This window comes from Mycobacterium sp. (assembly GCF_049647605.1).
Lineage (GTDB): Bacteria > Actinomycetota > Actinomycetes > Mycobacteriales > Mycobacteriaceae > Mycobacterium.
This window is the reverse complement of sequence record NZ_JBARXZ010000232.1, coordinates 1-44,134: the sequence shown is the minus strand read 5'-3', so window position 1 is coordinate 44,134 and position 44,134 is coordinate 1. Positions and strand designations below refer to the sequence as shown.

Below are 44,134 nucleotides of genomic sequence, written 5' to 3'. Positions count from 1 at the left end.
GCACCGGAGCCACCGCCCACACCGGAGCCCCCGGCCACCGCTGAACCGGACCCGACCACGCCGCCGGGCGGTCAGGTGGCCCCGGATCAACGGCAGGACCTCGCCGAGCGCATCGCGTTCGAGAAGCAGCTCCGCCAGAGTGACAACCAGAGCGTGCAGATCCTGGCGCTGCAGTACCAGGCCGGTCGCTGCGGCCAGGACGACGTGCTCGCCGGAAACGATGACCCGAACCTGCCGCTGGTGACCTGCTCGCAAGACGGAGCCACGGTCTACCTGCTGGACAAGTCGATCATCAGCGGTGAACAGATCGCCAATGCATCGTCGGGCTTCGACCAGCAGCAGGCGCGCTACATCGTCGACCTGGAGTTCAAGAGCGAAGCCGCCACCATATGGGCCGACTTCACCGCCGCCAACGTCGGCACCCAGACCGCATTCACACTGGACTCACAGGTGGTCAGCGCTCCCGCGATCCAGGAGGCGATCCCCGGCGGACGCACCCAGATCACCGGACAGTTCACCCAGCAGTCCGGTGCCGAGCTCGCCAACGTCCTCAAGTACGGCTCACTGCCACTGTCCTTCGAGTCCTCGGAGGCCGAGACGGTCTCGGCGACCCTCGGCTTGTCGTCGCTGCGGGCAGGCCTGCTCGCCGGTGCTGTCGGCCTGGCCGCGGTGCTGCTGTACTCGCTGCTGTACTACCGGCTGCTCGGCGTGCTGGTGGCACTGTCACTGGTTGCGGCCGGCGCGATGGTGTTCGCGATCCTGGTGCTACTGGGCCGCTACATCGGTTACACGCTGGACCTCGCCGGTATCGCCGGCTTGATCATCGGTATCGGAACCACAGCCGACTCGTTTGTGGTGTTCTTCGAACGCATCAAGGACGAGATCCGGGAAGGCCGGTCGTTCCGATCCGCGGTGCCACGCGGTTGGACGCGGGCGCGAAAGACCATCCTCTCGGGTAATGCCGTGACGTTCCTGGCCGCTGCAGTCCTGTACTTCCTGGCCGTCGGTCAGGTCAAGGGCTTCGCCTTCACGCTCGGGTTGACCACCGTGCTCGACGTCGTGGTGGTGTTCCTGGTGACCTGGCCGCTGGTGTTCCTCGCCTCGAAGTCCACCCTGCTCGCCAAGCCGGCCTTCAACGGCCTGGGTGCGGTGCAGCAGATCGCCCGGGAACGCCGGGCCGCGACTTCAGCGGGACGGGGGTAGGAACTCATGACTGACAACAAGACCGACAGTAAAAAGGCTGGCGTCGAGACCGTCGCCGGACAAGAACCACATCACGGCTTCTTCATTCGGCTGTACACCGGCACCGGCGCCTTCGAGGTCGTCGGTAGGCGGAGAATGTGGTACGCGATCAGCGGCGCCATCATGGTGATCGCCATTGCCGCGATGGTGTTGCGTGGCTTCAGCTTCGGTATCGACTTCGAGGGTGGCACCAAGGTCTCGATGCCACGCGGCGAGGCCGGCACCGAGCAAGTCGAACAGGTGTACCGGGACACTCTCGGCAATGCCCCGGAGTCGGTGGTCATCGTCGGCAGTGGACCGTCGGCCACCGTGCAGATCCGCTCCGAGACGCTGGACAACCAGCAGACCGCGGATCTGCGGCAAGCGCTGTTCGACCAGTTCCAGCCTGTCGGAGCCGACGGTCAGCCCAGTCTCCTGGCGATCAGCGACTCGGCGGTGTCCGAGACCTGGGGCGGGCAGATCACCGACAAAGCGTTGATAGCGCTGGTGGTGTTCCTGGCCCTGGTGTCGGTCTACATCACCATGCGCTACGAGCGCTACATGGCGATGGCGGCACTGGCGACCCTGGTGTTCGACCTCGTGGTCACCGCGGGTGTGTACGCACTGGTGGGATTCGAGGTCACACCGGCCACGGTCATCGGCTGGCTGACCATCCTCGGCTTCTCGCTGTACGACACGGTGATCGTGTTCGACAAGGTGGAGGAGAACACCGAAGGGTTCGAACACACCACCCGGCGGACGTTCGCCGAACAGGCCAACCTCGCGATCAACCAGACATTCATGCGGTCGATCAACACCAGTGTGATCTCGGTGCTGCCGATCGTGGCGCTGATGATCATCGCGGTCTGGATGCTCGGCGTGGGAACGCTGCAGGATCTGGCGCTGGTCCAGCTGGTCGGCGTTGTGGTCGGAACCTACTCGTCGATCTACTTCGCCACCCCGCTGCTGGTCAGCCTGCGCGAGCGCACCGAGAAGGTTCGGGTGCACAACCGTCGGGTGATGAACCGCCGGAACCGGGCCGCCGCCGCGGCCGCGTCACCAGACGCGGCCGGAACCGACGACGACACCGACACCACTGACGCAGCACCCGCAACGGTTTCCGTACCGTCGGAGCAGCCGAGCCCGGAAGCGCGACCGTCGCGTCCTTCGCGCCCGGCCCGTTCCTCCGGTCGCCCGACGGGCAAGCGCAGCCCTCGACGGAACTAGCCGCGATGGGTCTCGTATCCCGGCGCCTGACGGCCGTCGCGGTGGCGACGGTCGCCGTCCTGGTCGGTTCGATGGCTCTTGTCGGCTGTGGGAGCAGTACCGCCGACAAGATCGACTACGCCATCGACGGTGCGCTCATCACGTACAACACCAACACCGTCAACGGTGCCGCATCCGGTGGGGCGCAGGCATTCGCCCGTGTCCTGACCGGTTTCGGTTACCACGGGCCCGACGGCCAGGTGGTGGCCGACCACGACTTCGGGTCCATCGCCGTGGTGGGCCGTGAGCCACTTGTGCTGGACTATCAGATCGCCGACGACGCCGTGTACTCCGACGGCAAACCGGTCACCTGCGACGACATGGTGCTCACCTGGCTCGCCCAGTCGGGCCGCTTCCCGCAGTTCGATGCGGCCAGCCGCGCCGGCTACATCGACATCGCGAACATCGACTGCGAGCCGGGCCAGAAGAAAGCCCGGGTGTCGTTCGCGATCGACCGGGCTTTTGTCGACTACTCACAGCTGTTCACGGGCACCTCGCTGATGCCTTCGCATGTCATCGCCGACGACCTCGGCCTCGGCGACGGTGGTGTCACCCGTGCCCTGCAGGCCGCCGACCTGCCGGCCATCGACCGGATCGCGCAGGCCTGGAACACCATCTGGGATCTGCAGCCTGGCGCCGACCTGAGCAAGTTCCCGTCCTCGGGTCCGTACAAGATCGACACGGTGCGCGACGACGGAACCGTCGTGCTGGTGGCCAACGACATGTGGTGGGGCGCCAAGCCGCGGACCCCCACTGTCGTGGTGTGGCCGCGCGGCCTCTACGTCCAGGATCGGGTCAACGACGGCACCTTCGAGGTCGTCGACGTGTCGACGGGGTCGTCGGGCACGCTCACCACACCGGACAACTACGAGCGTGTCGACACCCCGTCCACCGGGATTGAACAGTTGATCTTCGCGCCGCAGGGCCCGCTGTCGCAGCCGGTGGAACGTCGTGCGCTGGCACACTGCACGCCACGGGACGTCATCGCGCAGAACGCCCGCGTGCCGGTCTCCAACGCCCGTCTCAACCCGGCCAACGAGGACGCGGTGGCGATGACCGAAAACGTTCCCGAGGCAGGGCCGTTCATGGCCGCCGATCCGGTCGCCGCCCGTGAGCTGCTGGAGAACCAGCCGCTGACCGTGCGGATCGGCTACCAGACCCCGAACGCCCGGCTCGCTGCCACCGTCGGCGCCATCGCGAAGTCCTGCGAAGCGGCGGGAGTCGACGTCATCGACGCGTCCTCGGATGTGGTGGGTCCGGAGGCGCTGCGGGCCGGACAGATCGACGTCCTGCTCGCCAGTACCGGCGGAGCAACCGGCAGCGGGTCCTCAGGGTCCTCGGTTGTGGACTCGTACACCCTGTTCGCGGGCAACGGCGACAATCTGTCGCGATACGCCAACGGACAGGTCGACGGCATCATCAGCGCACTGGCGGTCACCCTCGACCCCAAAGAACAGGTCCGCCTGTTCACCGAAGCCGCCCCGATGCTGTGGGCCGACATGCCGACGATGCCCTTGTACCGCCAGCAGCGGACCCTCATGACGTCGAAGAAGATCGAGGCCGTGACAAGCAATCCGACCCGGTGGGGTGCGGGCTGGAACATGGATCGCTGGGTGCTGAATTCGTGAGCGACTGACGTGGGCAGGAGATTCGGCCATGGGTGACGTGTCCGCTGTGGTGGCGTCGTTGACGCGCGAGGTTCCCGACTTCCCGGAACCGGGGATCCAGTTCAAGGATCTGACGCCGGTCCTCGCCGACCGCGACGGGCTGGCCGCGGTGACCGAGGCGCTGGCCGAGATCGCCGAGGGCGCCGATCTGGTGGCCGGTATCGACGCCAGGGGATTCCTGTTGGGGGCCGCGGTGGCGACTCGGTTGGGCACCGGGGTGCTGGCCATTCGCAAAGGCGGCAAGCTGCCGCCCCCGGTACATCGCCAGGAATACACCCTCGAGTACGGCACCGCGGTGTTGGAGATTCCGGCCGACGGGATCGAATTGGCCGGTCGCAAGGTGGTATTGCTCGATGACGTGTTGGCGACCGGGGGCACCTTGATCGCCGCGCATCGGCTGTTGCAGCAGAGCGGCGCCGAGGTCACGGTCGCCGCGGTGGTGCTGGAGCTGGCCGAACTGGGCGGTCGGGACCGCGTCGCGCCGCTGACGGTGCGGAGCCTACACACGGTCTGAAACGCGGTCCCGGGGCGACCGCCCGCGACGCGCGGCGGGCACGCGATAACCTGAGTGATACAGCGGTGAACTCCGCAGGGACAGGAGGTGGCGGCCCCTTGGCAGGTTCAGCCGACGACCATTCATCGGTGGCCACGCCGGTCGCTGCCCCCGGTCAGACCGTGCCCTCCGCTGAAGCGCGGGTGGAGACACCCAAGACCTCCTCGAGCGCCTCGCGGCGGGTCCGCGCGCGGCTGGCGCGGCGGATGACGGCGCAGCGCAGCGCCCTCAACCCGGTGCTGGAGCCGTTGGTGGCCGTGCACCGGGAGATCTACCCCAAAGCCGACCTGACACTGCTGCAGCGCGCGTATGCCGTTGCCGAGGAACGGCACGCCACCCAGCTGCGCCGCTCCGGGGATCCGTACATCACCCACCCGCTGGCCGTCGCCAACATCCTGGCCGAACTCGGGATGGACACCACCACGCTGGTGGCCGCCCTGCTGCACGACACCGTGGAAGACACCGGCTACACGCTGGAGGGCCTGACCGCGGAGTTCGGTGAAGAAGTCGGTCACCTGGTCGACGGTGTGACCAAGCTGGATCGAGTGGTGCTCGGCACCGCCGCTGAGGGCGAGACCATCCGAAAGATGATCATCGCGATGGCCCGGGACCCACGGGTGCTGGTGATCAAGGTCGCCGACCGTCTGCACAACATGCGCACCATGCGGTTCCTGCCACCGGAGAAGCAGGCCCGCAAGGCGCGTGAGACTCTGGAAGTCATTGCGCCACTGGCGCATCGGCTCGGTATGGCCACGGTCAAGTGGGAACTCGAGGACCTGTCGTTTGCGATCCTGCATCCCAAGAAGTACGAGGAGATCGTCCGGCTGGTCGCTGACCGGGCGCCGTCGCGGGATACCTATCTGGCCAAGGTGCGCGCCGAAATCATTGCGACGCTGAACTCGTCGCGCATCAGTGCCACGGTCGAAGGACGGCCCAAGCACTACTGGTCGATCTACCAGAAGATGATCGTCAAGGGTCGCGACTTCGACGATATCCATGATCTGGTGGGGGTGCGGATTCTCTGCGACGAGATCCGGGACTGTTACGCCGCAGTCGGCACCGTGCACTCGCTGTGGCAGCCGATGGCCGGCCGATTCAAGGACTACATCGCCCAACCCCGGTTTGGGGTGTATCAGTCGCTGCACACCACGGTGATCGGGCCGGAAGGCAAACCGCTGGAGGTGCAGATCCGCACCCGGGACATGCACCGCACCGCCGAGTACGGAATCGCTGCGCATTGGCGCTACAAAGAAGCCAAGGGCCGCAACGGGGTTTCTGCCAGCGCGGCCGAGATCGACGACATGGCCTGGATGCGACAGCTGCTCGACTGGCAGCGGGAAGCCGCGGACCCGGGGGAGTTCCTCGAATCCCTGCGCTACGACCTGGCTGTTCAAGAGATCTTCGTCTTCACCCCCAAAGGTGATGTTGTCACCCTGCCCGCAGGTTCCACCCCGGTGGACTTCGCCTACGCGGTGCACACCGAGGTCGGACACCGCTGTATCGGTGCCCGCGTCAACGGCCGTCTCGTCGCACTCGAACGCAAGCTCGAGAACGGCGAAGTAGTCGAGGTTTTCACCTCCAAGGCGCTCAACGCCGGGCCATCGCGGGACTGGCAGGGCTTTGTGGTCTCCCCGCGGGCCAAGGCCAAGATCCGGCAGTGGTTCGCCAAGGAGCGGCGTGAGGAAGCGCTGGAATCCGGCAAAGATGCCATCGCCCGCGAGGTGCGCCGCGGCGGACTTCCCTTACAGCGCTTGATGAATGCCGAGTCGATGGGTGCGCTGGCGCGCGAGCTGCGCTACACCGATCCCTCGGCACTCTACACCGCGGTGGGCGAGGGGCACATCTCCGCGCATCACGTGGTGCAGCGACTGCTCGCCACCCTCGGTGGCGCCGATGACGCCGAAGACGAGATCGCCGAGCGGTCCACACCGTCGACGGTGCCGACGCGGCACCGCAGCAGCGACGACGTCGGCATCGCGGTGCCCGGCGCGGCCGGCGTCCTGAGCAAGCTCGCCAAGTGCTGCACCCCGGTACCCGGTGACGACATCATGGGGTTCGTCACCCGCGGCGGCGGAGTCAGCGTGCACCGGACCGATTGCACCAACGCGACATCGCTGCAGGATCAGTCCGAACGGATCATCGACGTCGAGTGGGCGCCCGGGCCCAGTTCGGTGTTCCTGGTGGCGATCCAGGTGGAGGCACTGGACCGGCACCGGCTGCTCTCCGATGTCACCCGCGTGCTTGCCGACGAAAAGGTGAACATCCTCTCGGCGTCGGTCACCACGTCCGACGACAGAGTGGCGATCAGCCGCTTCACCTTCGAGATGGGCGACCCGAAGCACCTCGGCCATGTGCTCAACGTGGTGCGAAACGTCGAGGGTGTCTACGACGTCTACCGGGTGACCTCCGCCGCCTGACGAACCCGGGTGAGGGACGAGCCCGGGTGAGGAGTGGGGGCGGTTTGGGCAGGGCCGCCTGACGAACCCGGGTGAGGAGTGGGGGCGGTTTTGGGCAGGGCCGCCTGACGAGCCTGGGTGAGGGACGAGCCCGGCTAGGGCTGCGCCTGATCTGTGTAGCGGGCCATGCTGTTACGGCCAACGGGTGTGAGGGCGTATGTGCCGCGCTCGACGCGTTCGAACCAGCCGTAGTAGTCCTTCTGCATGATCTTCGCCGCGTTGGGGACGTCGCCGGCGGCACGCATGTCCGCCAACCGCATCGGTCCGTCGTGCAGGAGTTCGGCGCAGCGGACGGCCTCTTGGCGGTAGGCGGTGATCATCGGCACCCTGGTGGAGGAACCACCGAGGTTCGGGTCGCCGACGCGACGGGCGTGTTCGCCGAGGAGACGACCGACCTTGCGCTTGTTCTTGCGCGGCGCATACGGTGCCGGGTCGACCAGGACATCGGCACGGCGGCCCGTCACGACGATCAGACCCACCCCGAGCCGCCGGCACAATGTGCGAATCTGTTTGCTCTGTTTGGGGATTCGGCCAACGGCCAGATACACGGTATCGGTCAGGGTGAGGCGGTCGACGCCCTGCAGCAGTAGTCCGAGACTGAATGCGCTCTTGAGTTCGACGATCACCGGGGGCTCGTCGTCGCGCACTCCTACGACATCGCAGTGTGCCACTTCACCTTTGACAACGTAGCCCTGGCTTTCCAGTAGTGCTTTGACCGGCGGATACAGGTCGCTCTCCAGCGGCATGGGCAGCAGGTTAGCGGACAACGACCAGCTGCGGTGGGACCTGGGGGCCGCGCCTTGTCGTCTCCGGTCAGTTCCCGGTGATGGTGATGGATGCGAGCACCCGATATGGGGTTCCGGCCGCGTCGTGAGCGTCGAGTGACACCAGGTCACGGTGATCGCCGATGAACGTGGCGCTGGGATGGGATGCGGCGCGGCGGGCGGCGGTGAAGGGTGTGTAGGTGAAGGCGCCGGTGGCATCGATCCACCCGTAGCCCTTCGGGGTGCGCACCGACCGCGGTGTGAACTCCAACGTGTCGCCGCTTGCGGTGATCTGTCCTCTGACCGTGCCGTTCTGTCGCTCCAGTGACACGGTGGTGACCGTGGCCCGCAATCTGTTGATGCAGGTTGTCGGGGACTCCTCGGCCGCTGACGTGGCAGGCCGACCGACCGCTGGTGCCAACACAACCGGAGGGCCAGCTGAAGTTGTTTGCTGAGCTGCGCAGTCGGTGTGTTCTGGCACATCGGTGGCCGACAGCGCTCGTGCTGCTCCATGAATTGCACGTCTGATCAGCCGAAATCGCAACGACGGCGCATTCTGCTCGGTCGCCCGCATTCGTCCCCCATCGCAGCCGTGCCGGTGAGATGCCACCAACTGGCCTGAACCGTTTGCCCGGCCTTCGATGTTAAGTCCTCGTCAATATCGTGGCAAGGATCAGTGTGAGATGAATTTGTTTGCTGAAAGTTCACTGACGGATGGGGAGACGCGGTCAGTCCAGCCTGACCGAGGTGATGGTCACCGGGCGGGCGGGCTTGCCGTCGAGGTTGCCGCCGCCGACGCCCCGGGCAGCGATATCGTCCACCGTCTTCAGGCCCGTCTCATCGATGGCCCCGAACACCGTGTACGTCGGCGGGAGGCGGGAGTCGGCGTAGACGATGAAGAACTGGCTGCCGTTGGTGTCGACACCGGCATTGGCCATGGCAAGCGTGCCCCGCGGATACAGCACGGTCTTCGAGAGCGCTGGATCATCCGGCGGGTACTGATTCGTCGGGTACTCGTTGGCGAAGTCATAGCCGGGCCCGCCTGCCCCGGTGCCGGTAGGGTCGCCGCACTGGAGCACCGACAGGGAGTTGTTGGAGGTCAACCGGTGGCACGGAGTGTCATCAAAAAAACCCTGTTGGGCCAGGCTGACAAAGTTGTTGACCGTGCATGGCGCTTGCGCGTTGTCCAGTAGCAGTCCGACAGAGCCATCGTTGGTAGTCATCGTCGCGGTGACAAACGGCGGGTCGGTGGGCACCTTGCCGCTACGCGGCGGCCGGACCGGCTTGCTGGCAGGTCCACTGGTCGCGGGGTAGGTGCACGCCGAGCCGAGGCCGGCTGGTGGATCGAACTTGGGCAGGTCCGCAGGCAACGGGCGCGCTGTCAGCGGGGGAGCCGGGGCGTAGTCGATCCGCTCGAACTGGCTGTTGGCCCATGACATGAAGGAGGACACCGCGACAACAGCGGCCACCATCACGACCGTCATCGAGTACCCGACGATCAACCCGGCCACTGCCAGCCCACGCCCGTCCTCGCCGGAGCGTTTGATCTGCCACAGCGAGATGTGCCCGAAGATGACACCGAGCGGAGCCAACAGCACGGCGCTGAAGATCGAGGCGACGGCCAGCCCGTTGGTCTTTGGCTGCGGTTCCGGGTACGGATACTCCGGCGGTCCCTGCCAGTGGGGCGGTGGACCCGGCCACTGCGGGCCCGGGGGTGGACCGTACGGCGGCACCGACATCGCCGGTCAGTCCAGCTGTACCGAGGTGATCGTGACTTCCTCTGCCGGTGGGCCGTCCGCGCCGCGGCCGCCGACCCCTGCTTCGGCGATCTTGTCCAGTGTCTGCAGACCGGTCTCGTCGATGGTGCCGAACACCGTGTACTGCGGGGGCAGTTGTGACTCCTGGTACACGAGGAAGAACTGGCTGCCGTTGGTGTTGGGGCCTGCGTTGGCCATCGCAAGGGTGCCGCGCGGGTAGACCACCGGCATCTGGAGTCCCGGGTCACCCTGCGGGTACTGGTCGGTGGGGTACTCGTTGGCGAATTCGTAACCCGGCCCGCCGGTGCCCTGCCCGGTCGGATCGCCGCACTGCAATACCGACAGCGACGGAGATGTGGTCAGCCGGTGGCACGGGGTGTCGTTGAAATAGCCCTGCTGGGCCAGGCTGGCGAAGCTGTTGACCGTGCAGGGCGACTTGGCGTTGTCCAGCTGCAGCCCGATCTTGCCCTGCGAGGTCACCATGCTGACGCTGACCTGTGCCGGATCGGTGGGCACCCGGCCCGTACGCGGAGGCTTGTTGTCCTTACTGGCCGGCCGCGACGCCGGGTACTGGCAGTCGGCTCCGGTACTGGCCAGCGCGGTGAACTCCGGCAACTGGCCGGTGGCCGGCGGTGCAACGGTCGGAGCGTCGAACACCGATGAGGTGGGTTCGGAGGTCGACGCCGAAGCGGTTCCGCCGTTGGAGTCCTTGTTGGTGATGACAATGGTGGCCACCACGGCGGCGATCACCACCACTGCGGCGACCGATCCGCCGACGATGGTCAACATTCGGCGCTTCTTGGCCTGCTCCTCGCGGAGTTGGACCTGTCGCTCGAGTTCGCGTTTGGCTGCTTCTCGTCGTTCTTCGTTGCTCGGCACCGCCGACGCCCTCCGTGTTTCCTGGGTGGGTCGCTTACATTCTGTTGCTTTCGAGTGTGCCAGCCCGCGGCTGAAAGGTCGGTGTCGACCCGCGCGAACCCGGGCGTCGCATCCAGGTGAGAAACTGGTCGGCGTGCTGATCACGGGCTTCGCCACCGGACCGGGTGGCGTCAACTGCTATCTGGTCGCCCAATCGCAAGGTGGGCCGGCGGTGGTCATCGATCCCGCCGATGAGGCGGTGCCCACGCTCGAGTACTACTTCGAAGTCAACGGTTTCACCCCGGCGGCGGTGTTGCTCACCCACGGGCACCCCACTCACGCCGCGTCGGCGTTCGACCTGAGTGTCGGCTGGGGGATTCCCACCTACGTCCATCCCGCTGATCTGGCACTGCTGGCGCAGCTGGGAGACCATCAGCCGCCGATGGTGCTGGAGGTCCATGACGGTGACGAGTTGTCGATCGCCGATATCCTCGTGACTGTTGACCACACACCGGGACACACCGCAGGTTCGGTGGTGTACCGGGTACTCGCAGATTCCGATGAGGGCCCCGTCCCGGTGGTCTTCACCGGGGATGCGGCGCCCGCCGCGGTCCTGGAAAAGCTGATCGCCGTCGACAACACCGCCGTGGTCCTGCCGGGTCACGGTTCGTCCACCACCATCGGCGCCTACCGCCGATTCAACCGCGAACCGCAGGAGAACTGACGTACCCGTGAGTGAGTTCAAGGCGCCCAAAGGCATACCCGACTATCTGCCACCGGATTCGGCCCAGTTCGTGGCGGTTCGCGACGGTTTGCTCGCTGTGGCCCGCCAGGCCGGTTACGGCGATGTCGAATTGCCGATCTTCGAGGACACCTCTCTGTTCGCGCGGGGGGTGGGCGAGTCCACCGATGTGGTCTCCAAGGAGATGTACACCTTCGCCGACCGTGGCGATCGGTCGGTGACGCTGCGCCCGGAAGGGACCGCAGGCGTGATGCGGGCGGTGATCGAACACGGCCTCGACCGCGGTGCCCTGCCGGTCAAGCTCTGCTATTCCGGGCCGTTCTTCCGCTACGAGCGTCCACAGGCCGGCCGGTACCGGCAGCTGCAGCAGGTGGGTGTGGAAGCGATCGGGGTCGACGATCCCGCGTTGGACGCGGAGGTGATCGCCGTCGCCGATGCCGGGTTCCGGTCGCTGGGGCTCAGCGACTTCCGACTGGAACTCACGTCGCTGGGCGATGACAGCTGCCGCCCCGCTTACCGGCAGCTACTGCAGGACTTCCTGTTCACGTTGGAGCTCGACGAGGCCACCCGGGCGCGGGCGCAGATCAACCCGCTGCGGGTTCTCGACGACAAACGACCCGAGGTACGGGCCATGACGGCCGATGCCCCGCTGATGCTCGACCACCTCTCGGAGGCGGCCAAGGCGCATTTCGACACGGTGCTGGCGCACCTGGACCGGCTCGGGGTGCCGTATGTGATCAACCCGCGGATGGTCCGGGGCCTGGACTACTACACAAAGACGACGTTCGAGTTTGTCCACGATGGGCTGGGGGCACAGTCGGGGATCGGTGGCGGTGGCCGCTACGACGGGTTGATGAGTCAGCTCGGCGGTCAGGACCTCTCCGGGATCGGGTTCGGGTTGGGGGTGGACCGGACCCTGCTGGCGCTGCGTGCCGAGGGCAAGACGGTGGGCTCGGCGGCGCGGGTCGATGTGTTCTGCGTGCCGCTGGGCGAGGAGGCCAAGCTCGAGTTGGCGGTGCTGGCTGCGGCCTTGCGGGCGGCGGGTGTTCGGGTCGATCTGGCCTACGGCGATCGCAGCCTCAAGAGTGCGATGAAGGGTGCCGATCGCTCGGGTGCCTCGGTGGCGCTGGTGGCCGGTGATCGCGATATCGAGGCTCGCACCGTCGGCGTCAAGAACCTCGCCACCGGCGAACAAGTGGATGTCAGCTTCGATGCGGTTGTCGCCGAGGTGCTTTCGCGGCTGGCCCGCTGACCCCCATCTTCCGCACCCCCGACGAGCGCGCGCATTTGTACAAGAACTACCGCGTGTTGCCGTACAGACACGCGCGCTCGCGGGAACGTTAGATGGCCATCGCGGCGCGGACGTCGTCCTCGGAGGCCGAGCCGCCGGTGCCGCTGGAGGTGACGCGGCCGGCCTCCAGGATGTAGTACTGCTGCGCCGATTCCAGCGCAAATCCGATGTGCTGCTCGACCAACAGCACCCCGAGATCACCCCGCCGGGTCAACTCCGTGATGGCCTCTTCGATCTCGTGCACCACCGACGGCTGGATGCCTTCGGTGGGCTCATCGAGAATCAGCGTTTTCGGCCCGGTGATCAGGGCCCGCGCGATCGCCAACTGCTGCCGCTGCCCGCCGGAGAGCAGACCGGCGCGCCGCGTCAGCAGTTCCTTGAGGGCCGGGAACAGGTCCAGCTGCTCATCGATCAGCTGCTTGCCGTTCTTACGGCCATCGGCGATCACCTGCAGATTCTCCATCGTCGTCAACTGCCCGAACGACTGTTGTCCTTGCGGCACATAGGCCAGACCGCGGGCCACCCGGGCCGACGGTCGCAACTTGGTGATGTCCGCACCGTCGAACAGCACCTTGCCCGCACTGCACTTGAGCAGCCCGACCGCGGCGCGCAGCAGCGTCGTCTTGCCCGCGCCGTTGTGCCCCATCACCGCGGCCACCCCGTCGGAGGGCACCTCGACACTCACCCCGTGAATGACCTCGGACCGGCCGTAGCCGGACCGCACGTCGACCAGTTGCAGCATCAGGAGTCCTTTTCCTCGAGTTCGATGCCGTCGGCGCCGGCCGCCGCCGTGCCCAGATAGACCTCCTGGACCTTCGGGTTGGCCTGTACCTCGGCCACGGTGCCCTCGGCGATCACCTGGCCACGCGCCAGCACCGTCACCGAGGTGGCGAACGCCCGCATGAAGTCCATGTCGTGCTCGACCACCACCACGGTGCGTTCGGCGCCGATGCGTCGCAACAGGTTGCCGGTTTCCTCGCGTTCCTCGGTGCTCATCCCGGCGACCGGTTCGTCGAGGAGCAGCACGTCGGCGTTCTGCACCAACAACATCCCGATCTCCAGCCACTGCTTCTGCCCGTGCGCCAGCACTCCGGCGGGTTTGTCGGCCAGATGTCCCAGCCCGGTGATCTCCAGGGCCTCCTCGATCGACGGCAGCACCTCCGAGCGGCGGCGCAACAGCGTCCACCAGGAGCGGTCCGCGCCGGCGGCGATGTCGAGGTTCTGCAGCACCGTGAGTTTCTCGAACACGCTGGCGGTCTGGAAGGTGCGCCCCACGCCGAGTCTGGCGATCTGATGCACCTTCTTGCCCAACAGTTCGGTACCGGACTTGCTGATGGACCCGCTGGCCGAGACCAGACCGGTGATCGCGTCGATCACCGTGGTCTTACCGGCGCCGTTGGGGCCGATCAGGAAGCGGAGATCGCCTTGTAACAGGGTCAGATCGACACCGCTGACCGCCTTGAATCCATCGAAATCCACTGTGAGACCACGAACTTCGAGGTACTGCGAGCCCATGCCGGCATTGCCGCCGGCCTTGGGGGCGCGCTCTGTTGTGACGTCCGGGCGGGTCATGACCGGGCACCCACTTTCTCGTTCTCGACGTGCGGGTCGGGGTCGGGGTCCGCGGCGGCTTTCTTGCGGCGCTTCAGGAATACCGCCAGCCCGGCGAATCCGGCCGGGAAGAAACCGACGACAACGATGAACAACAGTCCTTGGGCGTAGGTCCACTCCGACGGAAAGCGTTCGGAGAACAGGGTTTGTGCCCAGGCGACGCCGATCGCGCCGAGTACCGGACCGAGCAGGGTGGTCCGCCCACCGATGGCCACTCCGATGAGGAATGCGATCGAGGGCAGGACGCCCACTTGCGAGGGGGCGATGAATCCGACGATCGGCGCGAACAGGGCACCGGCGATGCTGGCGAACAGCGCGGCGACGGAGTAGGCCACCACCTTGATGTTGGCCGGGTCATAGCCCAGGAAACGCACCCGCTCTTCGCCGTCGCGCACCGCCACCAACAGCTCGCCGTACCGGCTCAGCATGAGTTGGCGGACCACGGCGACCACGAGCAACAGCACACCCGCTGCGATGAAGTACAGCATCCGCCGGTTCACCGGATCATTGAGGGTGAATCCGAAGAAGGTGCGAAACCTGTTGAGGCCGTTGGATCCACCGAGGCCGGTCTGCCCGACGAGCAGGATCGCCAGCGCGGCCGCCAGCGCTTGCGACAGGATCGCGAAGTACGCACCCTTGACCCGGCGCTTGAACACGCCGAATCCCAGCGCCGCGGCGATCCCGGTCGGGATCACGACGATCGCGACGAGGGTGAACAGGGGAGAGGCGAAAGGCTGCCAGTAGCCGGGTAATTCGCGCACTCCCTGGATCTGCATGAAGTCGGGCACGCTGTCGCCGGCCAACTCGGCATCGGCAATCTTGAGGTGCATCGCCATGATGTAACCGCCGAGGCCGAAGAACACGCCCTGCCCCAGGACCAGCATGCCGCCGCGGCCCCAGGCCAGCCCGATACCGACGGCGACGATCGCGAAGCACAGGAATTTCCCGAGCAGGCTCAGCCGGAAATCGGAGAGCACAGCCGGCGCAATCCCGAACAGCACCACGGCGGCGACGGCGAACCCTGCCCACGTCTGCCACCTGCCGAGGACGCGCGTCATACGAGACTCCTTGTCCGAACGGTGAACAGGCCCTGCGGACGGACCTGCAGGAAGATGACGATGATCACGAACAAGATCACCTTGGCCAGTGACGCGGTGGTGTTGTACTCGATGAACGAGTTGAGGAAGCCGAGCGCAAACGCCGCTATCACCGTGCCCTTGATCTGGCCGAGGCCGCCGACCACCACAACCAGGAACGCGTCGATCAGATAGCTCTGCCCGATCGTCGGGCTGGTCGAGCCGATCAGCGTCAGTGCCACACCGGCGACGCTGGCCAGGCCCGACCCGATGAAGAATGTGGTGATATCGGTGCGGCGCGACGAAATGCCGCTCGTCTCAGCCAGATCCCGGTTGGCCACCACGGCACGGATCCGGCGGCCCATCGGGCTGGTCTTGAGGACCACGGCCAGCACCGTGACGCAGACGATCGCCAGGACCAGGATGAAGATCCGGGTTTTGGGGACCACCGCGCCGAGGATCTCGACTCCGCCGGACAGCCACGCGGGCGCGATCACGTTGACCGCAGGTGCGCCGAAGATGTCGCGGGCCACCTGTTGCAGGATGAGTCCCACACCGAAGGTCACCAGCAGGGTGTCCAGTGGGCGGTCGTACATCCGCTGGATCAGCGTGACCTCCAGCAGCACCCCGAGTGCGCCGCCGACCACAAAGCCGACGAGCAGCGAAACCAGCAGTGACACACCGGCGTCGGAGATGATCTGCTGCACCACGTAGGCGGTGTAGCAGCCGGCCATGATGAACTCGCCGTGCGCCATGTTGATGACGCCCATTTGACCGAACGTCAGGGACAGACCAAGTGCAGCCAACAACAGGATCGAGCCGAGGCTCAATCCCGTTGTCAGCTGTCCGATGAGGACATCCATCTACCCGGACAGGCCTTCTGCCCAGGGGTACGAATTCAGGAACGGATCCGGCTCGATGGGGCCGGGGGATTCCCAGACGGTGTAGATGAGGCCGTCGGGGCGGATCTCGCCGATCCGGGCGGTCTTGGTGATGTGGTGGTTCCCGCCGTCGATCGTGACCAGACCCTCGGGCGCGTCGAAGGTCACGCCGTCGGCGTTGTCCTGAATGGCCTTGGTGTCGAACGCCCCGGCCTTTTCGGCGGTGTTCTTCCACAGATAGACCGACGTGTAGGCGGCCTCCATCGGATCCGACGTCGGCTTGTCGGCGCCGTAGGCGTTCTTGTAGGCCTCGACAAAAGCGTTGTTCACCGGGGTGTCGATGGTCTGGTAGTAGTCCCAGGCGGTCAGCTGGCCGGCGATGTTCTCGACTCCGATGCCGCCCACCTCTTCTTCGGCGATGGACACCGACACCACCGGCATGATCTCCGGAGTCAGGCCCACGTTCTTGTACTCGCGGAAGAAGGCGACATTGGAGTCGCCGTTGAGGGTGTTGAACACCGCGTCGGCGCCGGCGGTGCGCACCTTGTTGACGATGGTGGAGAAGTCGGTCGAGCCCAGCGGCGTGTAGTCCTCGCCCAGGATCGCGATCCCGTTGGCTTCGGCGTAGGCCTTGATGATGCGGTTGGCGGTCTGCGGGAACACGTAGTCGCTACCGACCAGGTAGAGCGAGGTGACGCCCTGTTCCTTGAGGTAGTCGAGCGCCGGGACGATCTGCTGGTTGGTGGTGGCGCCGGTGTAGAAGATGTTCGGGGAGGCCTCGAGGCCCTCGTACTGCACCGGGTAGTACAGCAGCGAGTCGGCGCTTTCGAACACCGGCAGCATCGCCTTGCGACTGGAGGACGTCCAGCCACCGAAGACCGCGGCCACGCAGTCGCTGCTGATCAGCTTCTCGGCCTTCTCGGCGAACACGGTGGGCTCGGAGGCGCCGTCCTCGCCGATGAGTTCGATTTGCTTACCGAGCACGCCGCCGCCGGCGTTGATCTCGTCCACGGCCAATTTGATGGCGTCCCGGACGGTGACCTCGGAGATCGCCATGGTGCCCGACAGCGAGTTCAGTGAACCCACCTTGATTGTTGGCCCGTCGGTGTCGACGCATGATGCCGCGCCGGCCGCCTCGGTGTCGGTGGCTTTGCTGCCGCAGCCGCTCAAGATCAGACTGGCCGCAAAGAACGCACCTCCGGCGGCCATTGCGGACCGGGTCAGAGAGGCGCGTTGGAGACGCACAGATCCTCGCATCGAGAGCCTTTCGTGAAATGTGAGAACGGATCGCGACGGGTAAAAGACCTTGCCAAACGAGTCCCGAACCGACCGACACCTCCCGCGGGTGCCGATTTCGGACGTTAGAGGCGTTATGTTTCTGAGAAATATCTGTGTGTCACGAACGGATTAACCTGGTGGTGAGCAGGGGTGCAGTGGGTGGGTGGCAGGGCGGGTCGGGGCTTAGCTGGCAGTGTCGAGCGGGCCGTTCCGGGCGAACTCGGGGGCCTTGACGGGGCTGTAACGATCAGAAGGCGGAGGTAGATATGACCACCATGGGAAAAGCGTCATTCACAGTTGGGGCAGCGGTGGTACTCGCTGCTGCCGGGATCGCCGGTTCGGGCGTCGCCACCGCTGAACCGGTCGGCCAGCAGGTCAGGTACACCCTGGTGTCGGCGGGTGCCTACGAGTTCGACCTGTTCTACGTCACCTCCCAGCCGCCCAGCATGGAGGCGTTCAACGCCGACGCGTACGCCTACGCCAAGCGCGAGAAGGTCCATCTGGCGCCCGGGGTGCCGTGGGTGTTCGAAACCACCATGGAAGACCCGCAGTGGGCGATTCTGACCGTGAGCAGCACCACCCGCGGCGGCCAGGCCGCCCCGAACGCTCATTGCGACATCGCCGTCGACGGCCAGGTGCAGGTCGCCCAGGACGATCCCTACAACGTCCGGTGCCAGCTGTCGAAGTGGTGATTTAGGGGCCGCGCCCATTGCATCTTTGTCGAACATGTGTTCGCATTGATGGATGCGATGGGCGGCTCAGGGTGTGCATGTGGATGACGGGGCATTGCCCGGTCTGCAGCGCATCGGCTTCGTGCGCAGTGTGCAAACCCCGCAGTTCGACGGCATCACTTTTCACGAGGTGCTGTGCAAGTCGGCGCTCAACCGGGTGCCCGAGCCGCGGGCCGATGTGGCCGGCCGGGCGGCTCCGGCGATGCTCCCTTTCAGCTGGACGGTCAACGGTTTTCGTGGCTGCTCCCATGCCTGCCGCTACTGCTTCGCTCGGCCCACCCACGAGTACCTGGATCTGGATTCCGGTGCTGACTTCGACTCCCAGGTGGTCGTGAAGACCAATGTCGTCGACGTGCTGCGCCGCGAGCTCAGCCGGCCGGGATGGCGCCGCGAGATGGTGGCGCTGGGCACCAACACCGACCCGTATCAGCGGGCCGAGGGGCGATATGAGTTGATGCCGGGCATCATCGGCGCACTCACCGACTTCCGCACCCCGTTCTCCATTCTCACCAAGGGCACGCTGCTGCGCCGCGACCTGCCGTTGATCGCCGACGCGGCCACCAGAGTGCCGGTGTCGGTGTCGGTGTCACTGGCCATCGGGGATCACGAACTGCATCGCGAGGTGGAGCCGGGCACCCCCACGCCGCACGCGCGGCTGCAGCTGATCTCGGCGATCCGCGCTGCCGGGCTGGACTGTCATGTCATGGTCGCGCCGGTGTTGCCTTACCTGACCGATTCGGTGGAGCACCTGGACATCCTGCTGGGGCAGATCGCGGAGGCGGGCGCCACCGGCGTGACGGTGTTCGGTCTGCATCTGCGCGGTTCGACGAGGGGCTGGTTCATGGAGTGGCTGGCCCAGGCCCATCCGGACCTGGTGGCCCGCTACCGGCACCTCTACCGCCGGGGTGCCTATCTGCCGGAGGAGTACCGCACGATGCTGCGGGAGCGGGCTGCGCCGCTGGTGCAGAAGTATCAGCTCACCGGCGACCAGCGGCGGTTCTGGCGGAGTGTGCAGCCTGCCGCTGAACCGGAGTTGCAGCCGACGTTATTCTGAATCGCCCTGTGCCGTCTTGAATGTCATGACATCCATGTTCCAGTAGCCGCGCATATTGGCGATCTTGCCGTCGCCGTTCACCCGGTAGGTGAACACGCCGCGCACTTCGCTGGAGAAGCCGCCCTCGAACTCGCTGCGCAGGATCAGGATGTGGGCGATCTCGTCGGGGGAGCTGGAGGGGAAGGTTTCCTCGCAGGTGATGCGGAGGTTGTTCGTGGCGATGTTGGTGTCGTAGAACGCCGAGACCGCATCCTTGCCGCGCACTCCGGTGCCGTCCGGATTGGTGATCGCCTCCCCGATGGGATCCTCGATCACCACGTCGTCGGCCATCAGTGCCAGCCAGGCGTCCTTGTCGTGTGCCTGAACGGCCTTCCAGGACTTCTGGGACGCGGCCAACGCCGGTGACACGTCGGTGCTGGGCTGACTCATCGGTTCTCCCTCGGATCTGATCTACCCGCTGACTGCTGTAGACACAATAGCGGGAGTGTTCAGTGCTGTTGGCGGTTCCGGCGGAAGCATTTCCGCGACGCGCACAGTCCAGGAATCGTCGCCGGCTCAGGCGAATTCGTCGGTCAGCGCCGAGGTCAGCACACTCAAGGGCAGGCCGCCGAGATCGAGGGCGCGGCGGTGGAACTCTTTGAGTGGTACCCCCGTGGCGGTGACCTGCCGACGCAGTTGCTGCCAGATGCGTTGTCCAACAGCGTAAGACGGAGCCTGGCCGGGCCAGCCGAGATAGCGGTCGAGCTCGAAGCGCAGATTTTCCTGCGCCATCGCGCTGTGCGTCGTCAGGAAATCCCAGGCCGTCGCCGCATCCCACCGGCCACCACCGGGGGCATCGCGCCCGCAGTGCACGCCGATGTCGATCACCACTCGGGCGGCGCGGAAGCGTTGAGCGTCCAGCATGCCCAGCCGGGCACCGGGGTCGTCGAGCCACCCCAGCTCGGCCATCAACCGCTCGGCGTAGAGGGCCCAGCCTTCGCCGTGACCGGACACCCAGCACGCCAGGCGACGCCAGCGGTTGAGCTCATCGGCGAGAACCACGGCCCGGCCGATCTGCAGATGGTGTCCGGGCACCCCCTCGTGGAACACCGTGGTGGTTTCCTGCCAGGTGTGGAACTCCTGCACCCCCGGCGGCACAGACCACCACATCCGGCCGGGCCGGGTGAGGTCCTCCGACGGTCCGGTGTAATAGATCCCGCCGTTCTGGGTGGGTGCGATCCGGCATTCCAGGGTGCGTAGCGGGTCGGCGATGTCGAAATGGGTGTCGGCCAGCGCGGCCACCGCCCGGTCGGACAGGTCCTGCATCCAGCGCTGCAGGGCATCGGTGCCGGTGATGGCATAACGGCTGTCGCTGTCGAGCAGCTGCATCACCGCCGCCACGCTCTGGCCGGGGTAGAGCGTCGCAGCGACCGACTCCTGCTCGGCGACAATGCTCTCCAGCTGCTGCAGCGCCCAGTCGTAGGTTTCGTCGAGGTCGATCTCGGCGCCGAGGAAGGCGCGCGAGTGCAGCCGGTAGGCGTCCCGCCCGCAGGCGTCGGTGGTGCCGGCCCCAGGGGCGATCTCGGTGCGCAACACCTCGGCCAACATGCCGTACGCGGCGGCGGCCTGGTCGGCATGGCGGGCGAGATCGGTGTTGAGGAGGGGACTCTTGGCTGGATCGCCGGCGACCATCGCGACATACAGCCCCTGCGTGCGAACGGCCTGGGCGATGCCGCGCTGCACCTGGCGGAGGGCGGGTCCGCGCCCGCGGGAGCCGGCATCGCGTAGTGCGGCGACGTAGCCGCTGACCCGCTCGGGTACCTGGGCCAACCGCCGGTCGATCACGGCCCAGTCGGAGTCGGTGTCGGTGGCCATCAGGTCGAACACGTTGCGCATGGTCTGCAGCGGTGAGTCGATGACGTTCAGTTCGCCGACGTCGAGGCCGGCGTCGTGCAGTTCCAGGGCCACGCCGAGGCGCTCCCGCATGGCGGCGACGGTCACCCGGTCGGTGTTGTCCACCGCGGTGACGGCGTCGAGTTCGGCCAATGTCGCCCGCGCCGCGTCGGCGCGGGCGGCCACCCCGTCGGGGGAGTAGTCGGTGAGCTCGTCGTCGTGCCCGAGCACCCCGAGTTGTGTTGCCGCGCAGGGATCCAACGCGGCAAAGGTGTCCAGATGACGTTCGGCGATGGCGTCGACCGCCGTGATGGCCCTACCCAAGGTTGCCGGCCGCAAACGTGTCGCACGCCGCCGGGTCGCCTGTCCGGTAGCCCTGCGTGAACCACGTCTGTCGCTGCTCTGCCGAACCGTGGGTCCACGCCTCGGGATTGACCCGGCCGGTGGCGGCTTTCTGGATGCGGTCATCGCCCACCGACGCCGCGGCCGAGAGTGCGTCGTCGATGTCCTTGTCGGTCAACGGTTCCAGATAGGTGACATCGGTGCCGGGCTGCTTGGTGATCGCCGCGTAGTGGGCCCACACCCCGGCGTAACAGTCGGCCTGCAGTTCGGTGCGCACCCCGTTGCCGGTGGGGCCCTGGGCGCCCTGCTGTGCGCGGCCGAGGTTGCCGAGGAGGTTCTGCACATGGTGGCCGTACTCGTGAGCCACCACGTATTCCTGCGCCAGTGGTCCACCGCTGGAACCGAATTGATCGACCAGCACGTAGAAGAAGGCGGTGTCGAAGAAGGCAGTCTGGTCGGCCGGGCAGTAGAACGGGCCTACCTCACTGGTGGCCGGACCGCAGGCGGTGTCGACCGACCCGGTGAACAGATGCACCTGCGGCCGGGTGTAGTCCGGCATCAGCTGTGCCCACACCTGGTCCACGGAGTTGCCGGTGGCGATCACCCGGCAGTCGACGTTGCTGTTGGCGTCCACTCCGCTGCGGCACTGGCTGATGTCGACACCGGGGGCCTGCACTCCGTCGGTGTCCAGACCCTGCTGGCTGAGGATGTTGCCGGGGTCCACTCCGAGGAACACCGCCAGCACCACGATCAGCAGGCCGCCGACTCCACCGCCGACGGCCAAGCCGCGGCCGGGTCCACGGCCACCACTGGACCGGGTGGTACTGGTGTCGATCTGCATGCCCTCGTTGAAGGTCATCTCCGCACTCCTCCCGGAAGCACTCGTCGCTCACCCACCACAACGTGCGGATATAGCTTTGCACACTACGATTCTGGAGTGCCTGACGTCTTGGAACTCTCGACTATTGCGCAGACGGCCGACGGCGTGCTGCGTGGTACCACCGAGGGCGGCGTCGCGGTGTGGCGCGGTGTGCCCTACGCGCAGCAACCGGTGGGGGACCGGCGGTTCCTGGCGCCGGCCCCGCTGCGGCCGTGGTCGGGTGTGCGGGATGCGGTCGAGCACGGGCCGCTGCCGCCGCAGGGCCGGTCGTTTGTCGGTGGCGGTCGCGATGACCCCAAGATCCGGGACGAAGCCTGTCTGACGGTGACCGTGTGGTCGCCGGACACCTCGGGTTCGTTGCCGGTGATGGTCTGGATTCCCGGCGGTGCCTTTGTCTACGGTGCGGGCCAGTTGCAGCTCTACAACGGTTCCCGGCTGGCCGCCCGCGGTGTGGTGGTGGTCAACGTCACCTACCGGATCGGGGTGTTCGGCGGGTTCGAGCTGGGCTCCCTCGGCGCCGGTTTCGACGACAACCTGTGCCTGCGCGATCAGCTGGCCGCGCTGCGGTGGGTGCGCGAGAACATCGCTGCTTTCGGCGGTGACCCCGAGCGGGTGACGGTGTTCGGTGAGTCCGCGGGGGCGACGTCGGTGCTGTCGCTGCTGGCCTGTCCGGCCGCCGACGGCTTGTTCGCCCGGGCGATCGCGCAGAGCCCGGCGCTGCCGTTGATCGCCGACCGGGAGACCAGAGCGGTGCAGGCACAACAGTTTCTCGACGAGGTCGGGGTGGGTCCTGACCATCTCAAGGAGCTCCCGCAGCGGCGGCTGCGCCGGGCGGCGGGTGCGGTCCAGCTGCACAGCGCGGCCAACTCCCCGACCCTGGCCTACGGACTCACCTACGGGACCGAACTGCTGCCGCATCATCCGATCGAGGCGGCCCGGCTGGGCGCGGTCGCGCGGGTGCCGCTGATCACCGGCACCAACAGCCACGAGGCGTCGATGTTCGCGTGGACCAAGCCGCCGATGCTGCCCACCACGCTGGACACCATCGACTCGTACTTCGAGCGGACCCTGCCCGGCGCGCGTGACCAGGTGCTGGCCGGTTACCCGGACTACCCCCGGCGCCGGGCGTTGATCGCCGTCGGCTCCGATGTGATGTTCGGTGCCCCGGTCTGGGCGTTCGCGGACGCCTACAGCGCGCACGCGCCGACCCATGTGTACCGCTTCGACCACGCCACCTGGACGCTGCGGGCGCTGGGGCTGGGCGCCACCCATGGCAGTGAGATCGTGCACATCCAGCACAGCTACGGGTCGTATCTGGGACGCAAGCTCCATCCGCTGGGCCGGCGGGTGCAGCCGGCGGTGGGGAGGCGGATGCAGCAGACCTGGCTGAACTTCGCCACCCACGGGTGGGAAGAGGGCGCGGTGTGGGATCCGGAATGGCCCCGGTACGACGCCCAGACGCGGGCCACCCGCGTCATCGAGTCCGCTCGCGACGTCACCGTCGAGGATCCCGACCGGCTGCGCCGGGCCGCCTGGTCGGGACTGCACTAGAGCGGGTGCGTTCTTCCGGCGCGGGAGCTAGACGGTGGCGTACCGGGTGTCGCAGTAGCGGCGCAGGTTGTGCAGGAACCGTTGGAACAGCCAGCTCATCACCGGACGGCCGGCGAGCATGCCGAGGTTGCCGGCCACCCCGTTGGATTTGATCGCCATCACCCATGTCAGGTGGCAGCCTTGCTCCGTCGGCCGGACCCGGTAGTCCTCCGCGAAGGCCGCGATGTAGGCGCTGGTGGACTGGTTGAAACGAAATGCCATGTGCGAGAACGGTTCCCACGCGAGGAACTCTTCGTCGCCGACGATGTGGCCGCGCATGTGCACGGTACGTGTGGTGCCGACGCCAAACGGCTTGGGGCTGGTCCAGTCGACCTTGGTGATGACGGTGGCCCACTGTGGCCACGACGTTTCGTCCGACAACACCTCGAAGAGTTGTTCCGGGGTGACGGCCAGATCGACGGTGCTGACGAACCGGTGCGGGGCCGTCTCGATGAATCCCAGGTCGACGTGTTCACAGGCGTACGTGCGGGCCATGGCTACCTCCGGGTGCGGGGTGGACAGTTCACGATAACTGTCTAGTGCCGAGGCGGTGGCCGCCAGGTGGCGACCTCTAGACTGTTCCCGTCTTCCCGTCGACCCTTCAGAGGAGCATTGTGCTGCGCAGTCACACCGCCGGATCGTTGCGGGCATCGGATGCCGGCCAGACGGTGACATTGGCGGGCTGGGTGGCGCGCCGACGCGACCACGGCGGCGTCATCTTCATCGACCTGCGCGACGCCAGCGGCATCGCCCAGGTGGTGTTCCGCGATGACGGCGTGCTCGAGGCCGCCCACCGACTGCGCGCCGAGTTCTGTGTGCTGGTCACCGGGGTGGTCGAGGTCCGCCCGGAGGGCAACACGAACCCCGATATCGCCACCGGTGAGATCGAGGTCAACGCCACCACCTTGACCGTGCTCTCCGAGGCCGCACCGCTGCCGTTCCAGCTCGACGAGACGGCCGGTGAAGAGGCGCGGCTGAAGTACCGCTACCTCGACCTGCGCCGCGAAGGCCCCGGCAACGCGATCCGGCTGCGGTCCAAGGTCAACGCCGCCGCCCGTGCGGTGCTGGCCGATCACGAGTTTGTCGAGATCGAGACGCCGACACTGACGCGCTCCACCCCCGAAGGCGCCCGTGACTTCCTGGTGCCGGCGCGGCTGCAGCCCGGCTCGTTCTACGCCCTGCCGCAGAGCCCGCAGCTGTTCAAGCAGCTGCTGATGGTGGCGGGAATGGAGCGCTACTACCAGATCGCGCGCTGCTACCGCGACGAGGACTTCCGCGCCGATCGGCAGCCGGAGTTCACCCAGCTCGACATGGAGATGAGCTTCGTCGACGCCGACGACGTGATCTCGGTGTCCGAAGAGGTGCTCAAGGCGCTGTGGGCGTTGATCGGCTACGACCTGCCCACTCCGCTGCCGCGGATCGGCTACGCCGAGGCCATGAGCCGGTTCGGTTCCGACAAGCCCGACCTGAGGTTCGCCGTCGAGCTCGTCGAGTGCACCGACTACTTCAAAGACACGCCTTTCCGGGTGTTCCAGTCCCCGTACGTCGGCGCGGTGGTGATGCCCGGCGGCGCCTCGCAGCCCCGGCGCACCCTGGACGGCTGGCAGGAGTTCGCCAAGCAACGTGGACACAAGGGCCTGGCCTATGTGCTGATCGCCGAGGACGGCACCCTGGGGGGTCCGGTCGCCAAGAACCTGTCCGACGCCGAACGTGCCGGCCTGGCCGCCCACGTCGGTGCCGCGCCGGGTGACTGTGTGTTCTTCGCCGCCGGGACGCCGAAGGGCGCCCGCGGGCTGCTGGGCGCCACCCGCATCGAGATCGCCAAGCGGCTGGACCTGATCGACCCGGCCGCCTGGGCCTTCACCTGGGTGGTGGACTGGCCGCTGTTCGAGCCGGCCGATGACGCCACCGCCTCCGGTGATGTCGCCGTCGGTTCCGGGGCCTGGACGGCGGTGCACCACGCGTTCACCTCGCCGCAGCCGGAGGCCGAGTCGACGTTCGACACCGATCCGGGCACGGCTCTGGCCAACGCCTACGACATCGTCTGCAACGGCAACGAGATCGGCGGCGGGTCCATCCGTATCCACCGCCGCGACGTGCAGGAGCGGGTGTTCGCGATGATGGGTATCGACCACGAGGAAGCGCAAGACAAGTTCGGCTTCCTGCTGGATGCGTTCACCTACGGCGCGCCGCCGCACGGTGGTATCGCCTTCGGCTGGGATCGCATCGTGGCGCTGCTGTCCGGGGTCGATTCGATCCGCGAGGTCATCGCGTTCCCGAAGTCCGGCGGCGGCATCGATCCGCTGACCGACGCGCCGGCTCCGATCACGCCGCAGCAGCGTAAGGAATCGGGAATAGACGCCAAGCCCAAAACCGCTGACAGCGTGCATGGATAAGGACAAGCTGGTCGCCGATGCCGCGGCGCTCAACGACTTCAACCGCGGCATCGTCGAGGAGTTCCGGGCCAACGGTGGCGTGGTGGGCGGCCCGTTCGCCGGAAGCACCCTGTTGCTGCTGCACAGCGTTGGCGCCAAGAGCGGGAAGGTGCGGCTGTCGCCGCTGGCGTACCTGACCGTCGAGGGCCGGATGCTGATCGTCGGCTCCTACGCCGGGGCACCCAACAATCCGGCGTGGGTACACAATCTGCGCGCCAACCCGCGGGCCCGGGTCGAGGTGGGCACCGAGGCGTACGACGTCGACGTGCGGGAACTGCCCGCTGCCGAACGCGACGCCACCTACGCCAAGATCGTGGAGGTGGCGCCGGTGTTCGCCGAATACCAGAGCAAGACCAGCCGGGACATCCCGCTGTTCGAACTCGTCCGCGGCTAGGTCAGTCCTACAGCGCTTCGATGATGGTGGCGTTGGCCATGCCGCCGCCTTCACACATGGTCTGCAGGCCGTAGCGGCCACCGCGCTGGTGCAGCGCGTTGACCAGCGTGGTCATGATGCGGGCCCCGCTGGCACCCAGCGGGTGTCCGATGGCGATGGCACCGCCGTTGACGTTGGTCTTGGCCAGGTCGGCTCCGGTGCTGGCCGCCCAGCTCAGGACCACCGGGGCAAACGCCTCGTTGACTTCGAACAGGTCGATGTCCGACAGGTCGAGCCCGGCCCGGTGCAACACCTTTGCGGTGGCGGGGATGACGCCGGTCAGCATGTAGAGCGGATCCGAACCGACCACCGTGGTGGTGTGGATGCGGGCCAGCGGGGTGAGTCCGAATCGGCGGGCGGCGGCTCCGCTGGTGATCATCACCGCGGCGCTGCCGTCGGACAGTGGCGACGAGTTGCCGGGGGTGATGTTCCAGCCGATCTGCGGGAACCGGGCGCCGACGGCCGCGTCGAAGAAGGCCGGCCGCAGGCCCGCCAGGGTTTCGACGGTGGTGCCGGGACGGATGATCTCGTCGGTGCGCAGCCCGGCGATGGGTGCCAGCTCGTTGTCGAACAGGCCCTCCTTGGTTGCTTGTGCTGCCTTCTCGTGGCTGGCCGCGGAGAACTCGTCGAGCTCATGGCGTGACAGGTTCCATTTTGCGGTGATCAGCTCGGCGCTGATGCCTTGCGGGACAAGCCCTTCCGGATAGCGAACGGCCATGTTGTCGCCGAAAGGATTGCTGCCCGGCAGGACCGAGCTGCCCATCGGCACCCGGCTCATCGATTCCACGCCGGCGGCGATGACCACGTCGTAGGCGCCTGCGAGCACCCCCTGGGCGGCGAAGCTGATCGCCTGCTGGCTGCTGCCGCACTGGCGGTCGACGGTGGTGCCCGGCACGGTGTCGGGGAACCCTGCGCCCAGCAGTGCGTTGCGGGCGATGTTGACGGCCTGGTCGCCCACCTGTGTCACCGCGCCGGCGATCACATCATCCACGTTCGCCGGGTCGATCCCGGAGCGGGCGACGACTTCACGCAGGCTGTGCGCCAGCAGGTCGGCGGGCAGCACGTCGTGGAGTGCGCCACCGGCTTTTCCCTTGCCGATGGGGGTGCGCACCGCACCCACGATCACGGCGTCCCGGTCTGAGAATCCGGTCATTTCTCCTCCTGGTTTCTGCATCGAGATGACCTACCTGGGTATAGTTAGAACAACTCAGGTGGCGAAAGGATTCCGATGCCGGTGCTGCAGGGGCGGTTGGTGGACCGCGATACCTGGTCGCCGGTCGGCGAATGCCCGATCGAGAAGACGATGGTGGTGGCCGGGCAGAAGTCGGCGATGCTGATCATGCGTGAGGCGTACTACGGCACCACCCGGTTCGACGATTTTGCCAAGCGGGTGGGCATCACGAAGGCGGCCACGTCGGCGCGCCTGGGGGAGTTGGTCGCGGTCGGACTGCTGAGCAGACGCAGGTATCAGGACCCGGGGCAGCGGGCCCGCGACGAGTACGTCCTGACCCAGACAGGGGTGGATTTCATGCCGGTGGTCTGGGCGATGTTCGCCTGGGGGCGCAGCCACCTGCCCGACAGCGACCGGCTGAAGCTCACCCACCTCGGGTGTGGCGCCGACGCGGATGTCGAGATCGTCTGTGAGCACGGGCATCCTGTCCCACTCGACGAGCTCGGCGTGAAACTGACCGCCACGGGCGGGACGGCAACGGCGTGAGCTGAGTCCGGCCACCGGGTTGTTTCAGCGAAGACTGCGAGGTGCTGCCGGTTGTGATGGGATCAGCTGTTATGGGAATCAAAGTGGCGCTGGAGCATCGCACCACCTACACCTTCGACCGGCTGGTGGAGATTCACCCGCATGTGGTGCGGCTGCGTCCAGCGCCCCATTCGCGTACCCCGATCGAGGCCTACTCCCTGGACGTCGAACCGGCTGACCACTTCGTCAACTGGCAGCAGGACGCATTCGGAAACTTCATGGCCCGCCTGGTTTTTCCCAGCCGCGCCCGTCGGTTGACCATCAATGTGGGCCTGATCGCGGATCTGAAGGTGATCAATCCGTTCGACTTCTTCATCGAGGACTGGGCCGAGAGCTTCCCCTTCACCTATCCCAGCTCGCTACTGGAGGATCTCGAGCCGTACCTGCGCCCGGTGGACGAAGCCGACGAACCCGAAGCGGGTCCCGGCAAGCTGGTCACCGAGTGGGTGCACAACTTCACCATCCTCCCCGGAACCCGCACCATCGACTTCCTGGTCGCGTTGAACCGGGCCGTCAACGCCGACGTCGGCTACAGCGTGCGGATGGAACCCGGGGTCCAGACACCGGACTTCACGCTGCGCACCGGGATCGGCTCGTGCCGGGATTCGGCCTGGCTGCTGGTGTCGATCCTGCGGCAACTCGGGTTGGCGGCCAGGTTCGTCTCCGGGTACCTGGTGCAGCTGACCTCGGATGTTCCCGCACTCGACGGCCCGTCCGGGCCGCTGGCGGATTTCACCGATCTGCATGCCTGGACCGAGGTGTACATCCCCGGCGCCGGATGGATCGGACTCGATCCGACATCGGGTCTGTTCGCCGGGGAAGGCCACATCCCGTTGTCCGCGACACCACACCCGGCCTCGTCTGCACCCATCACCGGGGCCACCGGCGTGGCCGAAGCCGTGCTGGATTTCTCCAACACCGTGACCCGCGTCCACGAAGACCCCCGGGTCACGCTGCCCTACACGGAGACCGCTTGGGCTTCGATCGTCGATCTCGGCGCCCGCGTCGACCAACGGCTCGCCGACGGCGACGTGCGGCTGACGGTGGGTGGTGAGCCGACCTTCGTGTCGATCGACAACCAGGTGGACCCGGAGTGGACCACCGCCGCCGACGGGCCGAGCAAACGGGTCCGGGCCTCGGCGCTGGCGGCCCGGTTGAAGGCGCTGTGGGCGCCGCAGGGCCTGGTGCAGCGCGGTATGGGCAAGTGGTACCCGGGAGAACCGTTGCCGCGCTGGCAGATCGGACTGTTCTGGCGCGTTGACGGGGAACCGGTGTGGCGGGACCCGGCACTGCTTGCCGACCCGTGGCCCGACCCCGACGCGGGCCGGATCCAGGCCATCGCCCCGGATGCCGGCGCGCAGCTGCTCACCGCCGTCGCCGAGGGGCTCGGGGTGCCCGGCGCCCAGGTCCGTCCCGTCTACGAGGACGCGTTGAGCCGGCTGTCGGCGTCGGTGCGACTGCCTGCCGGGCCGGCAATCCTCGCCGATGACGACCTCGAAGCTGACAGCAAACAGCGGCGGGCCGATCTGCTGGAGCGCCTCGACGCCGCCGTCGTCGAACCGGCGGCCTACGTGCTGCCGCTGCACCGCCGCGACGACGACTCGGGCTGGGCCAGCGCCGACTGGCGGCTGCGACGCGGCCGAGTGGTGCTGCTCGACGGTGATTCACCCGCGGGGCTGCGGCTGCCGCTGAGCGCCATCAACTGGAAGCCGCCGCGGGTCACCCCGCCCGCGGATCCGTTGGCCGCGCACGGCCCGCTCAAGGCGGCTGCCGACAGATCCGGCACTCGGGAATCCGGCACCGACGATGCCGGCATCGATGATTCTGATGACGCGCCCACCACCGCGATGGTCGCGGAGATCAGGGACGGCTTCCTGTACGTCTTCCTGCCGCCCACCGAGACCGTCGACAACTTCCTCGACGTCGTGGCGCGGGTCGAAGAGGCGGCGGCGCAACTGCAGTGCCCGGTGGTGATCGAGGGCTACGGGCCGCCGGCGGATCCGCGGCTGGACTCGGTCAGCATCACCCCCGACCCCGGCGTGATCGAGGTGAACGTCGCCCCCACCCGCAGCTTCGCCGAGCAACGCACCCAATTGGAGACGCTCTACGAGCAGGCCCGGCTGAGCCGGCTGTCCACCGAGGCGTTCGACGTCGACGGCACCCACGGCGGAACCGGCGGCGGTAACCACATCACGCTCGGGGGCAGCACCCCCGCGGACTCCCCGTTTCTGCGGCGCCCCGATCTGCTGGTCTCGCTGCTGACCTACTGGCAGCGCCACCCCGCCCTGTCCTATCTGTTCGCCGGTCGTTTTGTCGGCACCACCTCACAGGCGCCGCGGGTCGACGAGGGCCGCGAGGAGGCGCTCTACGAACTGGAGATCGCCTTCGCCGAGATCGCGCGGCTGGGGCGCGGCACCGGTCACTCCCAACCGTGGGTGACCGACCGGGCGCTGCGGCACCTGTTGAGCGATATCACCGGCAACACCCACCGCGCCGAGTTCTGCATCGACAAGCTCTACAGCCCCGACAGTGCCCGTGGCCGCCTGGGGCTGCTGGAACTGCGCGGATTCGAGATGCCCCCGCACTTCCAGATGGCGATGGTGCAGTCGCTGCTGGTACGTTCGCTGGTCTCGTGGTTCTGGGATGCGCCGCTGCGGGCGCCGCTGATCCGGCACGGGGCCAACTTGCATGGGCGCTACCTGTTGCCGCACTTCATCATTCACGACATCGCCGATGTCGCGGCCGACCTGCGCGCCCAGGGGATCAGTTTCGACACCTCGTGGCTGGACCCCTTCACCGAGTTCCGGTTCCCCAGAGTCGGCACCGCGGTGTTCGACGGGGTGGAGATCGAACTGCGTGGTGCCATCGAGCCGTGGAACACCCTCGGTGAGGAATCCACGGCCGGCGGCACCGCCCGATACGTCGATTCCTCGGTGGAACGGCTGCAGATCCGGCTGATCGGCGCCGACCGGCACCGCTATGCCGTCACCTGCAACGGCCACCCGATCCCGATGCTGGCCACCGACAACACCGATGTGCAGGTCGGGGGTGTGCGCTACCGCGCCTGGCAGCCGCCGAGTGCGCTGCACCCGACCATCACCGTCGACGGGCCGCTGCGATTCGAACTCGTCGACCTTGCCGCCGGGATGTCCCGAGGGGGCTGCACCTATCACGTGGCGCATCCGGGGGGACGGACCTACGAGACCCCGCCGGTCAATGCGGTCGAAGCCGAGTCGCGTCGCGGCCGGCGGTTCGAGGCGTCCGGATTCACCCCGGGGCGCATCGATCTGTCCGATATCCGCGAGAAACAAGCCCGGCAGTCCATGGATGTGGGCGCGCCGGGGATCCTCGATTTACGACGGGTGCGTACCGTACTGCAATGATCTCTGCGTCGGTCACGTCGGAATCGGATACCAGGAGGACAGGCGTTGTCATCACCGTTGGCCGCGTTCGGGCCGTTCGGTGGCCGGGAATCCGGGGGGCCTGACCCCGACCGTCTGCTGGCCAGTTATCGCGACGGACGCGCTCAGCAGGCGCTTTTCGATATTCGCGGTGGGGTTCGGCCGACCTACGACGAGTTCATCGACGCGGCGGGCAATGTCCGGGAATCCTGGCGCGAGCTCGCGGCGGTGCTCGGCGAACGCGGCCAGGCCGGCTTGGACCGGCTGCGGGCCGACGTCGGCAGCCTCGTCGACAACGACGGCATCACCTACATCCAGCTCGACAGCGACGGTGAAGCGGTGTCCACCGACGGGCTCGGCACCGCCGATGCCGGCCGGTGGCGCCTCGATGCCATTCCGCTGCTGATCTCCTCCGCGGACTGGGACCTGCTGGCGGCCGGGCTGGTGCAGCGCTCCCGGCTGCTGGATGCGGTGCTGGCGGACTTCTACGGTGGCCGCCGATCGATCACCAGCGGGGTGTTCCCGCCGGAGCTGCTGTTCGCCCACCCCGGATATCAGCGTGCCGCCCGCGGCATCCAGGCTCCCGGCCGCCATCAGCTGTTCCTGCACGGCTGTGACATCAGCCGGGCAGACGCGGACACGTTCCTGGTCAATGCGGACTGGACGCAGGCTCCCTCCGGCGCCGGCTATGCGCTGGCCGACCGCCGGGTCGTCGCCCACACCATCCCCGATCTGTACGAGCGGATCGCCCCGCGGCCGACCTCCCCGTTTGCCCAGGCATTGCGGCTGTCGCTGATCGAGGCGGCACCGGAAGCCGCCGAGGATCCCGTCGTCGTGGTGCTGAGCCCGGGTATCCATTCCGAGACCGCATTCGACCAGGCGCACCTGGCGTCGCTGCTGGGCTTTCCGCTGGTGGAGAACGCCGACCTGGTGGTCCGTGACGGCACGCTGTGGATGCGTTCCCTGGGCACCCTCAAACGGGTCGATGTGGTGCTGCGGCGCGTCGATGCCGCCTACGCCGATCCGCTGGATCTGCGGGCCGACTCCCGGCTGGGGGTGGTCGGACTGGTGGAGGCGCAGCGCCGCGGCTCGGTGACCGTGGTCAACAGCATCGGCAGCGGCATCCTGGAAAGCCCTGGGGTACAGCGGTTCCTGCCCGAGCTGGCCAATCTGCTGGTCGGCGAGTACCCGCTGCTGGGCACCGCACCGATGTACTGGGGTGGCCTGGACTCCGAACGGTCCCATCTCCTGACCAAATTGGGCTCGCTGCTGATCAAACCGGCCACCGGCGGTCCCCCCATCGTCGGGCCGGCGCTGACGGCCTCGCAGCGGGAGACACTCGCGGCGCGGATCTCGGCCGCTCCCTGGCAGTGGGTGGGCCAGGAGCTGCCCACCTTCTCGTCGGCGCCCACCGACCACTATCCCGGTGGCCTGTCGTCGGCGGGGGTCGGGATGCGCCTGTTCGCGGTGTCGCAGCGCGGCGGTTACGCACCCATGATCGGTGGCCTGGGCTACGTGCTGGCACCGGGTAATGCCGCCTACAAATTGAACAGTATTGCCGCCAAAGACATCTGGGTGTTGCCGTCGACCCACGCCGGGGCCGAGCGCACGATGGGGCTGCCGCCGGTGCTGTCCGTGGTGACCCCCAGCGGCACCCGGGCCGTCAGCTCGCCGCGAGTGCTGTCAGACCTGTTCTGGACCGGCCGTTACGCCGAGCGCGCCGAACAGATGGCCCGGCTGCTCACCGTGAGCCGCGAGCGCTACCACGAATACCGGCACCGGCAGGATCTCGACGCCAGCGAATGTGTGCCGGTGCTGTTGACTGCGCTGGGTTATCTCACCGGTACCGACACCGGCTCCGACGGGGACCGGGCCGAGATGATCGCCGTCGCACCGACGACGCTGTGGGCGCTGACCACCGACCGGCGGCGGCCGGGTTCGCTGGCACAATCGGTCGAGCGGCTCGGACAGGCGGCCAGAGCGGTGCGCGATCAGATGTCCAACGACACCTGGATGGTGCTGGCAACCGTCGACCGGGCCGTGCTGCACTCGTCGGATTCCCCGCCGGACTCCTTTCTGCACGGCGACGCGGAAATGGCCTCCGCACACGCCAAGACCCTGTCCGGGATGCTGGCGCTGTCCGGGGTGGCGGCCGAGTCGATGGTGCACGACGTCGGCTGGTCGATGATGGACATCGGGAAACGGTTGGAGCGCGGGATGACGCTCGCGGCCCTGCTGCGCGCCACCATGGCCACCGCCCGCAGCGTCGAGGCCGAACAGGCCATCACCGAGGCGGTACTGGTGGCGTGCGAGTCGTCGTTGATCTACCGGCGTCGCAACCTCGGCAAGGTCAGTGTGGCCGCCGTCGCGGACCTGCTGCTGTTCGACGCCGAGAATCCCCGCTCGCTGGTCTATCAACTCGAACGATTGCGCGCCAACCTGTTGGCGTTGCCGGGGGCGGCGAACTCGTCGCGGGCGCAGCGGTTGGTCGACGAGATCGGGATCCGGCTGCGGCGACTGGATCCCGCCGAACTGGAGGACGTCACCGCGGACGGCGAGCGCACGGAGCTGGCCGGGCTGCTCGACGGGGTGCAGGCCGGGCTGCGGGAATTGGCGACGGTCATCTCCGCCACCCAGCTGTCACTGCCCGGCGGCATGCAACCGCTGTGGGGTCCCGACGAGCGCCGGGTCATGCCGTGACCTCCGCTGTCCAGGGCACCCGCCGCTACCAGGTGACCCATCAGACGACCTACCGGTACTCCGATGTGGTGACCAGCTCCTACGGCCGGTGCCATCTGACTCCGCGCAACACCGACCTGCAACGCTGCCTGTCGCATGCGCTGGACATCGACCCGGGTGCGGCCGACAGTTCGGTCAGCCGCGACGTCTACGGCAACACCAGTTCCTACTTCCACGTGACGGCCCGCCATCACACCCTGGTCGTGACCGCCCGCTCCGTTGTCGAGGTGGATCCGCCACCGCCGGATCTCTATCGCGGGGGAGCGGCGTTGTCAGCCTGGGAGACGCTGCGTCCGTCGGGGCCCGTCGGCGCGCTGGCCCGCGAGTTCACCCTCGATCTGCAACCCCCGGAGATCACCGCGGCGGTACGCGACTATGCGGCGCCCAGCTTTGTTCCCGGCCGGCCACTCATCGACGTGCTCACCGATCTCACCGGGCGGATCTTCACCGACTTCACCTATCGGTCCGGGTCGACGACGGTGTCCACTCAGGTGGCCGAGGTGTTGGAGGCCCGGGAAGGGGTGTGCCAGGACTTCGCCCGGCTGGCCATCGCCTGTCTGCGTGCCAATGGTCTGGCCGCCAGCTACGTATCGGGTTATCTGGCCACCGATCCGCCGCCCGGCAAGGACCGGATGATCGGCGTCGACGCCACCCATGCCTGGGCGGCGGTGTGGACACCGCAGGGTGATTGGCTGGGTTTGGATCCGACAAACGATCAGATGGCCGACGAGCGTTACATCGTCGTGGGTTGGGGTAGAGACTATGCGGACGTTCCGCCGCTGCGGGGCATCATCTACACCGACTCGGAAAGCAGCGTGATCGACGTGGCCGTGGACGTGGCACCGATGCAGGGATCCTTCGATGCGTGATTTCCTGTGTCCGAACTGTGGACAGCATCTGACCTTCGAGAACTCGGTGTGCCTGGCCTGCCGGAGCCCGGTGGGATTTTCACTCGACGATCTGGCGATGCTGGTGATCGCCTCCGGCGAGGATGCCGCCCAGAGTGGGGCGGTGGATACCCAGCAGTACCGACTGTGTGCGAATCTGCATCTGGCCGAATGCAATTGGCTGGTACGTCAGGACCCGGGGAGCGCGGTGGCGGGGGAGTTGTGCGCGTCCTGCACGCTGACCCGCAGTCGGCCCAACGACGCCGACACCGCGGCGCTGGCGGCGTTTGCGGTGGCCGAACGCGCCAAACGCCGGCTCATCGCCGAACTGTACGAACTGCGTCTGCCCGTCGTCAGCCGCGTCGAGGACCCGGACTTCGGGCTGGCCTTCGACCTGTTGTCCAGCGAGTTCGAGAACGTCGTCACCGGACACCAGAACGGGGTCATCACACTGGATCTCGCCGAGGGCGACGATGTGCACCGCGAACAGTTGCGGGTCGAGATGGCAGAGCCCTACCGGACGTTGCTCGGGCATTTTCGGCACGAGGTGGGCCACTACTACTTCTACCGGCTCATCGGCACGGCGCCGGCCTATCGGGAGCGTGCGCTCCAGTTGTTCGGTGATCCCGAGTCCGACTACCAGGCGGCGCTGGACCGCCACTACAGCCAGGGCGCCCCGCCCGGGTGGGAACAGGACTTCGTCTCCTCCTACGCCACGATGCACCCCGCGGAGGACTGGGCCGAGACCTTCGCCCACTACCTGCACATCCGCGACACCCTCGACACCTCGGCGGCGTTCAGTTTTGCACCGGCCGGGGCAACCTTCGAGCGCCGATCGCGGGGACCCAGCGGCTTCGACAGTCTGATCGAGATGTGGTTGCCGCTGTCCTGGGGGCTGAACATGGTCAACCGGTCGATGGGCAGCGAAGACCTATACCCGTTTGTGCTGCCGCCCGCGGTGCTGGAGAAGATGCGCTTCATCCACACCGTGATCGACGAGGTGACCTCCGACCCCGTCAAGTTGGCGGCTGCCGGCGGCGCGGCCTGACGGCGAGTCTCGTGGAGGTCACGATCGCCCCGGCGCCGGTGTGGCGGACGGCCCGACGGTCATCACATTCGTAGGATCGCCGCCGTGACGGATCGCCTTGGAATGGACGTGCTCGCCAACGACCCGCACCAGCGCCGCAAGGTACGTTCGACCGAACTGCCGGTGGAGATCGGCATGGTGCTCGAGGATGTGACCTCCGGTTTTGTCGGCGCGGTGGTACGGGTCGAATACGGCCGGATGGACCTCGAAGACCGATTGGGCCGCACCCGGGGATTCCCCGTCGGCCCCGGCTATCTGATGGACGGCGCCCCCGTCATCTTGACCCCGCCCCGCGCCAAGTCCGCGCCCGCCGCCCCGAAGCGGACCGCCTCGGGTTCGGTTGCGGTACAAGGTGTCCGGGCCCGCACCGCGATCGGTGGGCGGATCTACGTGGAGGGCCGTCACGACGCCGAACTGGTGGAGCAGGTCTGGGGTGACGACCTGCGCATCGAGGGTGTGGTGGTGGAGTACCTCGGCGGTGTCGACGATCTGCCCGCACTGGTCGCCGAGTTCGCGCCGGGGCCGGGACGACGGCTCGGTGTGCTGGTGGACCATCTGGTCGCGGGTTCGAAGGAATCCCGGATCGCCGACACGGTGCGCCGCGGCCCACACGGTGAGCAGGCACTTGTGGTCGGTCACCCGTACATCGACATCTGGGAGGCGGTCAAACCCGAGCGGCTGGGCCTGACCCAGTGGCCGACCATTCCGCGCTCGGTGTCCTGGAAGCACGGCGTGTGTCAAGCGTTGGGGTGGCCGCACGCCGAGCAGGCCGATATTGCACGCGCCTGGCAGCGGATCCGGTCACGGGTCCGCGACTGGACCGACCTGGAGCCGGCACTGATCGGCCGGGTGGAGGAACTGATCGATTTTGTGACCGCCCCGCAATGACCGGCTACGAGCAGATACTCGGCCGTCCGCCCAGGTAGTTGCAGTCCATCGGGAAGCGGTCGACCACCGGCGGATCCAGTGGCCCGATGAACGTCAGCGCAAACGGCTCCTTGGTCATGCCCGGGGCCAGCCCGCACACCGAACCGTGGATCGAGGTGTGGGTGCCTGTCAGGGTCGCCGAACTGAACGCGTAGGTGTCGCTCGACGGTGCAAAACTGCCGTCGGGACAGGCCAACCCCTCGGGAACTTCCACCGTCAACGTCCACATCCCACTCACCAGGCGTGCCGTGCCGTTGAAGCTGACGGCGCGTTGGTCACGGTCCATCCCACTGCGGGACGCCAGGCTGCCCAGGATCAGGCTGCATCCCAGCGTCTGGGTGGTCTCGTCGGTGTAGTCCTGCTGGGCGCGGGTGCCGCTGGGCTGGCTGCAGATGCTCTGCATCGTCCAGGTGGAGTTGGGTTTGCCCGCCTGGGAGAAGGTGTAGTTGCCGTCGGCCGGGGGGACGATCGCCGATGCGGGTGCGGCAAAACCCACCGAGGTGGCCGCGATCGCAACCGCGACGGCGGCGAGGCGGCCCAGGGTGTTCGTGTTGGCTACATCCTTCGTCACATGACAGGTCTATCACTTTGTCAACTTGCTGGGAGGCGGTTCGGCCGCCCGAACCGGCGGTGGCGTGTCGCCGTGGGAGCAGCCGGCGTGGTTATCCTGAACGGTGTCCGACGGCCTGTTCGACCTGACCGGCTCCGAGTCGTCTGTTGCGGCTGAGGGGTCGTCGAGTGGCCTGGTCGCACCACCGCCGAACGCGCCGCTGGCAGTGCGGATGCGGCCGCGCTCACTCGATGAGGTGGTCGGGCAGCAGCACCTGCTCAAGCAGGGTTCGCCGCTGCGGCGCCTGGTGGACGGCTCCGGTGCGGCGTCGTTGATCCTCTACGGGCCGCCCGGCACCGGTAAGACCACCCTGGCGTCGCTGATCTCGAATGCCACCGGCCGCCGCTTCGAGGCACTGTCGGCATTGGCGGCCGGGGTGAAAGAAGTGCGCGCCGTGATCGAGGTGGCCCGCCGGGCGGCGATACACGGCGAACAGACCGTGCTGTTCATCGACGAGGTGCACCGGTTCTCCAAGACCCAGCAGGATGCGCTGCTGGCGGCGGTGGAGAACCGGATCGTGCTGCTGGTTGCGGCGACCACGGAGAATCCGTCGTTCTCGGTGGTGGCGCCGCTGCTGTCGCGGTCGTTGATCCTGCAGTTGCAGCCGCTGACCGCCGAGGATCTGACCAGCGTGCTGCGGCGGGCCATCGAGGATCCGCGTGGGCTGGGCGGCCACCTGCCGGTCGACGACGACGCCGTCGAGCTCATCGTGCAGTTGTCGGCCGGTGATGCGCGACGGGCTCTGACCGCGCTGGAAGTCGCCGCCGAGACCCAGGAGCGGGTCACCGTCGAGACCGTCGAACAGTCCCTGGACAAAGCGGCGGTGCGCTACGACCGGGACGGCGATCAGCACTACGACGTCATCAGCGCCTTCATCAAGTCGGTGCGCGGATCCGATGTGGACGCCGCGCTGCACTATCTGGCCCGGATGCTGACTGCCGGTGAGGACCCCCGGTTCCTGGCGCGGCGGCTGATGATCCTGGCCAGTGAGGACATCGGGATGGCCGATCCCACCGCCCTGCTCACCGCGGTCGCCGCCGCCCAGACGGTGCAACTGATCGGGATGCCTGAGGCGCAGCTGACGCTGGCGCACGCCACGGTGCACCTGGCCACGGCGCCGAAGTCGAACGCGGTCACCACTGCGCTGGGTGCGGCGATGTCGGATATCAAGGCCGGTAAGGCCGGTCTGGTGCCGCCGCATCTGCGCGACGGCCACTACTCCGGTGCGGCCGCCCTGGGCAACGCCCAGGGCTACAAGTACGCTCACGATCATCCCGATGGCGTTGTGGCGCAACAGTATCCGCCCAATGAGCTGGTGGGGGTGGACTACTATCACCCGGTCTCCCGTGGGGTGGAGCGGGAGCTCTCGGGCCGGGTCGAGCGGTTGCGCGCGATTCTGCGCCGTAGAAAGACCTGATTCGGCTCGGTGTGTCCGGATCGGGTGCGCCCGGGCTCTTGACACTGCTGCGGCCGCTGCCTACCTTGGTAGTCAACCAATTGATTGATCAACAGATAGGTTGATAATTGGGGAAAAATGAAGACGACCGGTTGGACCGGGCGTTCCTGGCGCTGGCAGATCCGGTCCGGCGTGCGCTGGTGGCGCGGCTGTCCCGCGGACCGGCGACGGTCAACGAGTTGGCCGAGCCGTTCCCGATCACCAAACAGGCGGTGTCCAGGCACATCGGGGTCCTCGAACGGGCCGGTTTGGTGACGCGGACCCGCGACGCACAACGGCGGCCGGTACACCTGGACGCCGCAGCGCTGGAGCGGCTCACCGGCTGGCTGGACGGCTACCGGCTCGACGCCGAGCGGAACTACCGCCGGCTCGACGCACTGCTGGCGAGCACTATCGAGGAGGAAACGTCATGACAAACGCACTCAACCTGGTGGCGCCGGTGGACACGCTGGCGATGGACTTCACCCGGGAGTTCGACGCCCCCGCCGCGGCGGTGTTTCGGGCCCACGCCGACGCCGATGTCTTCCGGCGCTGGATCGGGCCCCGTGGGCTGGCAATGGAGATCACCCGGTGGGACTTCCGGACAGGTGGCGGCTACCGCTACATCCACTCCGACAACACGGGCTCCTATGCGTTCAACGGTGTTTTTCACACCGTGCGGCCCGACGAATTGATCATCCAGACTTTCGAATTCGAGGGTGCACCCGACGCCGTCAACATCGACTACCTGTGGTTCGAGCCGCTCGGCGAGGCGCGCAGCCGGCTGCGCGGCCGCTCCATCTGTCCGACACTGCAGGCGCGCGACGGACTGCTCGGCTCCGGGATGGAGGGCGGCATGGCGGAGGGTTACCAGAAACTCGACGAGCTGCTGTCCGGCACCGAATTCGCCTGATCTGCCGGTCCTTCGAGACCGTCGCTGACAGGACCGGGGTGTTCGTGGGCTGGTGGGGTGGATACGGCGGCCTGTGCAATGTCTTCGTCCCACACGCCACTGCGGGGTTGCCCTCCCGTGCAGTCCGGTGAACCGCTGCTGGGCACCTGGCAGAGCATCGTGCTCGTGGACTTGAACCGCGACAACCCGCAGCGCTCGGTGCGCCTGAGCTTCGTGGCTGGCGCAACGGTACTGTTAGTCGTTTGAAAAGGCGGTTGACGCCAGGCGGACGGCGGGTGCGCACCCAGGCGGTGTGCGAACAGGAAGTGACCACGTGCAGACACACGAGATCAGGAAGCGGTTCCTCGATCACTTCGTGAAGGCAGGCCATACCGAGGTGCCCAGCGCCTCGGTGATCCTGGACGACCCGAACCTGCTCTTCGTCAATGCCGGCATGGTGCAGTTCGTGCCGTATTTCCTGGGGCAGCGCACCCCGGCCTGGGACCGCGCCACCAGTGTCCAGAAGTGCATCCGCACGCCTGACATCGACGAGGTGGGCATCACCACCCGGCACAACACCTTCTTTCAGATGGCGGGCAACTTCAGCTTCGGCGACTACTTCAAGCGCGGCGCGATCGAGCTGGCCTGGACCCTGCTGACCAACTCTGTCGACGACGGCGGATATGGCTTCGAGCCCGAAAAGCTCTGGGCCACGGTGTATCTCGATGATGACGAGGCGGCCGGCCTGTGGCAGGAGATCGCCGGATTGCCGACCGAGCGGATTCAGCGCCGCGGGATGGCCGACAACTACTGGTCCATGGGAATCCCCGGCCCGTGCGGTCCGTCCTCGGAGATCTACTACGACCGCGGCCCCGACTACGGGGTCGACGGCGGGCCGGTGGCCAACGAGGACCGCTACATCGAGATCTGGAATCTCGTGTTCATGCAGAACGAGCGCGGCGAGGGCACCTCGAAGGACAACTTCGAGATCCTCGGACCGCTGCCGCGCCAGAACATCGACACCGGGATGGGGGTGGAGCGCGTCGCCTGCCTGCTGCAGGAGGTCGACAACGTCTACGAAACCGACCTGGTGCGCCCGGTCATCGACCTGGTCTCCTCGATTGCGCCCCGCGCCTACGGCGCCGGCAACCACAGCGACGACGTGCGCTACCGGATCATCGCCGACCACAGCCGCACGGCGGCGATCATCATCGGTGACGGGGTCAGCCCGGGTAACGAAGGCCGCGGGTACGTACTGCGCCGGCTGCTGCGCCGCATCATCCGCGCCGCCAAGCTGCTCGGTGTCGACCAGCCGATCATGGCCGACCTGATGGCATGCGTGCGTGACGCGATGGGTCCGTCGTACCCGGAGCTGGCCCAGGATTTCGACCGCATCAACCGCATCGCGGTGGCCGAGGAGACCGCGTTCAACCGGACGCTGGCCGCCGGGTCGCGGCTGTTCGAGGACGCCGCCGAGACCACCCGGGCATCCGGGGCCTCGGTGCTCTCCGGTGCCAACGCATTTGCACTGCATGACACCTACGGATTCCCGATCGACCTCACCCTGGAAATGGCCGCCGAGGCGGGCCTGTCGGTGGATGAAGCCGGCTTCCGGGAACTCATGAACGAACAGCGGCAGCGGGCCAAAGCCGACGCCGCAGCCCGCAAGCTGGCGCATGCCGATCTGACCGCCTACCGCGAACTGGTCGACGCCGGACCCACCGAGTTCACCGGGTTCAATGAATTGGCCTCGCAGGCAAAGATTCTCGGAATCTTTGTGGACGGTAAGCGGGTTCCCGTCGTCACGCATGCAGGTGAAGGCGATGTTCCCGACCGCGTGGAGATCGTGCTCGACCGCACCCCGCTGTACGCCGAATCGGGCGGCCAGATCGCCGATATCGGTGCCATCTCGGGAGCCGGCGGTGCGGCCCGCGCGCAGGTCACCGACGTCCAGAAGATCGCCAAAACGTTGTTCGTGCATCGGGTCAACGTCGAGTCCGGCGAATTCGTCGAGGGTGACACCGTGACCGCCGAAGTGGACGCGAAGTGGCGCCACGGCGCCACCCAGGGCCACTCCGGCACCCACATGGTGCATGCAGCGTTGCGACAGATTCTGGGTCCCAACGCCGTTCAGGCCGGTTCGCTGAACCGGCCGGGCTACCTGCGGTTCGACTTCAACTGGCAGGGTCCGCTGTCGGAAGCGCAGCGCACCGAGATCGAGATCGTCGCCAACGAGGCCGTCGAGGCCGACTTCGCGGTGAACACGTTCAACACCTCGCTGGAGAAGGCCAAGTCCATGGGGGCGATGGCGCTCTTCGGCGAGGCCTACCCCGACGAGGTGCGCGTGGTGGAGATCGGCGGCCCGTTCTCCCTGGAACTGTGCGGCGGCACCCACGTCCAGAACTCGGCGCAGATCGGTCCGGTGACCCTGCTCGGCGAGTCCTCGGTGGGTTCGGGAGTGCGTCGGGTCGAGGCGTATGTCGGCCTCGACTCGTTCAAACACCTCGCCCGGGAACGCGCCCTGCTGGCCGGTCTGGCGTCCTCGCTGAAGGTGCCGTCCGAAGAGGTGCCCGCCCGGGTGGCCAACCTGGTGGACCGCCTACGCGTCGCCGAAAAAGAGATCGAGCGGATGCGACTGGCGACCGCGCGGTCAGCGGCAGCCAACGCGGCCGCCGGAGCCGAACAGGTCGGCTCGGTCCGGCTGGTGGCGCAGCGGATGTCCGCCGGCATGAGCGCCGGCGATCTGCGGTCGCTGATCGGTGACATCCGCGGAAAGCTGGGCAACGAGCCGGCGGTGGTGGCGCTGATCGCCGAAGGCGCCGGTGACACGGTGCCCTACGTGGTGGCCGCCAACGACGCCGCGCAGGATCTGGGGCTCAAGAGCAACGAATTGGTCAAGGTGCTGGCTGCCGCGGTGGACGGGCGCGGCGGCGGTAAACCCGACCTGGCTCAGGGCTCCGGTAAGAACGCCGCCGGAATCGACGCCGCGCTCGAGGCTCTACGCGCGGAAGTCGCCCGGGGCTAGGACGAGTGACTTCCAGCGAGCACCGGATGCCGGATCGGCCCGGCGGCCCAGACGGCCGAGGGGACCCCGGACGGGGCCGCCGGCTCGGCGTGGACGTCGGCACAGTCCGCATCGGAGTCGCTACCTCCGACCCGGATGGCATTCTCGCGACGCCGGTGGAAACGGTGCGCCGGGAGAAAACAGGTAAACACCTGCGGCGCCTGGGGCAGCTCGTGGAGGAATACCAGGTCGTCGAAGTTGTCGTGGGATTACCGCGCACCCTGGCCGACCGCGCGAGTAGTTCTGCTCTCGACGCCATCGAGGTTGCCGACGCTCTCGCACAGCGCATCACACCCGTGCCGGTACGGCTGGCCGACGAGCGGCTGACCACGGTCACCGCACAACGCTCGCTGCGGGAGGCCGGAGTGCGGGCCAAGGGACAGCGGTCCGTCGTCGATCAGGCCGCGGCGGTTGCGATCCTGCAGGGGTGGCTCGATCAGCGCCGCACCCTGGCCGCGGCGCGAGAACAGACCGATGACCCGGGTGGAGTCAGACCGGAGGCAAATGATGGTTGACGACTGGGACGACCGGGCACAGCCGGTGGCTGTCGGCCCGCCCCGGCGCGCACTGACCCGTGC

The 44,134-nt window shown here is 67.3% G+C and carries 38 protein-coding genes and 1 pseudogene; 24 read left to right on the top strand and 15 right to left on the bottom strand.

Translation table 11 applies throughout. The features are described 5' to 3' along the window. The 5 genes from secD to WBB07_RS28960 all read left to right on the top strand — a co-directional run. A partial coding sequence (gene secD, locus WBB07_RS28980) for a protein translocase subunit SecD (protein WP_526313133.1) occupies positions 1 to 1,203 on the top strand: 1,203 nt, incomplete at its 5' end. A gap of 6 nt (positions 1,204 to 1,209) precedes the next feature. After that, a complete protein-coding gene (gene secF, locus WBB07_RS28975) occupies positions 1,210 to 2,448 on the top strand; it encodes a protein translocase subunit SecF (protein ID WP_526313131.1) in 1,239 nt (412 codons plus the stop codon). Positions 2,449 to 2,453: 5 nt separating this feature from the next. Continuing rightward, complete coding sequence (locus WBB07_RS28970; protein ID WP_526313129.1) at positions 2,454 to 4,115, top strand: ABC transporter substrate-binding protein; 1,662 nt, start codon at positions 2,454 to 2,456, stop codon at positions 4,113 to 4,115. A gap of 28 nt (positions 4,116 to 4,143) precedes the next feature. Beyond that, on the top strand, positions 4,144 to 4,668 hold the full coding sequence (locus tag WBB07_RS28965) for an adenine phosphoribosyltransferase (protein ID WP_526313127.1): 525 nt from the start codon (positions 4,144 to 4,146) through the stop codon (positions 4,666 to 4,668). A gap of 98 nt (positions 4,669 to 4,766) precedes the next feature. Further along, positions 4,767 to 7,124 carry a RelA/SpoT family protein gene (locus WBB07_RS28960; protein ID WP_526313125.1) on the top strand — a complete coding sequence of 786 codons (2,358 nt, stop codon included), beginning with the start codon at positions 4,767 to 4,769 and terminating at the stop codon, positions 7,122 to 7,124. A 134-nt stretch (positions 7,125 to 7,258) separates the two neighbouring features. On the opposite strand, the gene WBB07_RS28955 is transcribed toward WBB07_RS28960, so the two are convergent. From WBB07_RS28955 to WBB07_RS28940, 4 genes are all read right to left on the bottom strand, one after another. Next, positions 7,259 to 7,909, bottom strand: a complete 651-nt coding sequence (locus tag WBB07_RS28955; RefSeq protein ID WP_526313123.1) for a DUF2161 domain-containing phosphodiesterase — start codon at positions 7,907 to 7,909, stop codon at positions 7,259 to 7,261. 67 nt (positions 7,910 to 7,976) lie between these two features. After that, positions 7,977 to 8,258 (bottom strand): hypothetical protein, encoded by a 282-nt coding sequence (locus WBB07_RS28950; protein WP_526313121.1) that lies wholly within the window; start codon positions 8,256 to 8,258, stop codon positions 7,977 to 7,979. Positions 8,259 to 8,655: 397 nt separating this feature from the next. After that, the gene (locus tag WBB07_RS28945) at positions 8,656 to 9,666 is read right to left on the bottom strand and encodes a peptidylprolyl isomerase (protein ID WP_526313119.1); all 1,011 of its coding nucleotides are present in this window, start codon (positions 9,664 to 9,666) and stop codon (positions 8,656 to 8,658) included. A gap of 6 nt (positions 9,667 to 9,672) precedes the next feature. Continuing rightward, positions 9,673 to 10,563, bottom strand: a complete 891-nt coding sequence (locus WBB07_RS28940) for a peptidylprolyl isomerase (RefSeq protein ID WP_526313117.1) — start codon at positions 10,561 to 10,563, stop codon at positions 9,673 to 9,675. A 133-nt stretch (positions 10,564 to 10,696) separates the two neighbouring features. Between WBB07_RS28940 and WBB07_RS28935 the strand changes: the two genes are divergently transcribed. Then, entirely contained in the window at positions 10,697 to 11,266 is a 570-nt protein-coding gene (locus tag WBB07_RS28935; protein ID WP_526313115.1) for an MBL fold metallo-hydrolase, read from the top strand. 7 nt (positions 11,267 to 11,273) lie between these two features. Then, positions 11,274 to 12,536, top strand: a complete 1,263-nt coding sequence (hisS, locus tag WBB07_RS28930) for a histidine--tRNA ligase (RefSeq protein ID WP_526313114.1) — start codon at positions 11,274 to 11,276, stop codon at positions 12,534 to 12,536. Positions 12,537 to 12,624: 88 nt separating this feature from the next. Here the strand turns inward: hisS and urtE are convergent, their stop codons facing one another. The 5 genes from urtE to urtA are packed head-to-tail and all read right to left on the bottom strand — an operon-like array spanning position 12,625 to position 17,352. Beyond that, positions 12,625 to 13,317 carry an urea ABC transporter ATP-binding subunit UrtE gene (urtE, locus tag WBB07_RS28925; RefSeq protein WP_526313112.1) on the bottom strand — a complete coding sequence of 231 codons (693 nt, stop codon included), beginning with the start codon at positions 13,315 to 13,317 and terminating at the stop codon, positions 12,625 to 12,627. After that, complete coding sequence (gene urtD, locus WBB07_RS28920; RefSeq protein WP_526313110.1) at positions 13,317 to 14,147, bottom strand: urea ABC transporter ATP-binding protein UrtD; 831 nt, start codon at positions 14,145 to 14,147, stop codon at positions 13,317 to 13,319. The genes urtE and urtD overlap by 1 nt, the downstream gene beginning before the upstream one ends. Then, positions 14,144 to 15,244 (bottom strand): urea ABC transporter permease subunit UrtC, encoded by a 1,101-nt coding sequence (urtC, locus tag WBB07_RS28915; RefSeq protein ID WP_526313108.1) that lies wholly within the window; start codon positions 15,242 to 15,244, stop codon positions 14,144 to 14,146. The genes urtD and urtC overlap by 4 nt, the downstream gene beginning before the upstream one ends. Next, the gene (urtB, locus tag WBB07_RS28910; protein ID WP_526313106.1) at positions 15,241 to 16,125 is read right to left on the bottom strand and encodes an urea ABC transporter permease subunit UrtB; all 885 of its coding nucleotides are present in this window, start codon (positions 16,123 to 16,125) and stop codon (positions 15,241 to 15,243) included. The genes urtC and urtB overlap by 4 nt, the downstream gene beginning before the upstream one ends. After that, a complete protein-coding gene (gene urtA, locus WBB07_RS28905) occupies positions 16,126 to 17,352 on the bottom strand; it encodes an urea ABC transporter substrate-binding protein (protein WP_526313104.1) in 1,227 nt (408 codons plus the stop codon). A 335-nt stretch (positions 17,353 to 17,687) separates the two neighbouring features. On the opposite strand from urtA, the gene WBB07_RS28900 reads away from it, so the two are divergent. Together WBB07_RS28900 and WBB07_RS28895 are read left to right on the top strand one after the other, a co-directional pair. Next, complete coding sequence (locus WBB07_RS28900; protein ID WP_526313102.1) at positions 17,688 to 18,113, top strand: Rv2576c family protein; 426 nt, start codon at positions 17,688 to 17,690, stop codon at positions 18,111 to 18,113. Positions 18,114 to 18,165: 52 nt separating this feature from the next. Beyond that, positions 18,166 to 19,206, top strand: coding sequence for an Rv2578c family radical SAM protein (locus WBB07_RS28895; protein WP_526313100.1), 1,041 nt, complete (start codon positions 18,166 to 18,168; stop codon positions 19,204 to 19,206). Here WBB07_RS28895 and WBB07_RS28890 read toward each other — a convergent pair. The 3 genes from WBB07_RS28890 to ypfJ all read right to left on the bottom strand — a co-directional run bounded on the left by WBB07_RS28890 (position 19,198) and on the right by ypfJ (position 22,279). After that, positions 19,198 to 19,635: a nuclear transport factor 2 family protein gene (locus WBB07_RS28890; RefSeq protein ID WP_526313098.1), complete on the bottom strand. Its 438-nt coding sequence runs from the start codon at positions 19,633 to 19,635 to the stop codon at positions 19,198 to 19,200. The two genes, WBB07_RS28895 and WBB07_RS28890, sit on opposite strands and share 9 nt — an antisense overlap. Before the next feature lie 126 nt (positions 19,636 to 19,761). After that, entirely contained in the window at positions 19,762 to 21,402 is a 1,641-nt protein-coding gene (locus WBB07_RS28885; protein ID WP_526313096.1) for a DUF885 domain-containing protein, read from the bottom strand. Next, a complete protein-coding gene (gene ypfJ / locus WBB07_RS28880) occupies positions 21,395 to 22,279 on the bottom strand; it encodes a KPN_02809 family neutral zinc metallopeptidase (protein WP_526313094.1) in 885 nt (294 codons plus the stop codon). The genes WBB07_RS28885 and ypfJ overlap by 8 nt, the downstream gene beginning before the upstream one ends. A 78-nt stretch (positions 22,280 to 22,357) precedes the next feature. Between ypfJ and WBB07_RS28875 the strand changes: the two genes are divergently transcribed. Then, positions 22,358 to 23,851 carry a carboxylesterase/lipase family protein gene (locus WBB07_RS28875; RefSeq protein WP_526313092.1) on the top strand — a complete coding sequence of 498 codons (1,494 nt, stop codon included), beginning with the start codon at positions 22,358 to 22,360 and terminating at the stop codon, positions 23,849 to 23,851. A gap of 27 nt (positions 23,852 to 23,878) precedes the next feature. Here WBB07_RS28875 and WBB07_RS28870 read toward each other — a convergent pair whose 3' ends face one another. Then, positions 23,879 to 24,385, bottom strand: a complete 507-nt coding sequence (locus WBB07_RS28870; protein ID WP_526313090.1) for an SRPBCC family protein — start codon at positions 24,383 to 24,385, stop codon at positions 23,879 to 23,881. A gap of 119 nt (positions 24,386 to 24,504) precedes the next feature. Between WBB07_RS28870 and aspS the strand changes: the two genes are divergently transcribed. Further along, positions 24,505 to 26,286 (top strand): aspartate--tRNA ligase, encoded by a 1,782-nt coding sequence (gene aspS / locus WBB07_RS28865; RefSeq protein ID WP_526313088.1) that lies wholly within the window; start codon positions 24,505 to 24,507, stop codon positions 26,284 to 26,286. After that, positions 26,279 to 26,719, top strand: coding sequence for a nitroreductase family deazaflavin-dependent oxidoreductase (locus tag WBB07_RS28860; RefSeq protein WP_526313086.1), 441 nt, complete (start codon positions 26,279 to 26,281; stop codon positions 26,717 to 26,719). Before aspS ends, WBB07_RS28860 begins: the two co-directional genes overlap by 8 nt. Before the next feature lie 7 nt (positions 26,720 to 26,726). Here the strand turns inward: WBB07_RS28860 and WBB07_RS28855 are convergent, their stop codons facing one another. Next, on the bottom strand, positions 26,727 to 27,911 hold the full coding sequence (locus WBB07_RS28855) for a thiolase family protein (RefSeq protein ID WP_526313084.1): 1,185 nt from the start codon (positions 27,909 to 27,911) through the stop codon (positions 26,727 to 26,729). Between the two features lie 75 nt (positions 27,912 to 27,986). Between WBB07_RS28855 and WBB07_RS28850 the strand changes: the two genes are divergently transcribed. The 6 genes from WBB07_RS28850 to WBB07_RS28825 all read left to right on the top strand — a co-directional run bounded on the left by WBB07_RS28850 (position 27,987) and on the right by WBB07_RS28825 (position 37,516). Then, positions 27,987 to 28,475, top strand: coding sequence for a winged helix-turn-helix transcriptional regulator (locus tag WBB07_RS28850; RefSeq protein WP_526313082.1), 489 nt, complete (start codon positions 27,987 to 27,989; stop codon positions 28,473 to 28,475). Between the two features lie 71 nt (positions 28,476 to 28,546). After that, positions 28,547 to 31,897, top strand: a complete 3,351-nt coding sequence (locus tag WBB07_RS28845; protein ID WP_526313137.1) for a transglutaminase family protein — start codon at positions 28,547 to 28,549, stop codon at positions 31,895 to 31,897. A gap of 45 nt (positions 31,898 to 31,942) precedes the next feature. Continuing rightward, positions 31,943 to 34,615, top strand: coding sequence for a circularly permuted type 2 ATP-grasp protein (locus WBB07_RS28840; protein ID WP_526313080.1), 2,673 nt, complete (start codon positions 31,943 to 31,945; stop codon positions 34,613 to 34,615). Continuing rightward, positions 34,612 to 35,523, top strand: coding sequence for a transglutaminase-like domain-containing protein (locus tag WBB07_RS28835; protein WP_526313078.1), 912 nt, complete (start codon positions 34,612 to 34,614; stop codon positions 35,521 to 35,523). Before WBB07_RS28840 ends, WBB07_RS28835 begins: the two co-directional genes overlap by 4 nt. Then, on the top strand, positions 35,516 to 36,589 hold the full coding sequence (locus tag WBB07_RS28830) for a zinc-binding metallopeptidase family protein (RefSeq protein ID WP_526313076.1): 1,074 nt from the start codon (positions 35,516 to 35,518) through the stop codon (positions 36,587 to 36,589). Before WBB07_RS28835 ends, WBB07_RS28830 begins: the two co-directional genes overlap by 8 nt. Positions 36,590 to 36,673: 84 nt before the next feature. Beyond that, complete coding sequence (locus WBB07_RS28825) at positions 36,674 to 37,516, top strand: DUF3097 family protein (protein WP_526313074.1); 843 nt, start codon at positions 36,674 to 36,676, stop codon at positions 37,514 to 37,516. 4 nt (positions 37,517 to 37,520) lie between these two features. Here WBB07_RS28825 and WBB07_RS28820 read toward each other — a convergent pair whose 3' ends face one another. Next, positions 37,521 to 38,126 (bottom strand): hypothetical protein, encoded by a 606-nt coding sequence (locus WBB07_RS28820; RefSeq protein ID WP_526313072.1) that lies wholly within the window; start codon positions 38,124 to 38,126, stop codon positions 37,521 to 37,523. Positions 38,127 to 38,229: 103 nt separating this feature from the next. On the opposite strand from WBB07_RS28820, the gene WBB07_RS28815 reads away from it, so the two are divergent. The 6 genes and pseudogenes from WBB07_RS28815 to ruvX all read left to right on the top strand — a co-directional run bounded on the left by WBB07_RS28815 (position 38,230) and on the right by ruvX (position 44,071). Next, positions 38,230 to 39,582 (top strand): replication-associated recombination protein A, encoded by a 1,353-nt coding sequence (locus WBB07_RS28815; RefSeq protein ID WP_526313070.1) that lies wholly within the window; start codon positions 38,230 to 38,232, stop codon positions 39,580 to 39,582. Between the two features lie 107 nt (positions 39,583 to 39,689). Continuing rightward, positions 39,690 to 40,034: an ArsR/SmtB family transcription factor gene (locus WBB07_RS28810; protein WP_526313068.1), complete on the top strand. Its 345-nt coding sequence runs from the start codon at positions 39,690 to 39,692 to the stop codon at positions 40,032 to 40,034. Then, entirely contained in the window at positions 40,031 to 40,513 is a 483-nt protein-coding gene (locus tag WBB07_RS28805) for an SRPBCC family protein (RefSeq protein ID WP_526313066.1), read from the top strand. The genes WBB07_RS28810 and WBB07_RS28805 overlap by 4 nt, the downstream gene beginning before the upstream one ends. A gap of 114 nt (positions 40,514 to 40,627) precedes the next feature. Then, positions 40,628 to 40,759: pseudogene (locus WBB07_RS28800) on the top strand (hypothetical protein); the annotation flags it as partial. Between the two features lie 67 nt (positions 40,760 to 40,826). Next, positions 40,827 to 43,517: an alanine--tRNA ligase gene (gene alaS / locus WBB07_RS28795; protein ID WP_526313064.1), complete on the top strand. Its 2,691-nt coding sequence runs from the start codon at positions 40,827 to 40,829 to the stop codon at positions 43,515 to 43,517. Between the two features lie 26 nt (positions 43,518 to 43,543). Next, positions 43,544 to 44,071, top strand: a complete 528-nt coding sequence (gene ruvX, locus WBB07_RS28790) for a Holliday junction resolvase RuvX (protein ID WP_526313135.1) — start codon at positions 43,544 to 43,546, stop codon at positions 44,069 to 44,071. Positions 44,072 to 44,134: the final 63 nt, after the last annotated feature.

Coding starts and splice junctions, on each gene's coding strand:
- secF (WP_526313131.1), top strand. CDS start 1,210: ATGACTGACAACAAGACCGACAGTAAAAAGGCTGGCGTCGAGACCGTC.
- WBB07_RS28970 (WP_526313129.1), top strand. CDS start 2,454: ATGGGTCTCGTATCCCGGCGCCTGACGGCCGTCGCGGTGGCGACGGTC.
- WBB07_RS28965 (WP_526313127.1), top strand. CDS start 4,144: ATGGGTGACGTGTCCGCTGTGGTGGCGTCGTTGACGCGCGAGGTTCCC.
- WBB07_RS28955 (WP_526313123.1), bottom strand. CDS start 7,909: ATGCCGCTGGAGAGCGACCTGTATCCGCCGGTCAAAGCACTACTGGAA.
- WBB07_RS28945 (WP_526313119.1), bottom strand. CDS start 9,666: ATGTCGGTGCCGCCGTACGGTCCACCCCCGGGCCCGCAGTGGCCGGGT.
- urtE (WP_526313112.1), bottom strand. CDS start 13,317: ATGCTGCAACTGGTCGACGTGCGGTCCGGCTACGGCCGGTCCGAGGTC.
- urtD (WP_526313110.1), bottom strand. CDS start 14,147: ATGACCCGCCCGGACGTCACAACAGAGCGCGCCCCCAAGGCCGGCGGC.
- urtC (WP_526313108.1), bottom strand. CDS start 15,244: ATGACGCGCGTCCTCGGCAGGTGGCAGACGTGGGCAGGGTTCGCCGTC.
- urtB (WP_526313106.1), bottom strand. CDS start 16,125: ATGGATGTCCTCATCGGACAGCTGACAACGGGATTGAGCCTCGGCTCG.
- urtA (WP_526313104.1), bottom strand. CDS start 17,352: ATGGCCGCCGGAGGTGCGTTCTTTGCGGCCAGTCTGATCTTGAGCGGC.
- WBB07_RS28900 (WP_526313102.1), top strand. CDS start 17,688: ATGACCACCATGGGAAAAGCGTCATTCACAGTTGGGGCAGCGGTGGTA.
- WBB07_RS28895 (WP_526313100.1), top strand. CDS start 18,166: ATGCGATGGGCGGCTCAGGGTGTGCATGTGGATGACGGGGCATTGCCC.
- WBB07_RS28890 (WP_526313098.1), bottom strand. CDS start 19,635: ATGAGTCAGCCCAGCACCGACGTGTCACCGGCGTTGGCCGCGTCCCAG.
- ypfJ (WP_526313094.1), bottom strand. CDS start 22,279: ATGACCTTCAACGAGGGCATGCAGATCGACACCAGTACCACCCGGTCC.
- WBB07_RS28870 (WP_526313090.1), bottom strand. CDS start 24,385: ATGGCCCGCACGTACGCCTGTGAACACGTCGACCTGGGATTCATCGAG.
- WBB07_RS28860 (WP_526313086.1), top strand. CDS start 26,279: ATGGATAAGGACAAGCTGGTCGCCGATGCCGCGGCGCTCAACGACTTC.
- WBB07_RS28855 (WP_526313084.1), bottom strand. CDS start 27,911: ATGACCGGATTCTCAGACCGGGACGCCGTGATCGTGGGTGCGGTGCGC.
- WBB07_RS28850 (WP_526313082.1), top strand. CDS start 27,987: ATGCCGGTGCTGCAGGGGCGGTTGGTGGACCGCGATACCTGGTCGCCG.
- WBB07_RS28845 (WP_526313137.1), top strand. CDS start 28,547: ATGGGAATCAAAGTGGCGCTGGAGCATCGCACCACCTACACCTTCGAC.
- WBB07_RS28830 (WP_526313076.1), top strand. CDS start 35,516: ATGCGTGATTTCCTGTGTCCGAACTGTGGACAGCATCTGACCTTCGAG.
- WBB07_RS28805 (WP_526313066.1), top strand. CDS start 40,031: ATGACAAACGCACTCAACCTGGTGGCGCCGGTGGACACGCTGGCGATG.
- ruvX (WP_526313135.1), top strand. CDS start 43,544: ATGCCGGATCGGCCCGGCGGCCCAGACGGCCGAGGGGACCCCGGACGG.